Source organism: Acidovorax sp., assembly GCF_021287135.1.
In the GTDB taxonomy this organism is placed as follows: domain Bacteria; phylum Pseudomonadota; class Gammaproteobacteria; order Burkholderiales; family Burkholderiaceae_C; genus Acidovorax.
The window spans coordinates 1-52,870 of record NZ_JAJTBB010000041.1; the positions used below are offsets into that span (position 1 = coordinate 1).

The 52,870-nt window shown below is 68.9% G+C and carries 46 protein-coding genes and 3 pseudogenes; 23 read left to right on the forward strand and 26 right to left on the reverse strand.

The window, feature by feature from the left end; translation table 11 throughout:
- The 3 genes from LWW96_RS10230 to LWW96_RS10240 form a co-directional block, all read left to right on the forward strand.
- Positions 1-181, forward strand: a 181-nt coding sequence (locus LWW96_RS10230; protein WP_291486607.1) for an EAL domain-containing protein, incomplete at its 5' end; no start/stop codon positions are given.
- Positions 182-333: 152 nt separating this feature from the next.
- Positions 334-5,244, forward strand: a complete 4,911-nt coding sequence (locus tag LWW96_RS10235) for a PAS domain S-box protein (protein ID WP_291486609.1) — start codon at positions 334-336, stop codon at positions 5,242-5,244.
- A gap of 28 nt (positions 5,245-5,272) precedes the next feature.
- A complete protein-coding gene (locus LWW96_RS10240; RefSeq protein ID WP_291486611.1) occupies positions 5,273-6,403 on the forward strand; it encodes a two-component system response regulator in 1,131 nt (376 codons plus the stop codon).
- A 274-nt stretch (positions 6,404-6,677) separates the two neighbouring features.
- Here the strand turns inward: LWW96_RS10240 and LWW96_RS10245 are convergent, their stop codons facing one another.
- Positions 6,678-7,634: an inositol monophosphatase family protein gene (locus tag LWW96_RS10245; RefSeq protein WP_291486612.1), complete on the reverse strand. Its 957-nt coding sequence runs from the start codon at positions 7,632-7,634 to the stop codon at positions 6,678-6,680.
- Between the two features lie 150 nt (positions 7,635-7,784).
- Here LWW96_RS10245 and LWW96_RS10250 point away from each other — a divergent pair, with 150 nt between their 5' ends.
- On the forward strand, positions 7,785-8,588 hold the full coding sequence (locus LWW96_RS10250; RefSeq protein WP_291486614.1) for an RNA methyltransferase: 804 nt from the start codon (positions 7,785-7,787) through the stop codon (positions 8,586-8,588).
- A gap of 35 nt (positions 8,589-8,623) precedes the next feature.
- Complete coding sequence (gene cysE / locus LWW96_RS10255) at positions 8,624-9,409, forward strand: serine O-acetyltransferase (RefSeq protein WP_291486616.1); 786 nt, start codon at positions 8,624-8,626, stop codon at positions 9,407-9,409.
- A gap of 87 nt (positions 9,410-9,496) precedes the next feature.
- Here cysE and mog read toward each other — a convergent pair whose 3' ends face one another.
- Both mog and yjgA read right to left on the reverse strand, forming a co-directional pair.
- Entirely contained in the window at positions 9,497-10,102 is a 606-nt protein-coding gene (mog, locus tag LWW96_RS10260) for a molybdopterin adenylyltransferase (protein WP_291486618.1), read from the reverse strand.
- A complete protein-coding gene (gene yjgA, locus LWW96_RS10265) occupies positions 10,095-10,766 on the reverse strand; it encodes a ribosome biogenesis factor YjgA (protein WP_291486620.1) in 672 nt (223 codons plus the stop codon). The genes mog and yjgA overlap by 8 nt, the downstream gene beginning before the upstream one ends.
- A 333-nt stretch (positions 10,767-11,099) precedes the next feature.
- Between yjgA and pmbA the strand changes: the two genes are divergently transcribed.
- Complete coding sequence (gene pmbA, locus LWW96_RS10270; protein ID WP_291486622.1) at positions 11,100-12,533, forward strand: metalloprotease PmbA; 1,434 nt, start codon at positions 11,100-11,102, stop codon at positions 12,531-12,533.
- Between the two features lie 72 nt (positions 12,534-12,605).
- Here the strand turns inward: pmbA and LWW96_RS10275 are convergent, their stop codons facing one another.
- Both LWW96_RS10275 and LWW96_RS10280 read right to left on the reverse strand, forming a co-directional pair.
- Positions 12,606-13,367 (reverse strand): NAD(P)-binding oxidoreductase, encoded by a 762-nt coding sequence (locus LWW96_RS10275; RefSeq protein WP_291486624.1) that lies wholly within the window; start codon positions 13,365-13,367, stop codon positions 12,606-12,608.
- Positions 13,368-13,647: 280 nt separating this feature from the next.
- Complete coding sequence (locus tag LWW96_RS10280) at positions 13,648-14,535, reverse strand: LysR family transcriptional regulator (protein WP_291486626.1); 888 nt, start codon at positions 14,533-14,535, stop codon at positions 13,648-13,650.
- Between the two features lie 71 nt (positions 14,536-14,606).
- Here LWW96_RS10280 and LWW96_RS10285 point away from each other — a divergent pair, with 71 nt between their 5' ends.
- Positions 14,607-14,816 carry a hypothetical protein gene (locus tag LWW96_RS10285; protein WP_291486628.1) on the forward strand — a complete coding sequence of 70 codons (210 nt, stop codon included), beginning with the start codon at positions 14,607-14,609 and terminating at the stop codon, positions 14,814-14,816.
- Positions 14,817-14,849: 33 nt separating this feature from the next.
- Here LWW96_RS10285 and LWW96_RS10290 read toward each other — a convergent pair whose 3' ends face one another.
- Entirely contained in the window at positions 14,850-15,872 is a 1,023-nt protein-coding gene (locus LWW96_RS10290; protein WP_291486630.1) for a patatin-like phospholipase family protein, read from the reverse strand.
- 195 nt (positions 15,873-16,067) lie between these two features.
- On the opposite strand from LWW96_RS10290, the gene LWW96_RS10295 reads away from it, so the two are divergent.
- The 3 genes from LWW96_RS10295 to LWW96_RS10305 are packed head-to-tail and all read left to right on the forward strand — an operon-like array spanning position 16,068 to position 17,438.
- Positions 16,068-16,577, forward strand: a complete 510-nt coding sequence (locus LWW96_RS10295; protein WP_291486632.1) for a helix-turn-helix transcriptional regulator — start codon at positions 16,068-16,070, stop codon at positions 16,575-16,577.
- Positions 16,578-16,593: 16 nt separating this feature from the next.
- Complete coding sequence (locus LWW96_RS10300) at positions 16,594-17,037, forward strand: VOC family protein (protein ID WP_291486634.1); 444 nt, start codon at positions 16,594-16,596, stop codon at positions 17,035-17,037.
- The gene (locus LWW96_RS10305; RefSeq protein WP_291486636.1) at positions 17,034-17,438 is read left to right on the forward strand and encodes a DUF1801 domain-containing protein; all 405 of its coding nucleotides are present in this window, start codon (positions 17,034-17,036) and stop codon (positions 17,436-17,438) included. The genes LWW96_RS10300 and LWW96_RS10305 overlap by 4 nt, the downstream gene beginning before the upstream one ends.
- A 26-nt stretch (positions 17,439-17,464) precedes the next feature.
- On the opposite strand, the gene LWW96_RS10310 is transcribed toward LWW96_RS10305, so the two are convergent.
- Positions 17,465-18,565 carry a tartrate dehydrogenase gene (locus LWW96_RS10310; protein ID WP_291486638.1) on the reverse strand — a complete coding sequence of 367 codons (1,101 nt, stop codon included), beginning with the start codon at positions 18,563-18,565 and terminating at the stop codon, positions 17,465-17,467.
- 95 nt (positions 18,566-18,660) lie between these two features.
- Between LWW96_RS10310 and LWW96_RS10315 the strand changes: the two genes are divergently transcribed.
- On the forward strand, positions 18,661-19,575 hold the full coding sequence (locus LWW96_RS10315) for a LysR family transcriptional regulator (RefSeq protein ID WP_291486640.1): 915 nt from the start codon (positions 18,661-18,663) through the stop codon (positions 19,573-19,575).
- 106 nt (positions 19,576-19,681) lie between these two features.
- On the opposite strand, the gene LWW96_RS10320 is transcribed toward LWW96_RS10315, so the two are convergent.
- On the reverse strand, positions 19,682-20,671 hold the full coding sequence (locus LWW96_RS10320) for a LysR substrate-binding domain-containing protein (protein WP_291486642.1): 990 nt from the start codon (positions 20,669-20,671) through the stop codon (positions 19,682-19,684).
- A 109-nt stretch (positions 20,672-20,780) separates the two neighbouring features.
- On the opposite strand from LWW96_RS10320, the gene LWW96_RS10325 reads away from it, so the two are divergent.
- On the forward strand, positions 20,781-21,803 hold the full coding sequence (locus LWW96_RS10325; RefSeq protein ID WP_291486644.1) for an NAD(P)-dependent alcohol dehydrogenase: 1,023 nt from the start codon (positions 20,781-20,783) through the stop codon (positions 21,801-21,803).
- Between the two features lie 132 nt (positions 21,804-21,935).
- Here the strand turns inward: LWW96_RS10325 and LWW96_RS10330 are convergent, their stop codons facing one another.
- Positions 21,936-22,382, reverse strand: a complete 447-nt coding sequence (locus LWW96_RS10330; RefSeq protein WP_291486646.1) for a GatB/YqeY domain-containing protein — start codon at positions 22,380-22,382, stop codon at positions 21,936-21,938.
- Between the two features lie 194 nt (positions 22,383-22,576).
- On the reverse strand, positions 22,577-22,789 hold the full coding sequence (gene rpsU / locus LWW96_RS10335) for a 30S ribosomal protein S21 (protein ID WP_007833691.1): 213 nt from the start codon (positions 22,787-22,789) through the stop codon (positions 22,577-22,579).
- 358 nt (positions 22,790-23,147) lie between these two features.
- On the opposite strand from rpsU, the gene LWW96_RS10340 reads away from it, so the two are divergent.
- Positions 23,148-26,423 carry an EAL domain-containing protein gene (locus LWW96_RS10340; protein WP_291486648.1) on the forward strand — a complete coding sequence of 1,092 codons (3,276 nt, stop codon included), beginning with the start codon at positions 23,148-23,150 and terminating at the stop codon, positions 26,421-26,423.
- Positions 26,424-26,523: 100 nt separating this feature from the next.
- On the opposite strand, the gene LWW96_RS10345 is transcribed toward LWW96_RS10340, so the two are convergent.
- A complete protein-coding gene (locus LWW96_RS10345; protein ID WP_291486649.1) occupies positions 26,524-27,771 on the reverse strand; it encodes an NAD(P)/FAD-dependent oxidoreductase in 1,248 nt (415 codons plus the stop codon).
- Positions 27,772-27,852: 81 nt separating this feature from the next.
- Here LWW96_RS10345 and LWW96_RS10350 point away from each other — a divergent pair, with 81 nt between their 5' ends.
- The gene (locus LWW96_RS10350; RefSeq protein WP_291486651.1) at positions 27,853-28,350 is read left to right on the forward strand and encodes a DUF4124 domain-containing protein; all 498 of its coding nucleotides are present in this window, start codon (positions 27,853-27,855) and stop codon (positions 28,348-28,350) included.
- 51 nt (positions 28,351-28,401) lie between these two features.
- Here LWW96_RS10350 and LWW96_RS10355 read toward each other — a convergent pair whose 3' ends face one another.
- Positions 28,402-29,535: a sterol desaturase family protein gene (locus LWW96_RS10355; RefSeq protein ID WP_291486653.1), complete on the reverse strand. Its 1,134-nt coding sequence runs from the start codon at positions 29,533-29,535 to the stop codon at positions 28,402-28,404.
- A 103-nt stretch (positions 29,536-29,638) separates the two neighbouring features.
- Between LWW96_RS10355 and LWW96_RS10360 the strand changes: the two genes are divergently transcribed.
- Entirely contained in the window at positions 29,639-30,124 is a 486-nt protein-coding gene (locus LWW96_RS10360; protein WP_291486655.1) for an acyl-CoA thioesterase, read from the forward strand.
- A 12-nt stretch (positions 30,125-30,136) separates the two neighbouring features.
- Here LWW96_RS10360 and LWW96_RS10365 read toward each other — a convergent pair whose 3' ends face one another.
- From LWW96_RS10365 to LWW96_RS10390, 6 genes and pseudogenes are all read right to left on the reverse strand, one after another.
- Positions 30,137-30,883 carry a type IV pili methyl-accepting chemotaxis transducer N-terminal domain-containing protein gene (locus tag LWW96_RS10365; RefSeq protein WP_291486657.1) on the reverse strand — a complete coding sequence of 249 codons (747 nt, stop codon included), beginning with the start codon at positions 30,881-30,883 and terminating at the stop codon, positions 30,137-30,139.
- Between the two features lie 152 nt (positions 30,884-31,035).
- A complete protein-coding gene (cobA, locus tag LWW96_RS10370; protein WP_291486659.1) occupies positions 31,036-31,899 on the reverse strand; it encodes a uroporphyrinogen-III C-methyltransferase in 864 nt (287 codons plus the stop codon).
- Positions 31,896-32,819, reverse strand: a complete 924-nt coding sequence (ybiB, locus tag LWW96_RS10375) for a DNA-binding protein YbiB (RefSeq protein WP_291486661.1) — start codon at positions 32,817-32,819, stop codon at positions 31,896-31,898. The genes cobA and ybiB overlap by 4 nt, the downstream gene beginning before the upstream one ends.
- 168 nt (positions 32,820-32,987) lie before the next feature.
- Complete coding sequence (locus LWW96_RS10380) at positions 32,988-35,828, reverse strand: nitrate reductase (protein WP_291486663.1); 2,841 nt, start codon at positions 35,826-35,828, stop codon at positions 32,988-32,990.
- Between the two features lie 58 nt (positions 35,829-35,886).
- Complete coding sequence (locus LWW96_RS10385; RefSeq protein ID WP_291486664.1) at positions 35,887-36,768, reverse strand: type IV pili methyl-accepting chemotaxis transducer N-terminal domain-containing protein; 882 nt, start codon at positions 36,766-36,768, stop codon at positions 35,887-35,889.
- A 64-nt stretch (positions 36,769-36,832) separates the two neighbouring features.
- Positions 36,833-38,050: pseudogene (locus LWW96_RS10390) on the reverse strand (FAD-dependent oxidoreductase); the annotation flags it as partial.
- A gap of 461 nt (positions 38,051-38,511) precedes the next feature.
- Here LWW96_RS10390 and LWW96_RS10395 point away from each other — a divergent pair.
- Positions 38,512-40,164: pseudogene (locus tag LWW96_RS10395) on the forward strand (methyl-accepting chemotaxis protein).
- A 105-nt stretch (positions 40,165-40,269) separates the two neighbouring features.
- Here the strand turns inward: LWW96_RS10395 and LWW96_RS10400 are convergent.
- Positions 40,270-41,298 carry a LacI family DNA-binding transcriptional regulator gene (locus tag LWW96_RS10400; protein WP_291486665.1) on the reverse strand — a complete coding sequence of 343 codons (1,029 nt, stop codon included), beginning with the start codon at positions 41,296-41,298 and terminating at the stop codon, positions 40,270-40,272.
- A 206-nt stretch (positions 41,299-41,504) separates the two neighbouring features.
- On the opposite strand from LWW96_RS10400, the gene LWW96_RS10405 reads away from it, so the two are divergent.
- From LWW96_RS10405 to LWW96_RS10420, 4 genes are read left to right on the forward strand one after another with little or no spacing between them, the layout of a single operon-like run.
- Complete coding sequence (locus LWW96_RS10405) at positions 41,505-41,993, forward strand: gluconokinase (RefSeq protein WP_291486689.1); 489 nt, start codon at positions 41,505-41,507, stop codon at positions 41,991-41,993.
- Positions 41,990-42,517, forward strand: a complete 528-nt coding sequence (locus tag LWW96_RS10410) for a TRAP transporter small permease subunit (RefSeq protein WP_291486666.1) — start codon at positions 41,990-41,992, stop codon at positions 42,515-42,517. Before LWW96_RS10405 ends, LWW96_RS10410 begins: the two co-directional genes overlap by 4 nt.
- A gap of 5 nt (positions 42,518-42,522) precedes the next feature.
- Positions 42,523-43,815: a TRAP transporter large permease subunit gene (locus LWW96_RS10415; RefSeq protein ID WP_291486667.1), complete on the forward strand. Its 1,293-nt coding sequence runs from the start codon at positions 42,523-42,525 to the stop codon at positions 43,813-43,815.
- A gap of 45 nt (positions 43,816-43,860) precedes the next feature.
- Positions 43,861-44,880, forward strand: a complete 1,020-nt coding sequence (locus tag LWW96_RS10420) for a TRAP transporter substrate-binding protein (protein WP_291486669.1) — start codon at positions 43,861-43,863, stop codon at positions 44,878-44,880.
- Between the two features lie 110 nt (positions 44,881-44,990).
- Here the strand turns inward: LWW96_RS10420 and LWW96_RS10425 are convergent, their stop codons facing one another.
- The 3 genes from LWW96_RS10425 to LWW96_RS10435 all read right to left on the reverse strand — a co-directional run bounded on the left by LWW96_RS10425 (position 44,991) and on the right by LWW96_RS10435 (position 45,925).
- Positions 44,991-45,284, reverse strand: coding sequence for a DUF4148 domain-containing protein (locus LWW96_RS10425; protein ID WP_291486671.1), 294 nt, complete (start codon positions 45,282-45,284; stop codon positions 44,991-44,993).
- Positions 45,285-45,376: 92 nt separating this feature from the next.
- Positions 45,377-45,667, reverse strand: a complete 291-nt coding sequence (locus tag LWW96_RS10430; RefSeq protein ID WP_291486673.1) for a DUF4148 domain-containing protein — start codon at positions 45,665-45,667, stop codon at positions 45,377-45,379.
- 54 nt (positions 45,668-45,721) lie between these two features.
- Positions 45,722-45,925: a hypothetical protein gene (locus LWW96_RS10435; RefSeq protein ID WP_291486675.1), complete on the reverse strand. Its 204-nt coding sequence runs from the start codon at positions 45,923-45,925 to the stop codon at positions 45,722-45,724.
- Positions 45,926-46,166: 241 nt separating this feature from the next.
- Between LWW96_RS10435 and LWW96_RS10440 the strand changes: the two genes are divergently transcribed.
- A complete protein-coding gene (locus LWW96_RS10440; protein ID WP_291486677.1) occupies positions 46,167-46,604 on the forward strand; it encodes a CBS domain-containing protein in 438 nt (145 codons plus the stop codon).
- Positions 46,605-46,698: 94 nt separating this feature from the next.
- Here the strand turns inward: LWW96_RS10440 and LWW96_RS10445 are convergent, their stop codons facing one another.
- The 4 genes from LWW96_RS10445 to LWW96_RS10460 form a co-directional block, all read right to left on the reverse strand.
- Complete coding sequence (locus tag LWW96_RS10445) at positions 46,699-47,511, reverse strand: ABC transporter ATP-binding protein (protein ID WP_291486679.1); 813 nt, start codon at positions 47,509-47,511, stop codon at positions 46,699-46,701.
- 108 nt (positions 47,512-47,619) lie between these two features.
- On the reverse strand, positions 47,620-48,579 hold the full coding sequence (ntrB, locus tag LWW96_RS10450; RefSeq protein ID WP_291486681.1) for a nitrate ABC transporter permease: 960 nt from the start codon (positions 48,577-48,579) through the stop codon (positions 47,620-47,622).
- A gap of 75 nt (positions 48,580-48,654) precedes the next feature.
- The gene (locus tag LWW96_RS10455; protein WP_291486683.1) at positions 48,655-49,899 is read right to left on the reverse strand and encodes a CmpA/NrtA family ABC transporter substrate-binding protein; all 1,245 of its coding nucleotides are present in this window, start codon (positions 49,897-49,899) and stop codon (positions 48,655-48,657) included.
- 447 nt (positions 49,900-50,346) lie between these two features.
- Positions 50,347-50,973 carry an ANTAR domain-containing protein gene (locus LWW96_RS10460; RefSeq protein WP_291486685.1) on the reverse strand — a complete coding sequence of 209 codons (627 nt, stop codon included), beginning with the start codon at positions 50,971-50,973 and terminating at the stop codon, positions 50,347-50,349.
- Positions 50,974-51,176: 203 nt separating this feature from the next.
- Here LWW96_RS10460 and LWW96_RS10465 point away from each other — a divergent pair, with 203 nt between their 5' ends.
- The gene (locus LWW96_RS10465) at positions 51,177-52,343 is read left to right on the forward strand and encodes a branched-chain amino acid ABC transporter substrate-binding protein (RefSeq protein ID WP_291486687.1); all 1,167 of its coding nucleotides are present in this window, start codon (positions 51,177-51,179) and stop codon (positions 52,341-52,343) included.
- Positions 52,344-52,382: 39 nt separating this feature from the next.
- Positions 52,383-52,870 (forward strand): annotated as a pseudogene (locus tag LWW96_RS10470) (tRNA (adenosine(37)-N6)-threonylcarbamoyltransferase complex transferase subunit TsaD); the annotation flags it as partial.

Sequence of the window (52,870 nt, forward strand, 5' to 3'; positions counted from 1 at the left end):
CGTGCGCACGATCCTGGCGCTGGCCAAGAGCCTGGACCTGCAGGTGGTGGCCGAGGGGGTGGAGACCACCGGGCAGCTGAGCTTCTTGCGGCTGCACGGCTGCGAGGGGTTCCAGGGCTATCTGTTTGGCCGGCCCGGGCCAGCGGGGGACATTGATGCCTTGCTGCACCCGGCACGCTAGGACGTCTTTGTCCGCACCAACGCGCCGCGTGCCTCCGCAGGCCTGGGCCGCCCGCGGCGCTGGGCGCCTCGCAGCCTTCTGCGGGCCGCTGCGCCTGCGTTGTGCCTGGTGGGTGTGCAGGCGCCAAAAGCTGTGTTTTCAAGAGGTGGCGCATGGCGCGCGGGGATGACGGCGCCGCGCTGGACGGCGCCCTGGCGGCACACCGCGGCCCCGGCCTGCGGGGCTGGGTGGCGGTGGTGGCGCTCGCGCTGCTGGGGGCATGTCTGGCGGTGCTGGGCGTGGTGCACTGGAAAAGCACCGAGCGCGCAAACCAGCGCGCCGAGCTGCTGCAGGAGACGGTCGAGACCCTGCAAACCCGCATCGCCGGCGCCGGCATGCTGGGGGCCGTGTCACTGCTCGGGTTGAGCGAGCCGCTGCTCAAGGCCCTGGCCCTGGGGCAACTCCCGCCGGACGACCCGGAGGCGTTGGCGCGGCTGGCGGTGGCGCGCGGCCGCTTCCTGGTCAATGGCGTGTATGTCATGTCCCGCGACGGGACGGTGGTGGCGCACGAGACGGCGGGCACCCGCTCGACCGGGCTCAACCTGGCGTTCCGGCCGTATTTCCAGCAGGCAATTCAAGGCGTGAACAGCGTGTACGCCGCGATAGGGCGCAACACCCAGGAGCGGGGGCTGTACTACGCCGCGCCGCTGTACGAAAGCGATACGCCTTCCAGCGCCATTGTGGGCGTGGTGATGTTCAAGGTGGGGTTCGAGCTGTTCGACGAGGTGCTCAAGCGCACCGGGATGCCCACCGTGCTGCTGTCGCCGCAAGGGGTGGTGTTTGCCTCCACCCGGCCCGAATGGCTGCTTTCGGTGGCTCCGCCGCTGACCCAGGCGCGCATCGACGCGATCCGGGAGTCGCGCCAGTTTGGCCGGCATTTCGACAACGGCGTTGCCTCGGCGCTGCCCTTTGCCCCGGGGGCAGGGGAGGTGCTGCTCAATGGCGTGCCGTATGCCGTGGACCGGCACCGCGTGGACTGGGGCGATCCGGGCGGGGCCTGGCAGCTGGTGCTGCTGGACGATGTCAGCGCGCTGGTGCCTCTGCCCGTGCGGCTGCAGGCTGGCGGGGCTGCGTTCGTGCTGCTGTGCCTGCTGGGCTGGCTGTTGCTGGAGCTGCTGCGCAGCCGTGCCCGCATGCGCGCCGCGGTGGAGCGCTTCAGGGTGCTGGGCACGGCGCTGGGCAACAGCCCGGTGTCGGTGGTCATCACCGATGGCGACGGGCGCATCGACTGGGTCAACCCGCAGTACGAGCGCAACACCGGCTACACCCTGGCGGAAGTCCGCGGCAAGAAGCCCGCGGTGGTGGCCAGCGGCCAGACCCCTGCGGCGACCTACCAGGAGATGTGGTCCGCCTTGCTGTCGGGGCGCTCGTGGCAAGGCCAGTTCGTCAACCGGCGCAAGGACGGCGCGCTGTACCACGACGAGGCCACGTTGTCCCCGGTGCTGGACGAGCGGGGCCGGCGCATCGCCATCGTGGGGCTGCACGAAGACGTGACCGCGCGCATCCAGGCCCAGCAGGAACTGCAGCGGCGTGAGCGGCTGCTGAACCAGCTGCTGGAGCAGCAGACGGCGATCTTCGACAATGCGCCCCCCATCGCCCTGGTCGGCGACGGGAAGTTCCGGCAATTCAATCCGGCCTTTGTGGAGCTGATGGGGAGCGCGGCCTCGGAGCTGCTGGGCCTGGGCGTTGGCGTGCTGCTGGGCGGGGCCGAGCGCGCAAAGGCCTTCCATGCCGAGGTGACCCCCCTGCTGGAGCGTGGGGAACGGGTGCGGCAGATCACGACCTTGTTCCGCCTGGACGGCCACCGTTTCGAGGCGCGCATGGCGGGACGCCGCGTGCAGCTGGAAGGCTTCCAGAATGCCTCCCTGTGGGTCATCGAGGACGTCAGCGAGCAGCGCCGCGCAGAACTGGCCGTCCAGCAGGCCAAGGACCGGCTGGAGCTGGCGCAGGAGGCGGGCAAGATCGGCGTGTTCGACATCGACCCCGTCTCCGGCCAGGTGCTGTGGAGCGAGAAGCTGCTGGCAATGATGGGGCTGCCGCCCGGCACGCAGGCGCGCTCCCAGGAGGACTGGAAGGAGCGGCTGCACCCGCAGGACCGCGACCGGGCGGTGGCGGCGTTTGCCAGCGCCCTGGCGGGAGGCGAAGCCCATGTGCGCGATTCCTGGCGCATCGTGCGGCCGGATGGCGAGGTGCGCTGGTTCCTCTCGGCGGCTCGCATCTTCCGCGACGGGACCGGACAGCCCGTGCGCGTGGTGGGCGTCAATGTGGACATCCAGGACCAGAAGCTGCTGGAGGCCCGGGTGGCCGAGCAGCTGGACTTCCAGCAGGCGCTGATCGACGCCATCCCGGTGCCTCTGTTCTACAAGGGGGCCGACGGCCGCTACATCGGGTTCAACCGCGCCTACGAGCAGGCCTTCGGGGTGCAGCGGGAGGTCCTGATCGGCAAGACGGTGCTGGACCTGCCGTTCCTGGGCGAGGACGAGCGCGCCCGGTTTGCCGTCGACGCGCAGGAAGCGCTGCGCGGGCTGCAGTCCGTGCACAAGGAGGTGGACCTGCCCTACGCGGACGGCCAGGTCCACCACACGCTGTTCTGGCTGCACGGCTTCTCGCGCGCCGACGGCTCGCCCGGCGGGGCCATCGGCACGTTTGTGGACATCACGGACCGGCAGCGCGCCGAGCAGGAGCTGCGCCTGGCCAAGGAGTTGGCCGAGGAGTCCACGGCGCTCAAGTCCAATTTCCTGGCCAACATGAGCCACGAGATCCGCACACCGATGAACGCCATCATCGGGATGTCGCACCTGGCGCTGAAATCGGGGCTGTCGCCGCGCCAGCACGAGTACGTGAGCAAGATCCAGCAGGCGGGCCAGCACCTGCTGGGGGTGATCAACGATATTCTGGATTTTTCCAAGATCGAGGCGGGCAAGCTCAGCCTGGAGAAACAGCCCTTCGTGCTGGACCGCATGCTGGAGACCGTCTCCGACGTGGTGGGCTACAAGGCCGGCGCCAAGGGCCTGGAGCTGGTGTGCGACGTGGCGGCGGATGTGCCGCCCAACCTGGTGGGCGACTCGCTGCGCCTGGGGCAGATTCTCATCAACTTCGCCAACAACGCGGTCAAGTTCACCGAGGCTGGCGAGATCAGCATCGCCGTGCGCACGGTGGAAACCGCCGGGGACCGGGTGACGCTGCGGTTCGAGGTCCGCGATACCGGCATCGGCATCACCCCCGAGCAGATGGGGCGGCTGTTCCAGAGCTTCCAGCAGGCGGACACGTCCACCACGCGCCGCTACGGCGGCACGGGGCTGGGCCTGGCCATCTGCAAAAGCCTGGCCGAGCTGATGGGTGGCTCGGTGGGCGTGCACAGCGTGGTGGGGCAGGGCTCCACCTTCTGGGTGAGCGTGCCGCTGGAGCGCGGCGTTCCGGCCCGGGCCTTCCTGCCGCCGGCCAACCTGCGGGGCAGCCGCGTGCTGGTGGTGGACGACAACCTCACCGCGGCCACCGTGCTGGCAGACATGCTGCACGCGATGGGATTCGAGGTGGAGCAGGCCCATTCCGGCCTGGACGCGCTGGACTGCCTGCGCGAGGCCATGGCGCAGCACCGGCCGTTCGGCCTCCTGCTGCTCGACTGGCACATGCCGGGCATGGACGGCATCGAACTGGCGGGCCACATCCGCGGCCTGGGCCTGGCCCAGGTGCCCAAGATGCTCATGGTCACCGCCTACGGCCGCGAGGACGTGATGCGCGCCGCGCGCCTGCAGGGCATCGACACGGTGCTGATCAAGCCGGTGAACGCGTCGCTGCTGTTCGACACGCTGATGCAGCCGCTGGCGCACTCCACCGACGTGCGCGACCGCATGGACACGCCACCCCCGACGCCGGAGGCCCTGCCGCTGGCCCTCCGTGGCGCGTCGGTATTGCTGGTGGAGGACAACGAGCTCAACCAGATGGTGGCCGTGGAACTGCTGCGCGATGCGGGCTTTGCCGTGGACGTCGCGGAGAACGGCCAGGTGGCGCTGGACCGCATTGCACAGAAAACGTACGACGTGGTGCTGATGGACATGCAGATGCCGGTGATGGACGGCGAGACCGCCACCCGCGCGCTGCGCCGCGACCCCCGCCATGCCGAGTTGCCCATCATCGCCATGACCGCCAACGCCATGGAGGCGGACCGCCAGCGGTGCTTCGACGCGGGCATGAACGACCACGTGGCCAAGCCGATCGAGCCCGCGGCGCTGTGGGCGGCGCTTGCCCGGTGGATACGCCCGCGGCCCGGTCTGGCCGCGCCGCCCGACGGCGGAGAGCCGGCGGCGGCAGCCCCGCCAGCCGGCGACTCGGCGGGCGCAGCGGGGCCGGCATTTGCCGGCATCGCGGGGCTGGACGCAGCCCTGGGCCTGCAGCGGGCGCTGGGCAAGCCGGACCTGTACGCCCAGCTGCTGCGCCGGTTTCTGCAAGGGCAAGCCGGTGCGGTGCCCGCGCTGGAGCAGGCGCTGGCCGGTGGCGATCTGGCCGGGGCTGAGCGCCTGGCGCACACGCTGCGTTCGGTGGCAGCCAACATCGGTGCGCAAGAGGTTTCCGTGCGGGCCGGCACGCTGGAGCAGGCGTTGCGGGCGCAGCAGGGCGGTGGCCCCCGCGGCACCGGGCCGGAAGACGGCGCTGCGGCGGCTTTGCACGCCCGCCTGCTGGGGGAGCTGGGCAACGCCCTGGACCCGCTGCTCCACGCGCTGCGGGCGTGGCAGCAGGCGGCGGACCCGCCGGGCAGCGCCGTCACCGAGCCGCCCCGTCCCGATGCCGCAGGAGAACCGGCCCCGGACGGCGCGGCGGCCTTGCAGCACCTGCGGGGCCTGCTGGAGCAGGACGACCCTGCAGCCGCGGAGTTTTTCCAACACAATGCGCAGGTATTGAAGCCTGTGCTGGGCCCGGCCTTCCACGCGGTCGAGACGCACACCTTGAACTTTGACTTCGAGCAGGCGCTGGAGGCACTCGCCGGCATGCAGACCACCGAACCCTCTGCCACCGGCGCGCCCTGAGCGGCCCCACACGCAGGAACGCACTTCCATGGACAACGCGCCCTTCGCCCCCCCACCGGCCGCCCTGGTCGAGAAGCCGATTGCCACCGTGCTGGTGGTGGACGACACGCCGGACAACCTGACGCTGATGGGCAGCCTGCTGCGCGAGCATTTCCACGTGAAGGTGGCCAACCATGGGGAAAAAGCGCTCAAGATCGCCCAGTCCGAGCTGCAGCCGGACCTGATCCTGCTGGACATCATGATGCCGGGCATGGACGGCTACGAGGTGTGCCGCCAGCTCAAGGCGCTGCCCGCCACGCGCGACATTCCCGTGATCTTCCTGACCGCCCGCAGCGATCTGGACGATGAGCGCATGGGCCTGGGCCTGGGCGCCGTGGACTACATCACCAAACCCATCAGCCCGCCGATCCTGCTGGCGCGGGTCAACACCCATCTGGCGCTCAAGGCCACGGCCGATTTCCTGCGCGACAAGAGCGCCTACCTGGAGCGGGAGGTGGCCTTGCGCACCCTGGAGGTGCAGGCCATCCAGGACGTGACCATCATGGCCATGACCTCGCTGGCCGAGACGCGCGACAACGAGACCGGCAACCACATTCGCCGCACGCAGCTGTACGTCAAGACCCTGGCCGAGCGGCTGCGCCACCACCCGCGGTTCGAGCATGTGCTGAACGACCGCATGATCGAGCTGCTCTACAAGTCGGCCCCGCTGCACGACATCGGCAAGATCGGCATCCCCGACAGCATCCTGCTCAAGCCCGGCAAGCTCACGGTGGAAGAGTTCGAGATCATGAAGACCCACACCACGCTGGGCCGCAACGCCATCGACGAGGCCGAGCGGCGCCTGGGCATGCGCGTGGCCTTCCTGAGCGTCTCCAAGGAGATCGCCTACAGCCACCAGGAGAAGTGGGACGGCTCGGGCTACCCCGAGGGGCTCAAGGGCGATGCGATTCCCGTGTCGGCCCGCCTGATGGCCGTGGCGGACGTGTACGACGCGCTGATCAGCCGGCGGGTGTACAAGCCCGCGTTCTCGCACGACCAGGCCTGCAGCACCATCGTGCGCGGCAAGGGTACGCATTTCGACCCGGACATGGTGGATGCGTTTGTGGACATCGCGGAAGACTTCCGCAGCATTGCGCAGAAGTACCCTGATCCGGGATAGAGGACAACCCCCTGAGTCGCTTCGCGCCTCGGCACCACCGCCAGAGGCGGTGGCTCTTCGGGCTCGTCCAAGCCTGCGCGGGCAGGCTCGGAGCCGCGGCCCTCAGCCCCTTCTCTCGAATTGCTGCGCAATTCGGGAAGGGGGACGCAGCCAGCGCGGCGGGGCGGCCCTTGCGCGGCTGCCCTGGCGTGCGTCGCGCCCACTGCGCGGTCCCGCTAGGAAACGCGCCTAGGGGGCACCGTGCGCAGGTTCCATGGCTGGGGGTGGGATGGCTTTAGAACGGAGCGTCTTCGCCCTTGCCTGCGTCCGCTTGGGATGCCGCCGATTCGGCTGCATCCGCAGCGCCTTCTGCCTCTGGCGTGTGGGTGGCTTCGGGCGCATCGGCCGCAGCCGCCTGGCGCACGGCCGCCTTGTCGCCAGCGCTCGCAAACTTGCTGTACTTGCCCAGGATGGGCACCAGCTGGCCGTAGATGCGCGGGTTGCCGGCCAGGCATTCGCGCTGCTCCAGGAAGTCGGCCTCGCCCGTGAAGTTGCCCACCAGGCCGCCGGCCTCGGTCACCAGCAGCGAGCCGGCCGCCACGTCCCAGATCGACAGGCCCGATTCAAAGAACCCGTCGGTGAAGCCTGCGGCCACGTAGGCCAGGTCCAGCGCGGCGGCGCCGGGGCGGCGCAGGCCGGCGGTGCGCTGCATCACCTCGCCCATCATGTTCATGTAGCTCTTGAAGTTGTCGCCCGGGCGGAAGGGGAAACCGGTGGAGATCAGGCAGTCCTTGAGCTGGGTGCGCTTGGAGACACGGATGCGGCGCTCGTTCAGGAAGGCGCCGCGGCCCTTGGTGGCGGTGAAGAGGTCGTTGCGCGTGGGGTCGTACACCACGGCCTGTTCGACCTTGCCCTTGACGGTGAGCGCAATGCTCACGCAGTACACGGGAAAGCCGTGGATGAAGTTGGTCGTGCCGTCCAGCGGGTCGATCACCCACACAAAGTCAGAGTCCTTGGCGCCGTATTCGCGGCCGGTTTCTTCGGCCAGGATGCCGTGGCCGGGGTAGGCCGTGAGCAGCGTCTCGATGATGGTTTTCTCGGACGCGTGGTCGATCTCGGTCACGAAGTCGTTGATCTGCTTTTGCGAGATCCGCACCGATTCCACGTCCAGGGCCGCGCGGTTGATGATGGCGCCGGCGGCGCGTGCGGCCTTGATGGCCACGTTGAGCATGGGGTGCAGATTGGACGACATAAATTGTGGTGTTGGGCAGCGCGGCCGGCGAGGGCGCAGGCGCTGCGTGGCAGGATGAGCGGTCAGGTCGGGCCCGTCCCGGCGATGCGGGCGGCGACAATGGAGGGCGGGATTTTACCCGCAGAGCCTTTTTTCGCCTAACGCCCGCCCATGAAGACCCGTTTCATCCTGATCAACACCAGCCACGCCGGCAATGTGGGGGCTGCTGCCCGCGCCATGAAGACCATGGGTTTTGACGACCTGGTGCTGGTGGCCCCGCGCTGGGCCAACGTGCTGCGGCGCGAGGAAACCATCCAGCGCGCCAGCGGCGCCCTGGACGTGCTGCACAACGCGCGCATCGTGGCCACGCTGGACGAGGCGCTGGACGGCATGAGCCACCTGTGCGCCACGGCCATGACGCCGCGCGACTTCGGCCCGCCCACGGTGGCGCCCCGGGCGCACTTTGAATCGCTATTGAAAAATGAGCTGCCGGCGCTTGCTGGACAAGCGCTAGAGGCCAAAAACGCTTCAAATTCAGAGGCGGAGGCATCCGGCCCTGCAACGCAGGCGGGCGTGGCCTTCCTCTTCGGCTCCGAACGCTTTGGCATGGCCAACGAAGACGTCTACCGCTGCCATGTGGCGCTGTCGATCCCCACGAATCCGGGCTTTGGCTCGCTGAACCTGGGCGCGGCCATCCAGGTGATTGCCTATGAGTGGCGCCAGGCGCTGGGCGGCTTTGCCGTGCAGGACGCCACGCCGCCGCGTGCGCTGGCCGATGCCGCCCAGGTGGCGGGCATGCTGGGCCATTGGGAGCAGGCGCTGGCCGCCATCGGTTTTCTGGACCCCGCCGCCCCCAAAAAGCTCATGCCGCGCCTGAACCAGCTTTTCAACCGCGCGCAGCTGAGCCCGGAGGAAATCCACATCCTGCGTGGTGTCGCCAAAGCCATGATCGAGACGGCGCAGGCCAGCCGCTAGACTGTCAAGCCAATTTACAAATAACCATAACAACCATGTTTGCCCGCCTGCGCTCCGATATCCAGTGCATCCTCGACCGCGATCCTGCTGCGCGCAGCACGTGGGAAGTGATCACCTGTTATCCGGGCCTGCACGCGATCTGGCTGCACCGCCCCGCGCACTGGTGCTGGCACCACGGCCTGAAATGGCTGGGCCGATTCATCTCGCACTTTGCGCGCTGGCTCACCGGCATCGAGATCCACCCGGGCGCCAAGATCGGCCAGCGCGTGTTCTTCGACCACGCCATGGGCGTGGTGGTGGGCGAGACGGCCGAGATCGGCGACGGCTGCACCATCTACCAGGGCGTGACGCTGGGCGGCACCTCGCTGTACAAGGGCGCCAAGCGCCACCCCACGCTGGGCAAGGACGTGGTGGTCAGTGCGGGCGCCAAGGTGCTGGGCGGCTTCGAAGTGGGCGACGGCGCCAAGATCGGCAGCAACGCCGTGGTCATCAAGCCCGTGCCCGCCGGCGCCACGGCGGTGGGCATTCCGGCGCGCATCATTCCGTCCAAGGAAGGCCAGAGCGCCGACGTGACCACCGAGCCCCAGCAGCCGCGCAAGTTCACGGCCTACGGCATCACGCAGGAGGACGACCCACTCTCGCAGGCCATGCGCGGGCTGATCGACAACGCCTCGTCGCAAGAGCACCAGATCGCGCTGCTGTGGCAAGCGATCGAAAAGCTCTCCAGCGCCAACCAGCAGGCCAAGGACTGCGTGCCCTGCGACGCGGCGCTCAAGGAGCAGTTTGAGGCGGGCAAGCTCAACGAGCTGGTGGGCAAGTAGCGGTTCTTGTTCGATTGCTATCAAAAAATAGCTGCCAGCGCTTGGTACGCAAGCGTTGGCAGCTATTTTTGTGTTGAATGCGGCTGGTCAGGTGGCGCGCGGCGCGCGGATGGCGCTCTTGGGCCGGAACGCCTTGCACACCGCGTCCCGCGTTTCCAGGTAGGGCCCGCCGATCAGGTCGATGCAGTACGGCACGGCCGCAAAGATGCCCGGCACGATCTGTTGGCCCTCGGCATCCTTCAAGCCTTCCAGCGTCTCGGCAATCGCCTTGGGCTGGCCGGGCAGGTTGATGATCAGGCTCTGCCCGCGGATCACCGCCACCTGGCGCGAGAGGATGGCGGTGGGCACGAATTTCAGGCTGATCTGGCGCATCTGCTCGCCAAAGCCCGGCATCTCCTTGTGGGCCACGGCCAGCGTGGCCTCGGGCGTCACGTCGCGCAGCGCGGGGCCGGTGCCGCCGGTGGTCAGCACCAGGTGGCAGCCGGCGGTGTCCACCAGCTCGACCAGGGTGGCGCTGATGCCCGCCTGCTCGTCGGGGATCAGGCGCGGCTCGAACGTGATGGGGTTGTGCAGTGCGCGGGTGAGCCAGTCCTGCAGCGCGGGCAGGCCCTTGTCTTCATAGACGCCGCTGCTGGCACGGTCGCTGATGGAGACGATGCCGATTTTTACGGGGTCGTGCAGGGCTTCACTCATCGCCGCGGTCCTCGTCGCTGTCGGTGGCATCGTCCGCGCCCGTGCCGCCCAGGTGCTCGCGCACCAGCTGGAACAGCTCGCGGTACGCACGGCCCTTGCGGGGCGCCAGGCCTTGCGAGACCTGGACATTGGCCTCTTTGCCCGCGGGCTGGGCATCCTTGCGCGCCTGGCGGATCAGCGCGCGCAGCTGCTGCGTGTCGGTGCTGGGGTGCTCGGCCATCCATGCGGCCAGCGCCTCGTCGTCGGCAATCAGGCGGTCACGCCAGTGCTCGGCCAGGTGCAGCTGCATCTTTTCGGCGGCCGAGCCCTTGTGCTGCTCTTCCAGCGCCTGGCGGGCGGCTTCCACCAGTTCGGGCTCCAGCTTGCGCATGAGCTTGCCCACGTACTGCATCTGGCGGCGCTTGCCCTCGAAGTTGGTGATGCGCTTGGCTTCGTTGATGGCCTCGACCAGCTTGTCGGGCAGGCCCACCGCGTCGAACAGGTCAGTGCGCAACGTCAGCAGCTCCTTGCCCAGCGCCTGCAGTTCATCGCTCTCGCGCTTGAGGTCGGTGCGGCTGGCGTCGGACGTGCCTTTGAGTTCGGCCTTGAGCTGCAGGTCCAGCTCGCTGCCTTCGGCAACAAACTGGCCCCGCACGAAGTAGCCTTTTTTGGGTTTGCGTGACATGGGGTGGGGGCAAAAAATAAGTGGCGCTAAGAGCCTGTTTACGATCTCGCAGGGGTCGCGTTGGAGCGCAATCGGGATGAGTGGATGCTTCGGGTGCGCCGCATGGGCTCCTGCCCATGCAAGCAGCCGGGGCGTCCAATCGCCCGATTTCGCTCCAACCCTTCGGGCAGCAGTCTTTGCGGGCGGTCTGCGGCGTTGCGGCGCTTGCCAATAGCCGAGCTATTGGCTGCACACCGCGCCTCGCATTCCATCCCGCAAAGACCACTGCGCGACCCCTGGGAGATCGTGAACAGGCTCTCGACGCGCCACAGCGGCAAGTATCATAGCTTTGCTATGAACCAACCTTCCACCCGCGCCGCGCGCACGCCGCACGCAACCCAGGCCCAGGCCACATCCCAGACCCCTGACAGCGGCTTCAGCTACAGCCGCGCGTTTTTTGAAGACCTGGTGGACCGCGCCCTTGCGCATGCCAAGAAGCTGGGAGCCACCGATGCGGGGGCCGAGGCGTCGGAGGGCTGCGGCCTGTCGGTCAGCGTGCGCAAGGGCGAGCTGGAGAACGTGGAGCGCAACCGCGACAAATCCCTGGGCGTGACCGTCTACATCGGCCACCGCCGCGGCAACGCCAGCACGTCCGATTTTTCGGACAAGGCGATCGAGCAGACGGTGCAGGCGGCCTACGACATCGCCCGCTTCACGGCCGAAGACCCGGTGGCCGGCTTGCCGGACGCCGAGGACATTGCACCCGCCGACACGCACCGCGACCTGGATCTGTTCCACCCCTGGGCCATCACCAGCGCGCAGGCCGCCGAGATGGCCAAGGCCTGCGAGGCGGCGGCTTTCAAGACGCACCGCCGCATCACCAACAGCGAAGGCGCGGGCGTGTCCGCCCAGCAGAGCCATTTCTTCAGCGCCCACACGCGGGGCTTTCGCGGCGGCTATGCCAGCTCGCGCCACAGCTTCTCGGTGGCGCCGATTGCCTCGCTGCCCGGCAAGAACGCCGAGATGCAGCGCGATGCCTGGTTCAGCTCCATGCGCAACGCCGACGAGCTGGCCTCGCCCGAGGCCGTGGGCCGCTATGCCGCCGAGCGCGCGCTCAGCCGCCTGGGCAGCCGCAAGATCCCGACCACGCAATGCCCAGTGCTGTTTGAGTCCACCCTGGCCGCCGGCCTGCTGGGCGGCTTCGTGCAGGCCGTCAGCGGCGGCTCGCTGTACCGCAAGAGCAGCTTTTTGCTCGACTCGCTGGGCAAGATGGTCTTCCCCAAGCACATCGACATCCTGGAAGACCCGTTCATCCTGCGCGGCAAGGGCAGCTCGCCGTTTGACGAAGAAGGCGTGCGCGTCGCGCCGCGCAAGGTCGTCAAGGGCGGGCGGGTGGAAGGGTACTTCCTGTCCAGCTACTCGGCCCGCAAGCTGGGCATGAAGACCACGGGCAATGCCGGCGGCTCGCACAACCTGGTGATGACCTCGCGCCTCACGCAGGCCAGCGACAACCTGGACGCCATGCTGCAAAAGCTGGGCACGGGCCTGTTGGTGGTGGAGCTGATGGGCCAGGGCGTGAACTACGTGACGGGCGACTATTCGCGCGGCGCCAGCGGCTTCTGGGTCCAGAACGGCCGCATCGCCTACCCCGTGCACGAGATCACCATCGCGGGCAACCTCAAGGACATGTTCAAAGGCATTGAGGCCGTGGGCGCGGACGCCTACAACTACGGCGCCAAGACGGTGGGCTCCATCCTCGTCAACCGCATGAAGGTGGCGGGCAGCTGATTTTCCGGCGGCTGGATCGGCCGCCTCCCCACCGAGGCCCTTGCCCTGGCAAGGGCCTTTTTCTTGGTCGTTTCAGGTGGAGCCGCCGGGCTGTGCGGCCCAGGTGTCCTTTTTCCCGCGCATCCCCACGGGCAGCGCGAGCCCGACGCGGTGGCGCGACAGGGCGTCCCGGGGTTCCAGGTGGGCCAGCATCACGGCGGCCGCATCTGCATAGGGAACAATCATTTGCGGCACTTTCGATGCGAACAGCAAGAGGAGCAGCGGCCCCGGCAGCTTGCCGGCCAGCGCCGGCACGGGGACCGGGAGCTGGTCCGTTGCAACGCGCAGGCTGGCGGCGCCCAGCGCGGGCTGGTCCACCATGGGCCCAGGGCACAGCAGGCGCCAATCGAGGGGCGAGGCACTCAGGCGCTCGAAGTTCTTGCGGTGCGGCCAGTAGGTGGCGCGCACCTTGGGCAGTTCCACGCCGCGGCGCCCCGTCTGCCCGATGTCGAGGGCAGCGGCGCCGCCCAGAAACCAGCAAACGGGCCGTTCGGCGGGAGCGAGGGACTCCACGCTGGAAACGATGCGGTCCATGAGGTCCACGAAGGCCTGCCCTTCGGTCACGTGCCCAGCGCAGTTGATCAGGGCGTCATGCCCCCGGATGAGGTCTGCCAGGGCGGCGATGGCCACGCGGCCCAGGTCCACCGCATGCACCGTGATGTGCGACCGGAGGGTTGCGGGCAGCTTGGCCGGGTTGCGCACCAGCACGGCCACTTGGTGGCCTGCGGCAACGGCCTGCTGGAGCACCTGGCGGCCGAGGGAGCCGGTGGCCCCAAGAATGAGAAGACGCTTCATGGTGAGAGGGCTCAAGGACATAGGGCGTAGAAGGTTGCTTGCCGAGGGTCCGGTGCACGCAGTCATCGGCTCGACGGGCGATGATTCCACGCCCTGGGCCCAATGCCGCAGGGCGCCGGCGGGGCGGCTTGCAAGGCAGTGACTTTGTTCACGGCATCTGTCCCTGCGTGCGAGTGGTGGCACGGCGTCCGGCACGGCCCGCGGCTGTGCCGGTGGGGTGGACGGAAAGCCAGGCACTACCCGGCGGTGCGTTCTTGCGTGCCCGCCGGCTCTGGCGCCGTCACTGCGCAAAATCCGCCAGCACCTGCAGCACGGCCTCGGTGGGGGGCGAGGGAGGCGGCTGGTGGCGGTGCGCCACGGCCATGGGGCGCAGGAGTTCTGGCTGCAGCGGGCGGATCTGCACATCGGCCGCGCCCTGCAGTTCGGCCACTTCCTCCAGCGGCAGCAGGGCGGCGCACTGGGCGGCCACGGCCAGGCTCTTGAGCGCGCCCGGGTAGCTCAGCGCCAGGAACGGGCGGGGGGTGTGGCCAGCCTGGCCGAACCAGTGGGCGATCAGCCCGTGCATCTGGGTGGCGGGCGCAAACGATGCCCAGCGGCGCGGGGCCAGCCATTCGGGAGTCACGTGGTCGGGCGGGTCCCAGCTGGCGGGCAGCACGGCCACCATGGGGTCGATGCGCCAGGGCGTTTGCCGCAGCTCGGCCACGGGCGGCTGCGGGCTGGCCACGATCGCCACGTCCAGCGTCCCCGCCTTGAGGCGCTGCATGGACTCGGCGGAGCCCACGGCCTCCAGGCGGATTTCCACGCCCGGGCTGCGCTGGGCCAGCGCCTCCAGCATGCGCGGCAGCAGCTGCGTGCTGACCCCCGCCGACACGCCCACCCGCACGACGCCCTCACGCCCCGACGCGCGGCGTTGCACCCGCTCCACCAGATCGTCGGCCGCCAGCAGCAGCTGCCGGCCCTGCTGCACCAGCACCTCGCCTGCGGGTGTCAGCTCGGCCTGGCGGCGGCCGCGCACCACCAGCTCGGCGTCCAGACGGCTTTCCAGCTCCTTGATGTGCAGGCTGACCGTGGGTGGGGCGAGGTGCAGCGCCTGCGCGGCCGCGGCAAAGGTACCCAGGTCGGCGATGGCGATCAGGGTCTGCAGCTGGTCGAGGTTGAGGTTACGCATCAGTTTTTCTGAATTGATGGTTCATTCAATTCAACTTTACGGATGATACGCCAGCGGCGAGCATGCCGCCCATGACCATTCCTGCCCCGCCTGCTCCGACCTCCAGCGACCCCGCCCACGCGCCGGCATGGCCGACCGGCAGCATTGCCGCGCCCGGGCGCTCCGTGCTTCAGCGGGCGCGACAGGCCCTGCGGCGTGTGCTGCACGCTGCGGCCGATGCGCTGAAGCGGGCCGAGCGGCGCATCACCGAAGGTTTCCGCGTTCCGCCGCACGGGGGGTGAGACGCCGCGCCCAGCGCGTGGACGCAGCGGCGTTCAGCGGCTGTTGTCGCAGGAGCCGTCCAGCCCGGCCATGCCGGCCAGCTTCTGCAGCCGCGAGCGGTTGTCCAGGCAGGCCTGGCGCTGCGCGTCGGCGGCCTTTTGCTGGGCCAGGCGCGTGGCGCGCTCGCGCTCCGCCTGTAGCTGGGCCACGCGTTCTCGGATCTGGGGCATGACGGCCAGGGCGGCCTTTTCGCCTTCCAGGATCGCGTTGGCGCGCTGGGTGAAGTCGGCGGCACCGATCTCCAGCACCTGCGGGCGGACGATCACGTCGGCGCGGGCCAGTTCGGCCTCGCCCAGCTTCTGGCCCATGATCGCGATGGACTGGTTCAGCGTGCCCAGCAGGTCGCCCGGCGTCTTGCCGCGCGCCTTGTTGGAGATGTCCACCGCCACCACCACGTCGGCGCCCAGCTGCCGGGCGGCGTCCACCGGCACGGGGCTCACGATGCCCCCGTCCACGAAGTGGTACTTGCCGATGGTGACGGGCTGGAACACGCCCGGCACGCTGCTGGAGGCGCGCACCGCCTGGCCGGTGTTGCCGCGGGCAAACACGGTGCGCTGCCCGTCCTCCAGCCGCGTGGCCACCGCCACGAAGGGCTTGGCCATCTGCTCCAGCGGCTTGCGGCGCACCTGCTCATTCACGTAGTCCTCCAGCTTCTGGCCCAGCACCAGGCCGCCGGAGGACAGCTGCAGGTCGCGGATGCGGGTTTCGTCCAGCGCCACTGCCTTTTCCTGCAGTTCAAACGCGTTCATGCCGCTCGCATACAGGGCTCCGACCACGCTGCCCGCGCTGGTGCCGGCCACCACGGCGGGGGTGAAGCCGTTGGCCTCCAGCATCTTGATGACGCCGATGTGGGCAAATCCCTTGGCGGCCCCGCCGCCCAGGGCGATGCCGATCTTGACGGGCGGCTGGGTGGGTGCGTCGGCTGTGGAAGGGGTGGAGGCGGGCGTGCTGCCGCACGCGGCGAGGGCGAGCGGACCCAGGAGGGCCAGCAGCCGCAGCAGGGAGGGGGAGGACATGCGCAACGGGAAAGACGGCGGGAGCGCAGCCGCAGCAACGGGGCGGCGCGCAAGGGCATCAGTGTATCGGGCGGCCGGAAAGCGCGCGCGGGCCCGGCACAACGGCCGTGCGCGCAGCCGGTTCTGGTCCCGCGCGCGGCGGCTACGCGCTATGCTGCCGCTCCTTGCGCCATGCCTGCTGCTTCGCCATCCCCCATGCCCCACCGGCCCGGCTCCGCCAGCGGGCCGCAGCAGACGCCCGCCCTGTTGCGCCGCCTGCTGCGGGCGCGGGACCGCATGGATGCGGCCTCGCACGAGCCCTGGCCGGTGCAGCGCCTGGCCCAGGTCAGCGGGGTGTCGGCGGCGCATTTTGCGCGCTCGTTCCGGCAGGCCTTCGGCATTCCGCCGCACCGCTATCTGCTGACGCGGCGCATCGAGCAGGCCTGCACCCTGCTGCGAGAGACCGACCTGCCCGTGACCGACATCGCCTTTGCCACCGGCTGGGAAAGCCTGGGCACGTTTGGTCGCACCTTCCGCGACGTCACCGGACACAGCCCCAGCGCCCTGCGCCAGCAGGCACGGGCCGGGCAGGAGGATCGTGGCGCACTGGCCGGGGTGCCCGCGTGCTTTCTCAAGGCGGCACAGCGGCCCGATCTGGCCACCGCAGTTTCGGAGAAGCGCCGGCGGGCGGCGCCAGGTACAAACCGGCCATCGACGACCCCGTAACCCAAGGAGATTGCGAATGGACCAAGGTTTGACCTCACCGCCGCCCTGCGGCGTGGGCGTGGCGGGCGTGTACGTGCCCGACCAGGACGAAGCGCTGGCGTTCTATGTGGACAAGCTCGGTTTTCGCGTGCACACCGATGTGCGCAACGGCACCTACCGCTGGCTGACGGTGCAGCATCCCGAGCAGCCCGGCTTCCAGCTGGGACTGTTCTGTCCGGGGCCGCCCATCCACGACGAGGCCACGGCGCAGGCCCTGCAGGCGCTGGTGGCCAAGGGGGCCATGCCGCCGCTGGTGCTGCAGGTGCGCGACTGCCGCGCGGCGCACGCGCACATGCAGGCCCGAGGCGTGGAGTTCACGCAGGAGCCCGTGGAGCGCTACGGACAGGTGGACGCGGGCTTTCGGGACCCCGCAGGCAATGGCTGGAAGATGATCCAGCGCGCGCAGGGAGACCGCGCATGAGCCGCGCCAGCACCCCGGGTGCGGCGCTGGATGCGGGCACGGCGGCAGCGCACATCGACGCCAAGATCCAGGCGCTGGACGACTGGCGCGGCCCGGTGCTGGCCCGCCTGCGCGAACTCATCCTGCGCGCCGATCCCGGCGTGGTGGAAGAGTGGAAGTGGGGCACAGCCGCCTGGTCGGCCCAGGGGCTCATCTGCACGGGCGAGACCTACAAGCAGGTCGTGAAGCTGACGTTTGCCCACGGCGCGGAACTGCCCGACCCGGCCGGCCTGTTCAATTCCAGCCTGGAGGGGCGGGTGCGCCGCGCCATCGATTTCCGCCAGGGCGAGGGCGTGGACGCGGCCGCTTTCACGGCGCTGGTCCGCGCGGCCGTGGCGCGCAACCGCGGCCAGACGCTGTAGCGCCCCGTCTGCGCTGCCGTGGACTTCTAGACGCGGGCGATGTGGGCCGCAATGGCCTCGCCCACCTGGGTGGTGCTGGCGGTGCCGCCCAGGTCCGGTGTGCGCGGGCCCGCCTTGATGACCTCTTCGATGGCCCGGACGATGGCGTCGTGCGCCGCCCGGCCTGCGCCCGTGCCCTGGGTGAGGAAGTCCAGCATCAGCGCCCCCGACCAGATCATGGCAATCGGGTTGGCGATGTTCTGGCCGTAGATGTCCGGCGCCGAGCCGTGCACGGGCTCGAACAGGCTGGGGAAGTGGCGCTCCGGGTTCAGGTTGGCCGAGGGCGCGAGGCCAATGGTGCCCGTGGTGGCGGGGCCCAGGTCGGAGAGGATGTCGCCAAACAGGTTGGTGGCGGCCACCACGTCAAAGCGCCCCGGCTGCAGCACGAAGCGGGCGGTGAGGATGTCGATGTGCTGCTTGTCCAGCGTGACGCCGGGGTAGTTCTTGGCCACGTCGTCGGCGCGCTGGTCCCACCAGGGCATGCTGATGGCAATGCCGTTGCTCTTGGTGGCCAGCGTCACGTGCTTCTTGGGCCGGCTTTGGGCCAGGTCGAACGCGAACTTCAGCAGCCGTTCGGCCCCCTTGCGGGAGTAGACGGATTCCTGGATGACGATCTCGCGGTCGGTGCCCTCGTACATGATGCCGCCCAGCGACGTGTACTCGCCCTCGGTGTTCTCGCGCACCACGTAGTAGTCGATGTCGCCCGGCTTGCGCCCGGCCAGCGGGCAGGGTACGCCGTCGAACAGGCGCACGGGGCGCAGGTTGATGTACTGGTCGAACTCGCGGCGGAACTTCAGCAGCGAGCCCCACAGCGAGACGTGGTCCGGCACGGCGGCCGGCCAGCCCACGGCGCCGAAGAAGATCGCGTCCATGCCCGAGAGTTGCGCCTTCCAGTCGTCGGGCATCATTTTTCCGTGCTGCGCGTAGTAGTCGCAGCTGGCCCACTCGAAGGCGTGCAACTGCAGGTCCAGCCCGAACCGGGCGGCGGCGGCCTGCACGGCGCGCAGGCCCTCGGGCATGACTTCCTTGCCGATGCCGTCACCCGGCAGGACGGCGATCTGGTAGGGGCGGTTGCTGGAGTGGGCCATGGGCTGAATCAATGAGAGTTGGACGATGGCCGGTATTTTTCAGTGCGACAGGTAAAAATACAATCCGCCATCCGTGGCGTCACTCTTCACACTTCGTGCATAAAAATCCCGCTCCCGACGACCTGCGGGTGTTCACCCTGGTGGTGCGCAGGTCCAGCTTTGGCGGCGCGGCGGCCGAGCTGGGCACCTCGCCAGCCTATGTGAGCAAGCGCATACGCCTGCTGGAGCAGGATCTGGGCGTGAAGCTGCTGCACCGCACCACGCGCCGTGTGGCGGTGACGGAGGAGGGCGAGCGCGTGTTCCACTGGGCGCAGCGCATCCTGGACGACATGGAGCAGCTGCTGCAGGAAGTGGCCGTCACCCGCCGCGAGCCGCGGGGCCTGCTGCGGGTGAGCAGCAGCTTCGGCTTTGGCCGGCAGGTGGTGGCACCCGCCCTGTCGCGCCTGGTGGAGCGGCATCCCGGCCTGCAGGTGCGGCTGGAGGTGTTCGACCGGCTGGTGGACGTGGCGGGCGAGGGGTTCGACCTGGACGTGCGCGTGGGCGACGAGATCGCGCCACACCTCATCGCCCGGCGCCTGGCCGGCAACCACCGCGTGCTGTGCGCCGCGCCCGCCTATCTGGCGCGCCAGGGCACCCCCCGCGTGCCGGCCGACCTGCCCAGCCACGACTGCCTGGTGATCAAGGAGCGCGACCACCCGTTCGGCGTGTGGCGCCTGCGCAGCGGCGCGGCGGAAGCCGTGGCCAAGGTCCGCGGCCCGCTGTCGTCCAACCATGGCGAGATGGCCGTGCAGTGGGCGGTGGACGGGCGGGGCATCGTGCTGCGCTCGTGGTGGGATGTGAGCGCGCACCTGCAGGCCGGGCGGCTGGTGCGGGTGTTGCCCGAGTGGCAGCAGGAGGCCAATGTCTGGGCCGTGTACCCCACGCGCCTGGAGCGCTCGGCCAAGGTGCGGGTGTGCGTGGAGTTTCTGCAGGAAGTGTTCCGGCAGGAAGGCCTGGGCTTGGGCTCATAGCGGCCCAGCGGCGGGGCGGGTGCGCCGCCGCTAGGGATGTCCTTGCATGCAACGCAGCGAGCCGCCCGAGACCGCGCTATCCGACCGCAGGGAGTTATGCAGGGAGTTATGCAGGCCGCCCCCGCAGAATCTGCGCAGGCTCCCCCGTGGCGCTGCCTGGCCGGCCCTGGGCCGGGCCTGGCAACAGCGCTGGCAGCCGGGCGGCCAGGGTGTCGATTGCCACGCGCGTGCGGCGCGGCAAGGCGCGCGCGCGGGGCCACACGGCGTGCAGGGCGTAGCCGAACGGCTGAGCTTCCTCAAACACCTGCACCAGTGCGCCCGCAGCGACCGGGCCGGCCGCCAGCCACTGCGGGATGCGCACCATGCCCAGCCCGGCCACGGCGCTGGCGGCCACCACCTCCAGGCTGTCGCAGCGCACGCGCGTGGGCACCGGGAACTCACGCGGCTCGCCGGTGGCGCCGTCGCGGTACAGCCACGCGGGTGGCCGCTGCCCGTCGCGGCCGTAGCCGGCGAAGCGGTGCCCGGGCGCCGTCTCCACCAGGGCCTGCCAGCCGCTTGGCCGGCCATGCCGCGCCAGGTAGGCCGGCGCCGCGTACACGCCCATCCACTGGTGGCCCAGCAGGCGTGCGGCCAGCGTGCTGCTGTCATCCAGCGGCCCGCTGCGAAGGACCAGGTCCATCCGCTCTTCCACCAGATCCACGCGGCGGTCGTTGAACTGCAGGTCCAGCCGCAGACCCTCGTGTTCGTGGGCCAGTTCCATCAGCAGCGGCGCCACGCAGACCCGGCCGAACAGCGCCGGCATGCTCATGCGCAGCGTGCCTGCCGGGGCGTGGCGGCCAGCCTCCACGGCAGCATCGGCGGCATCCAGCTCGTCCAGCGCACGGCGGCAGCGCTCGTAGTAGGCCTGGCCGTCATCCGTCAGGCTCTGGCTGCGCGTCGTGCGCTGAAACAGCCGCACCGCCAACCGCTGCTCCAGCCGCGCGATGCTCTTGCCCACCGCCGACCGGGTGCGCCCCAGGCGCGCAGCCGCCTGGGCAAAACTCCCCGCCTCCACGGTCGCGACAAAGGCCTCGATACCTTGCAATCGTTCGCTCATTGGCGAATTTTGGTTGCCATTCAAAGGAAAAACAAGAACCACCAGAGAGTGCAGTGCGCCAATAGCATGGACCGTGTTCTGTTTTGAGCTTGTTCCCAGGAGTTTCCCCATGACGCATAGCCCCCTCCCGTCCACCCTGCAGCGCTGGCAGCTGCCCCGCTTCGGCCTGGCCCACCTGGAGCTGGTGCAGGCCCCGATGCCGCTGCCAGCGCCGCACCAGATCCTGGTGCGCACCGAGGCGGTGGCCCTGAACTACCGTGATCTGCTCATGGCGCGCGACGGCATGGGCATGGCCCTGGCCTTTCCGTTCACACCCGCGTCCGACCTGGCCGGCACCGTGCTGGCCGTGGGCGAGGGCGTGACCCGCTGGCAGCCCGGCGACCGGGTGCTGAGCACCTTCTGGGGCGGCTGGCGGGATGGCGAGCGGCCTGCCGACGCCGTGGCGCTGGGCGCGCCCGGCCCGGGCGTGCTGGCGTCGCACGTGTTGCTGGACGCCGACTGGGCCGTGGCAGCGCCTCGCACGCTGGACGCGGCCGCCGCCAGCACCCTGCCCATCGCCGGGCTCACGGCCTGGTTTGCGCTGGTGGAAACGGGCGGGCTGCGCGCCGGGCAGACCGTGCTCATCCACGGCACGGGCGGGGTGGCGTTGTTTGGCGTGCAGCTGGCGCACCTGCACGGGGCGGTGCCCATCGTCGTCTCGGGCGACGCCGCCAAGCGCGCGCAGGTGCTGGCGCTCGGTGCCGCCCACGCCCTGGCGCGCGATGCCGACTGGCCGGCCCAGGTGCGGGCGCTGACGGACGGGCGGGGCGCTGACCAGGTGCTCGAAACCGTGGGCGGGGCCAACCTGGGCCGCTCGTTGCAGGCGCTGCACGCCGGTGGGCGCGTCTCGGTCATCGGCACGCTGGCGGGCGACACGGTCAGCGGCTCGGTCTACGACGTCCTGATGGGCCGCGCCACGGTGCAGGGCATCAGCGTGGGGCACCGCCGCGCGCTGGAAGACCTGGTGCGCGCCGTGGACGCCACCGGCCTGAAGCCGGTGATCGCGGGCGAATACCCGGCCAGCGAGGTGCCCGCCGCGTTTGCGCACCTGGAGCGCGGCGCCTTCGGCAAGGTGGTGGTGCGCTTTTCCTGAGCGGTGTGCGCCGCAGGGAAGCGCCGTTTCAAGAAAAAATAGCTGCCAGCGCTTATGCAGCAAGCGCGAGCAGCTATCAAATTAGTAGCTTCAGGCAAAGCGGCCGCGGCCGCCTGCCTGGAAGCGGGTTGCTCAGCCGGCCAGCGCGGCCTTCACCGCGGCCGACACCTGGCCCATGTCGGCCTTGCCGGCCAGGCGGGTCTTGACCACGCCCATCACCTTGCCCATGTCGCCGGGGCCGGCGGCACCCACTTCGGCCACGATGGCCTTCACGGCGGCGGTCACTTCCTCGGCGGACATGCGCTCGGGCAGGTAGGCCTGCAGCACGGCCATCTCGGCCTTTTCCTTGTCGGCCAAGTCCTGGCGGCCCGCGCCTTCAAATGCTGTGATCGAGTCCTTGCGCTGCTTGATGAGCTTGTCCACGATGGCCACGACAGCGGCGTCATCCAGCGTGATGCGCTCGTCCACTTCCTTTTGCTTCATCGCCGCCTGCAGCAGGCGGATGGTGCCCAGGCGCTCGCTGTCTTTGGCGCGCATGGCGGTCTTCATGTCTTCGGTGATCTGGTCCTTGAGGCTCATGGTGGCTTCCTTCTTTTGAGTTTCAAACAGGGACAAGGGTTTGCACAAAGCCCCTCTGGTCAGGCGTCGGCGCGCTACGGCAAGGCGTTGCAACGACGCCAGAGGGGCTTTGTGCAGACCCGAAAAAACAAAAACCCGCGCTTGGCGTCCCTAGCGCGGGTTTTTTTGGCGTTGCGGAAAACGCCCAGCTGCGATCAGTACAGCTTCTTGGGCAGTTGCATGCTGCGAACGCGCTTGTAGTGGCGCTTCACGGCGGCTGCCTTCTTGCGCTTGCGCTCGGCGGTGGGCTTTTCGTAGAACTCGCGGGCGCGCAGGTCAGTCAGCAGGCCGAGCTTTTCAATGGTGCGCTTGAAGCGGCGCAGGGCAACGTCAAAGGGTTCGTTTTCTTTTACGCGGATCGTAGTCATTAGCTAATGGTTTCCAAAGTGTGCCCGCAGAGGGCCTTCAGGAAGATCGGGCCTGAAGGCCGTGCGTGGCGGGTGCCCCCGTCTCAGTCGAGAGACTGTAACTAGTATTGGCCGACGGGGTAGTGCCAGCAAAGCGCAACATTATAGCGTCCTGAGCAGGCTTGTGTGCAAGGGGGCGCGCCGCCGCCCCGCAGCCGGGCCCGTGCGCAGCGCCCGCCAACCTCTGCGCCCCCGGGTGAGATGCCCCAGTTTGGTGCCTGTGGCGTGGAAATTGCTACGTCCTGTAACCGCCCGGCCGCACGGCCGGCACCCCACCACCGCAGGCAGCAGCAGAGCCAGCAAGGCAGGCACACACACCATGGCATTCATGCACCGCGTATCGGGCTGGCTCGGCCGGCTCAGTGTGGGCCGCAAGCTCATGCTCATCTACCTGCTGGACCTGACGGCCGTGATCTACGTCTCGGGCATCCTGATCCACGAGAAGTACCTGGCCATCGATTTCGCCCGCAAGGAGATCGTGGGCACCACCTACGCCGCCGTGGTGCGCGACGGCTTCATGGAGCAGTTTCTGCCCCAGGCCGCGCCGCCGGCGGCCGGCGAGGGGCCGCAGGTGCTGCAGCGGCTGCAGCAGGTGCGCGAGCGGCACGACGGGCTGTTGCGCACGGCCGAGCTCGCGCAGCGGTTTGAAGAGGCCTTGCAGCGCCTGATCGCGGCCGAAGCCCCGGCCGCCCCGGCCACGGCGGTGCTGGCGCCCGGCGAGGCGGCGCGCCTGCGCACGGCGCTGCTGCGCGAGGGGCGCGAACTGCTCACCACCGTGGGCAACCAGTCCAACCTGATCCTGGACCCGGACCTGGACAGCTACTACGTGATGTCGCTGGTGGTGCTGCGCTACCCCGAGCTGCTGCAGGCCGTGCACGACACCGTGAGCTTTCTGAGCGCGCCCCCCACGGCGCGCGGGCCGCAGTGGTCGTACGAGCTGCTCACGCTGGCCGGGCGGCTGGAAGCGGTGGCGCTGGGCATCGAGTCGGACTACAACCAGGCCTTCATTGCCGGCACGCCCGAGATGCGTGCCGCGCTGGCCCCGCAGCGCGAGGCGCTCAAGGCCGCGCTGCACGACTTTCAGGCGCAGCTGCAGAGCGTCGCCGGCGGCGAGTCGCGCCTGACGCAGGAGGCCCTGCTGGCCCAGCAGGCCGCCGTGCTGGGCGCACTGCGCGGCGCGTGGACGGCGGGCATCGCCGACCTGGAGCGCCTCTTGAACCAGCGCGTGGACAGCCTGTTTGCCCGCATGTGGCTGCACCTGGGCACCGCGCTGGTGCTGCTGGGCTGCATCCTTTCGCTCGTCACGCTGGTGGCGCGGCAGATCGCCAAGCCGCTGCAGCACCTGGCGCGCGTGGCCGACGAGGTGCGCAAGAGTGGCGACCACAGCCTGCGCGCGCAGTGGGCCAGCCGCGACGAGATCGGCCGGCTGGTCACCGCCTTCAACGACATGCTGGCCCAGCTGGACCGCGAGCGGCTGCTGCAGCAGGAGCTGGCGGCCAGCGCCCGCGCCGCCGAGGCCCAGCGCGAGCTGGTGGAGGCCTTCCCCATCCCCATGGTCGTCACCTCGGTGCCCGAGCACGAGGTGCTGCATTCCAACGCGCCCGCCGCCCACTGGTTGGGCGGGCGCAAGAGCGACCCCTGGGCCGTGGGGCTGGAGCCGGGCGTGCGGGCGCGCTTCTTCCAGCGCCTGGCCGACCAGGGCTCGGTGGATGAGTTCGAGGTGCGCTGGAAGGCCAGCCCCGAGCCCTCGTGGGCCGTGCTGTCGGCGCGGCGGCTGCAGTTCCAGGGGCGCGATTCGGTGCTCACGGCCTTCACGCCCATCAACGTGCTCAAGGTGATGGAGCAGCGCCTGGAGCTGTGGGCCAAGGTGTTCGAGGCCTCGTCCGAGGGCATCATCATCATGAACGCCGAGCAGCAGATCCTGAGCGTGAACCGCGCCTTCTGCCGCAGCACGCACTACGACTTCTACGAAGTGATCGGCGAGAACCTGGGCTTCCTGCTGCAGGAATCGGCGGGCGAGCCGCTGCCCCTGCAGATCCAGCGCACCATGCAGGAGAAGGAGTCCTGGCAGGGCGAGGTGCGCTTTCGGCGCCGCTCGGGCGAGACCTACCCGGCCTGGCTCATGGTGTCGGCCGTGCGCGAGGGCAAGGGCGGCGCCGTCACCAACCACATCGGCATCGCCATCGACATCACCGACCGCAAGCGCAGCGAGGAGCGCATCCAGTTCCTGGCGCACCACGACGTGCTCACCGAGCTGCCCAACCGGTCGCTGTGCGTGCAGCGCCTGCAGGCCGCGCTGGCGCAGGCGCCCATCACCGGCGAAAAGGTGGCCGTGCTCTTCATCGACCTGGACCGCTTCAAGGCCATCAACGACACGCTGGGCCACCACATCGGCGACGGGCTGCTGCGCTCGGTGGCCGCGCGCCTCACGCAGGCCGTGCGCAGCCGCGACACCGTGAGCCGCCTGGGCGGGGACGAATTCGTGGTGGTGATGCGCGACGTGGCCGGCCGCGAGGACGTGCAGCAGCTGGTGGAGCGCCGGCTGATCCCGCTCATCCGCCAGAGCCACCCGGTGGAAGGGCACGAGCTGAACGTGTCGTGCAGCGTGGGCATTGCCGTGTACCCCGAGGACGGCGGCGAGATCGATGAATTGATGCGCCGCGCCGACGCCGCCATGTACGAGGCCAAGACCACCGGCCGCGACATGGCGCGCTTTTACTCCGCCGAGACCGACCAGCGCGCCCTGGCCCGCCAGTCGCTGGAGCAGCAACTGCGCCGCGCGCTGGAGCGCGAGGAGTTCCGCCTGCACTACCAGCCGCGCCTGTCGGCCCGCAGCGGCCGCCTGCTGGGCGTGGAGGCGCTGCTGCGCTGGACCAACCCGGTGCTGGGGAGCATCCCGCCCAGCGAGTTCATCCCCATTGCCGAAGAAAGCGGCCTGATCCGCGCCATCGGCAGCTGGGTGCTGCGCCAGGCGTGCGAGCAGTGGGTGCAATGGCAGTCGCCCGCCCACCGCGCGGCGCTGGGCGACGTGGCCGTGTCCGTCAACCTCTCGGCCGCGCAGATGGCCGACCCGCAGCTCGTGCCCGACATCGAGGCGCTGCTGGCGCGCACCGGCATGCCCGCCCACCGGCTGGAGCTGGAGATCACCGAATCGCAGCTCATGGACAACGCCCATGCGGCCGAGCAGCAGCTGGCCGCGCTCAAGTCGCTGGGCGTGCAGCTGTCCATCGACGACTTCGGCACCGGCTACTCCAGCCTGGCCTACCTCAAGCGCTTCGACATCGACCGGCTGAAGGTGGACAAGTCCTTCGTGCGGGACATGCTGGTCAACCCCGCCGACATGGCCATCACCCGCGCCATCATCGCGCTGGGCCGCACCCTGGGCCTGGGCATCGTCGCCGAAGGCGTGGAAGACCTGGCCACGGCCCAGGTGCTGGATGCGCTGGACTGCGAGGAGCTGCAGGGCTACCACTTCAGCCGCCCGCTGCCGCCCGACGCCCTGCTGGCCTGGGCACAGCAGCACCGGGCGCTGCAGGGGGTGTCGCTGCGAGGGCTGGAGGCAGCGGGCACGCAGCCCGCGCCATTGCTGGGGTGAACCAGCCAAAGCCGCTCATGCTGAGCTGGCCGAGGCGCCGGGCAAGGCTTCGGCGGGCTCAGCCCGAACGGTCAGTCCCAGTTCCAGTTCCAGTTCCAGTTCAAGCCGGAGGACCCGCCAGCGCCTGCGCACACGCATGCGCGCTGGCCCAGGCCCACTGGAAGTTGTAGCCGCCCAGCCAGCCCGTCACGTCCACCACCTCGCCGATGAAATACAGCCCCGGCTGGGCCTTGCACTCCATCGTCTGCTGCGACAGCGCCCGGGTGTCCACGCCGCCCAACGTCACCTCCGCCTTCTTGTAGCCCTCGGTGCCGGTGGGCGTCAGCTCCCAGCGCGCCAACTGCTCGGCCAGGCGCGCCAGGGCCTTGTCCGATGCCTCGTTGATGGGGCGCTGCCAGTCCGCCTCGCGGCGGGCCCAGGCATCGGCCAGGCGGCTCGGCACCAGCGTGGCCAGTTCGTTGGCAACCAGCTTGCGCGAGCGGACCTTGCCCTGCGCCAGCGCGGCCGGCAGGTCTACGTTGGGGGCGAGGTTGATGGCCAGCGGCGTGCCCTCCTGCCAGTAGCTCGAAATCTGCAGCACCGCCGGGCCCGACAGGCCGCGGTGGGTGAAGAGCAAATCCTCGTCAAACGCCGTGCGGGTTTTCTTGGCGCCGGTGCTGATCTGCACGGGCAGCGCCAGCCCGGCCAGCTGCGCATACGGCGCCCAGCCCGCACCGTCAAACGTCAGCGGCACCAGGCCCGGGCGGCGCTCGACCAGCGGGATGTTGAACTGCTGCGCCAGCCGGTAGCCAAAATCCGTCGCGCCGATCTTGGGGATGGACAAGCCGCCCGTGGCCACCACCAGCGAGCGTGCCTGCACCGGACCGCGGTCAGTATCAATTTGATAGCTGCCAGCGCTTGGTGGATCTGCGCTAGAGGCCAAAAAGGCAATATTCTTGACGCTGCACGGCTGCCAGCGGGTGACGCCCCCGGCCTCGCACTCGGCCAGCAACATGGCGATGATGTCCTCGGCCGAGCGGTCAGCAAACAGCTGGCCCTTGTGCTTCTCGTGGAACGGAATGCCGTGCTTTTGCACCAGCGCAATGAAGTCCGCCGGCGTGTAGCGCGACAGCGCCGAGCGGCAGAACTGCGGGTTCTGCCCGACAAAGTGCTTGTGCGGCGCGGCCGGATCCAGGTCGCGGTTGGTGAAGTTGCAGCGCCCGCCGCCCGAGATGCGGATCTTCTCGGCCACCTTGTCGGCATGGTCGATGAGCAAGACCTTCAGGCCCCGCTGGCCCGCCTGGCCCGCGCAAAACAGGCCGGCCGCACCGGCGCCGAGGATGATGGCGTCAAAGAAAGGGGTGGTCATGGGAGCGGCGGATTGTAGGCCCCGGGCTTGCCAGGGCGGGGTAGCATGTGCGCTGCTGCTCCACCCGCCAAGGACCTTCGCATGAACTCCGCCGTGATCCGCTGTGCCGCTTGCGCCCTGCTGCTGGGCGCGCTGGCCCCGGCCTGGGCCATCAACAAATGCACCGATGCCGACGGCAAGATCGCGTTCCAGGACGCGCCCTGCCCGGGCGAGGGCGAAACGATCGATGTGCGCCCGGCGATGCAGGGCGCCACGCCGGTGGCTCCGCCGGCCGCGGCAGCCCCGGCTGCCCGGGAAGGGGCCTTCGGCCCGACCTGGCAGCGCAAGTACTACCTGCAAAACCAGGGCGTTCCCGAGGCGCGTGCCGCGGTGGAGCGCCAGCAGCGCGAGTGCGCTGCGCAGCCCGCCGAAGCCGTGGCCCATGCCGGCCCCCTGCGGCGCAGCACCCTGGCCTCCGGCACCCAGTTCGCGCAGGAGCGCGCCGCCGCCGCCGGCCAGGAGAAGGCCGCTTGCGAGGCGCGCACCGAGGAGCTGCGCGAGCGCCTGAAGGCGCTGGAGGCGGAACTGGGGTCGCTCTGAGCTTGCTGAGATCTCGCGGCCGCGCCGCGCACCGGCGTGCCGCCGGGGCGCTCAGCCCTTCCAGGTGAACGGAAACTTGAACTGGTTCACAAAGCCGTTGGGCACGTAGTCGCCCAGCACGCCGTAGTGTTCGGGCCAGAGCTTGGTGCTCTTCACGGCCGTGCCGAAGAGATAGTCCAGGAAGGCGAAATGCGCCGCGTAGTTCTTGTCCAGCGCCTCCTGGTCCTGGCTGTGGTGCCAGTGGTGGAAGTTGGGCGTGACCAGCACGTAGCGCAGCGGCCCCAGGCGCACGCTCACGTTGGCGTGGTTGAACACGGCCTGGAAGCCCACGACCACGATGTACGCGTCGATCACTTCCTTGGAAAAGCCCAGCACGTAGATGGGCGCCAGCACCAGCGTGCGGGTGATGAGCAGCTCCAGGATGTGCTGGCGCGAGCCGGCCATCCAGTCCATGCTCTTGACGCTGTGGTGCACCGCGTGCAGGCGCCACAGCACGGGCACCTCGTGGTAGGCGCGGTGCGTCCAGTACTGCACCAGGTCGGCCACCAGGATGATGAGGAACAGCGCCACCCAGAAGTTCAGGCCCTGCACCCAGCCGCGGATGCCGTCGTTGGCCGCCCAGCCGAAGAACTTGTGCACCACCAGGTTGGTGGCCAGCAGCACGAAGCCCACCACCATGTGGTTCACGATGAAGTGGTGGAAGTCGGTCTGCCACTCGGCGCGGAACACGGGCTGGTCCTTGCGCAGCGCAAACAGCTTCTCGATGAAGATGAAGATCAGCGAGCTGCCCAGCAGGTCCAGGATGAACCAGTCCAGGCCGATGTACGGCGTGTTGTCCGGAAAGTTCGGGTCCACCTCCACCTTGTGCCCGCCCAAGAGCGCCGTGAGCGCCACCATGGCAAAGGCAAACGTGGCCAGCCAGCGCGCGCGGTTGAAGAGGATGTTGACCAGCGAGATGCCGCCCGCAATGGCCATGGCCGCCAGCATGATGGTGCGGATCACGGACACGTCGTAGCTCTTGCGCAGCTGCGGCGTGGTGAGGTATTCAGGAAAGTGGAAGGCCAGCACGCCCAGGAAGCACAGGATGGCCAGGGTGAGCGCGATGACGCCCGACACCATGCCGCGCCCTGTGCGCAGCGCGCCGTGGCCTTCGGTGAGTTCGTTGAGCTTGTCGATGTCGAGCATGGGTCCTCCTGCGGGTTGCGCGGCCTGGATGCGGCGGCGAGGCGCGAGTGTAGCGAGAACCCCAGGGCCGGCGCGGGCCGGCAGGCAATCCTAGAATCGGCGCATGAACATTCCCTCGCACCAGCTGAGCATGACCGTGCTCATGTCGCCGGACATGGCCAACTTTTCGGGCAACGTCCATGGCGGCGCCATCCTGAAGCTGCTGGACCAGGTGGCGTATTCGTGCGCCAGCCGCTACTCGGGCTGCTATGTGGTCACGCTGAGCGTGGACCAGGTCATGTTCCTGCAGCCCATCCATGTGGGCGAGCTGGTGACCTTTCTGGCCAGCGTGAACTACACGGGCTCCTCGTCGATGGAGATCGGCATCAAGGTGGTGGCCGAGGACATCCGCTCGCAGGTGGTGCGGCACGTGAACAGCTGCTTCTTCACCATGGTGGCGGTGGACGAGTCGCGCAAGCCCGTGAAGGTCCCGCCCCTGTCGCCCGCCACCCCCGACGAGAAGCGCCGCTGGGAGGCCGCGCAGTTGCGCAAGGCCCTGCGCAAGGAGCTGGCCGAGCGCTTTGCGCAGGTGCGCGAAGTCACCGGCTGAGACCCTACGGCCTCAGGCAGCGCTGCGGTTGCGCCCCGCCAGCGAGACGGCCTGGAGCGACAGCCCGTCGATCTCGTGGGTGATGCCCGACAGCACGTTGGCCACCACCGCGAATTCGCGCCCGTGCTCGCCGGCACGCGCGGCCATGACCTGCGCGTTGAAGCTCACCACCTTGGCCTCGCGCGCCACGGTCTGGATGGACGCGACGATGCCGGCCAGTTCCTTCATCAGCGTCTCGGACTGGGCGCGGCCCACCTGGTCGAATGCGGTGGTGGCGGCGTTCAGCGCCTCCAGCGCGCCGTCGGTCGCTTCCACCAGCCGGGCCACGGCGTCGTCCACGCGCGGGCTCTGGCGCTCGGCGTGTTCCAGGGCGGTTTCTGCCCGCTGGGCAAACGCGTCAATGGTGGCCGCCACGCCCGCAGGACCGTGGTAAGCGTTGCGGATGCATTCCGCACTGGCCGCGTCCAGCTGGCGCGGCGTGTCCACCAGCCGGGCCTGGCTGTCCTTGAACAGCGCCAGGGAACTGCGCGCAGCCTTCAGGTGCAGGTCGCTGCCGCGTGCGGCCAGCACGGTCTGCAGCACCATGCGCTGCGACAGCATGCGCTGGCGTGCGGCCAGGTTCACCAGCGACATGCCATGGCCGGCACCTGCGTCCCGCGCCGCGCGGGGCGCGCCGGGCACGGCCGGCAGCGATGCTGCAGGGCGCTGGGCGGGGGCAGGGGGCGTGCTGGAGCGGGGGGCAAGGGAAAAGGCTGACATGGTGCGTCCTTGTGCGGGTGGCCTGCGGGTCCCTGCCTTCAAGCAATACCCGGGCCAATCGCGGACCGAGTGGACGGGTCTGTCCGCGAAGCCGCACGGCGCGTGGCGGCCGGGCGAGGTGCCGGGCAAAGTGCCGGGCAAGCGAGGGCCGCTCAGCCTGCGCGCCGGGCCGGAGCCGCCGCGTCCGCGCGCGTGCCGGCACCAGCGCTGGTGGTCGCAGCCAGGATGCCCTGCACCACATCGCCCACCACGATCACGGACGGGCTGGCCAGGCCTTCCCGCGTGATGGTCGCGTGCAGCGTGCCCAGCGTGGCCACCGCGTGCCGCTGGTGCGGCAGGGTGGCGTGCTGGATGATGGCCACGGGCGTGTTGGCGGGCAGGCCGGTCAGCAGCTCCTGCTCGATCGTGGAGGCGCCGCTCACGCCCATGTAGATCACCAGCGTGAGCCGGGCGTCGCGCGCCGTGGCGGCCAGCTGGCGCCAGTCGGTGCCTGCATCGCCGGGCTTGGCGTGGCCGGTGACGAAGACCACGCCGTGCGCGTGCTCGCGGTGGGTCAGCGGCGCGCCCAGCGCCGTCAGCCCCGCCAGGCCGGCGGTGATGCCGTTGACCACGTCCACCTGCACGCCGGCGGCGCGCAGGTGTTCCACCTCTTCGCCGCCGCGGCCGAAGATGAAGGGGTCGCCGCCCTTGAGGCGCACCACGGTCTCGCCTTCGTTCACGGCGGTGAGCATCAGCTTTTCGATGAAGGCCTGCGGCGTGCTCTTGCAGCCGCCGCGCTTGCCCACGTACACGATGCGGGCCGCGGGCGATGCGTGCGCCACGATGGCGTCGCTCACCAGGTCATCCACCAGCAGCACGGTGGCGGCCTGGATGGCCTTGAGGGCCTTGAGGGTCAGCAGCTCCGGGTCGCCGGGGCCCGCGCCCACCAGCGTGCAGCGGCCGCGTACCGTCGGTGCGGTGGCGGCGGGCGTTATCGCGGCGGGCGGCTGGCTGTCGGGTGGGGTGCGGCGGCTCATGGGGAGGTCTCCAAAATGTTCTGATCAGCGATCCGCAAGATATGTTCCACCTGCCGTGCAATGGCGGCGGGCACGGGCAGCTCGCCCGCCAGCACGCGGCGGGTGTAGGCGGCCGTGGCGGCGATGTCGATCTCGGCGGGCAGGCCGGGAACCTCGCTGGCCGTGCCGGGCTGCTGCGCCTCCAGCACCGCGTGCACGCCGCGCACAAAGCCGTCGTAGCGCGGCGTGCGGCGCGGGTCGGTGGCCACCTCGCCCTCCAGCCCGCGCGAGAGCAGGGCGTTCATGCCCAGCGTGCGGAAGGTGCTCTGCAGCATCTCGAAATACTCGGGGTGCGTGTAGGCCGTCACCACGACCGAAGGCCCCGCGCACGGGTTCATCAGCTTGACCACGCTGTGCCCGGGGTTGCGCAGTCCCACCACCTCGCGCACGGCCAGCAGGCGCGCCAGGCCCGGGTGCAGGTGCCGCGTGTGGATGTGGCGCACCGCGCCGTTTGCTATCTTTTCAGGAGCTTCCAGCGCAGGTACATCGAGCGCTAGCAGCACATCGGACGCCAAGACCCGCCGCGCCTCGGTGCGCATGCCGTGCAGCAGAACGGGCAGGCCTTCGCGCGCCAGCAGCAGGGCCAGCAGGGGCGTGAGCACCGGCAGCTTGCGCGCGCCGTTGTAGCTGGGCAGCACGATGAGCGGGCGGTCGGTGGCGGGCAGCAGGGCCAGGCGCTGGTGCGTGGCGTCCAGAAAGCCGCACATCTCCTCGGCCGTCTCGCCCTTGATGCGCATGGCCAGGCAGAAGGCGCCGATCTCCAGATCGGACACGGTGCCGTCCAGCACCTGGCCGAACAGGTCGGCGGCCTGCTCGCGCGTGAGGGGCTTGGCGCCGCGTGCGCCGCGGCCAATCTCTTTGATGTACTGGCTAATGCCCATGGTCTTTTTTGGCGGGACTTGTGAAACAGGGCTCCAGCGTCGTTATTTCGGCTTGCCGTACAGGCGTACTGTCTGCGCCGAAAGCGCCTAGCTGGCGCCCTGTTGCACAAGTCCTGGTGGGGTTTGTGGGTCCGAGGGGTATTTTCCCGCAAGCAAGCGAACTTTTGGTTATATGGTGGCCTGCGCGAGTGGTGGGGACGCCTGCGGCCCGGTGGCCCGCACCATGCGCTTGAGCTCCGGCACGCACGATCCGCAGTTGGTGCCGCAGCGCAGTTGGCCCTGCAGCTGCGCCAGCCGGTCCTCGTCCGTGCCGCGGCAGTGCGCCAGTTGGGCGGTGATGGCGGCGTCTGTCACGTTGAAGCAGGTGCACACCGGCTTGCCGCGCGACTGCACCGCCACGGGCGCCTGGGCGGCCGGCACCAGCAGCAGGCGTCCGTAGGCTTGGGCGGGCAGCTCTTCCTGCAGCAGGGTCTTGAGCCAGCCTTCGGCGCGGGTGTCGCCGGCCAGCACGATGCCTTCGAGCGTGGTGGCACCGTCGGCCCCGCGCACCAGGCGTGCGGCACGGCGCTGGCCGCGCTGCTGGTCGGTGTAGCGCAAGGTATCGGCACCGTGCAGGCCCAGCAGCGCTTCGATGCGCTCCACGGTGGCGCCGGGCGGCGCAGCGTGGGCGGCGGCGCGCAGCAGCACGCCGGTGCGCTCGCGGCCGGGCTCGTGCAGCGGGGTGTGGTTGCTGAAGGGCACGCAGCTGGCGAAGGGAAACTGCCCCATCAGGGCCGACAGCGCCTCGCGGGTGGCCTGGGCGCTGTCGGCCGGCAGCCAGGCCATGGCCAGCAGCGTCCAGGGCAGCCCGGCCTTGGCGATCTTCACGGCCGCGTGCTTCAGTTCGGGCTGCTTGGACGTGGGGCAAAAGGCGGACGTGGTGAGCGCGTTCACGCCCGCCAGCCGCTCGCCGGTGGCCGCGCAGCCGCTCAGGAACTCGCTGCCCCAATGCATGGCCATGAAGGCCTGCGACAGGCCCACGGTGGCATCGGCCTGCGCGGGCACCACGATGGTGCCGCGCTTGCTGGTCACGCAGACCAGGTCGCCGCTTTCCAGTCCCTGCCGCTGCATGTCCTGCGGGTGCAGTTGCACGCTGGGCTCGGCCACGTGGCCGAACAGGCGGCCGAGCTGGCCGGTGCGCGTCATGCCGTGCCATTGGTCGCGCAGACGGCCGGTGGTCAGGCTGAAGGGGTAGTGCGAATCGCGCGGTTCCGCCGTGGGCTGCCATGCGTGCGCTGCAAAGCGGGCGCGGCCGTCGGCGGTGGGAAAGATGCCGTCCGCGTACAAGCGTGCCTTGCCCGCCGCCGCGTTTTCTGCCAGCGGCCACTGCTGCGGCCCGCGGGATTCCAGCATCTCCCACGACAGCCCGGTGATGTCCAGGTCCCGCCCGCGGGTGCTTTCGCGGTGCTCGTTCCACACGGCCTCGGCGCCGGCCTCGGCGTGCTGGGTGGTGTAGGGGAAGAGCGTGGGCGCACCCGGGCGCAGCAGAGCCTCCAGCCGGTGTGCCAGCTGCACCGCAATCGCCCAGTCGTGCCGCGCCAGGCCCGGTGCGGGCACGGCGGCGCGCACGCGCGAAATGCGGCGTTCGCTGTTGGTCACGGTGCCGGTTTTTTCGCCCCAGGTGGTGGCGGGCAGCAGCAGGTCGGCGTAGGCGCAGGTGGCGGCCGTGGCAAAGGCCTCCTGCACCACCACGAACTCCGCGCGCTGCAAGGCGCGGCGCACGGTGGCCTGGTCGGGCATGCTTTGCGCGGGGTTGGTGCAGGCAATCCACAGGGCCTTGATTTCGCCATCGGCCGCGGCCTGGAACATCTCCACCGCCGTCTTGCCGGGCTTGGCGGGCACATCGTCCACGCCCCACAGCGCGGCCACTTCGGCGCGGTGCGCGGGGTTGGCCAGGTCGCGGTGCGCGCTGAGCAGGTTGGCCAGGCCGCCCACCTCGCGCCCGCCCATGGCGTTGGGCTGGCCGGTCAGGCTGAAGGGGCCGGCGCCGGGCTTGCCGATCTGGCCCGTGGCCAGGTGCAGGTTGATGAGCGAGGCGTTCTTGGCGGTGCCGCTGCTGCTCTGGTTCAGCCCCTGGCAGTAGAGGCTGAGCGTGGCCGGGGATTGCGCAAACCACCGCGCGGCCGTGGTCAGGTCGGCCACCGGGATGCCGCACACCTCGGCCACGCGCTCGGGCGTGCAGTCGCGCACCAGGGCCTTCAGCGCGTCAAAGCCCGTGGTGTGTGCGGCGATGTAGGCCGCGTCGTGCCAGCCCTCCCGCAGCATCAGGTGCAACATGCCGTTGAACAGCATCACGTCGCTGCCCGGCTGCAGGGGCAGGAACAGGTCGGCCGTGCCGGCGGTGTCGGTGCGGCGCGGGTCGGCCACGATGACCTTCATACCCGGGTGGGCGGCGCGCGCGTCCTCGATGCGGCGGAACAGGATGGGGTGCGCCCAGGCCGCGTTGCTGCCCACGATGAACAGGCACTGCGCGTGCTGCACGTCGTCGTAGCAGGCGGGCGGCGCGTCCGCGCCCAGCGTCTGCTTGTAGCCGGCCACGGCGCTGCTCATGCACAGGCGCGAGTTGGTGTCGATGTTGTTGGTGCCGATCAGGCCCTTGGCCAGCTTGTTGAAGACGTAGTAGTCCTCGGTGAGCAGCTGACCGCTGACGTAGAAGCCCACGGCGTCGGGGCCATGCTCGCGCACCGTGCGGGCCAGGCGGTGCGAGGCCAGGTCGAGCGCGGCGTCCCACGGCAGGGGCTGGGCCGGCGCGTTGCGCTGGGCGCGGTGCAGGGGTTGCAGCAGGCGGGTCTGCTGCGCCAGCGCCTGGCTGGCGGTGAGGTGCAGGGTGGAGCCCTTGGTGCACAGGCGGCCGAAGTTGGCGGGGTGGGTGGGGTCGCCGCGCACGCCGGTGATCTCTGTGCCGGTGCTTTCGATGATCACGCCGCAGCCTACGCCGCAGTAGGGGCAGGTGGATTTTGTTTCTTGCATGGCGGGGTGATGGTTGGGTTGTTTTGGGCTGCAGCGCTTATGGGGTAAGCGCAAGCAGCTATTGTTTTGAGAGTGATGGATTGGCTCTCTGCCCGGTCAGGCGGGGCATGTGCACGGGTGGAGCGGGGCCATTTCCCGCCGCCAGCGCTGCGTACAGGCCGGTCACGCGGTCCATGCTGGACAGCAGGTTTTCGCTGGCCACGAACACCTCGGCCACCTGGCGGTTGGTGCTGCCGCCGCCTTGCATGCGCTGCAGTGCGGCGTCGAAGAAAACCCACTGGCCGTCGGCCAGCGCCAGTTCCTGCCGGATGCGCTGCGTGGCCTGCGGTGCGTTGCGCAGCAGCTCGGTGGCGCTGACGAATTCGCTGCGGGCCTTGGCGATTTCGGCCGTGGCGGTGGCCGGGTCCACCGGCAGCCTGGCGGCCAGGTAGAACTTGGCCATGCGCTGGCTGAGCATGCGCTGGCGGCCTGCCACGTTCACCAGGTGGCCCACGGGCTTGCCCGAGGCGGCTTCGTACTGTGTGGTGCCCTGGTGGGCCAGGGCCAGCACCTTGGCGTCGGCCTGCAGCAGGGCTGCCGCGCGGTCGGCGGTGAGGCTGGCGGTCTGCAGCGTGGCCTTGTGCTCGGCCCACGCGGCCTCCAGCTTCAGGTAGGTGTCGCGGATGCCGGGCGTGGGCGCATAGGCTTTGAGTTCCGCCAGCTGGCGCTCGAACAGCGCCATGGACTGCTCCAGCACCTGGCGGGCCGTGGGCGTGTCGGCCTGGTGGGCCAGGGCCAGCCAGGCCTTGCCCATGCGCTGGCTCAGCATGCGCTGGCGGCCGGCCTTGTTGATGGCGTCGTTGAGGTCCGTGACCTGTGCGCGGGCCACGCGCCAGGGTGTGGCGGCGCTCAGGGCGGCGGCGGTGGAGACGAGGCGGAAGACGGCGGTACGGCGTTGCATGGGGCGCTCCAGGGAAGGTGGTTCAGGCGGGCTGGGCCGCGGAAGGCTGGCGCGCGGCCCCGGCCGCCTCGCCAAACATCAGCGTGTCGCGGATGTCGCTCACGCTGCGGCCGTCGCGCAGCAGCTCCAGGTACCAGCCGCCGTCCACCGTGTCGCCGTACAGGCAGGCGCCCACCAGCTTGTCGTCCTGGATGACCAGCTTCTTGTACACGCCGCCCAAGGGGTCGCTCATCACGATCTCTTCGGTGTGCTCCCCGCCGCGAAAGTCGCCGGCGCTGAACAGGTCGATGCCTGTGACCTTGAGCTTGGTGGAGGTGAGCGAGCCTTGGTAGCGGCCGCAGCCGATCTCGGCCAGGTGGTTGGCTGCCACCTTGCCCTGCTCAAACAGCGGGGCCACCAGGCCATAGGCAACGCCCCGGTGCGCAGCGCATTCGCCCACGGCGTAGATGCGCGGGTCGGTGGTGGTCTGCAGCGTGTCGCTCACTACGATGCCGCGGTGCACGTGCAGGCGCATTTTCTCGGCCAGGGCGGTGTTGGGGCGGATCCCCACGGCCATCACCACCAGGTCGGCGGGCAGCTGGGTGCCGTCCTTGAACTGCACGGCGGCCACGCGCCCCGTGGGGCCGGGCAGCAGCGCCTGCGTCTGCGCCTTCATCAGGAACCGCAGGCCGCGCTCGGCCAGCGATTGCTGCAGCAGCTTGCCGGCCACATCGTCCAGCTGGCGTTCCATCAGCCAGTCGCCCACATGCACCACCGTGACCTGCATGCCGCGCTTCATCAGGCCGTTGGCGGCCTCCAGTCCGAGCAGGCCGCCGCCGATGACCACTGCGTGCCGGTAGGTGGCGGCGGCGTCGATCATCGCCTGCGTGTCGGCAATGTCGCGGTAGGCCAGCACGCCCGGCAAGGTGTTGCCGGGCAGGGGCAGGATGAAGGGGTTAGAGCCGGTGGCCAGAATCAGGCGGTCGTATTCGGCGGTGACCACCGTGCCGTCCGCTCGCGTGGCGCGGACCACGCGCCGCACGCGGTCCACGTCCGTCACCGTGCAGCCGGCGTGCAGGGTGATGCGGTGGTCGGCATACCACTGCCAGTCGTTGAGGACGATCTCCTGCAGCGTCTGCTCGCCGGCCAGCACCGGCGACAGCAGGATGCGGTTGTAGTGGGGGTGCGGCTCCGCGCCGAACACCGTGATGTCATACCGGTCGGGCGCGATCTTGAGCAGCTCTTCCAGCGTGCGCACACCGGCCATGCCGTTTCCCACCATCACCAGCCTGGGCTTGTTCATCGTCGTGGCTCCCGTTCGCCGCACGCCCTGCGGCGCGCGCAACAAAAAAAAGGCGTCCACACCGTGCGGCGCCAGCGTTGTGCCGGGCGCGCATGTGCGGACGCCTTCGTCCCTGCCACCCGGGGTGCGCCGTTGCACCGTTGGGGGCGTGGCCCTGCCGGGCCGTTGACATCGGTTAGCAATGCGCATGCCAAGGCGGGCGCCCTGTTTTGGGGAGCCGTGGAGCGGTTGCGCACGTTCACCGTGCAAGCGCGGCGGACCTGGTACTAGAATGAAGTAACAAATTGTTTTATTCCCTGCTGGCGGGTGGCGTCCGCCCGGGGCCGGCGCCCCCGGCGGGCGAGGTGGCCTCAACGGCGGCCGTGGGGTTCCCGCACTGGCGGGCAGGCGCCGGGCTGCGGCCGGCGTGTTACTGGCGAGCGTCCGTCCGGGCGTCCGGCCGCAACCTGGAGGAGTGTTCCATGCGCGTCAATCTGCCCGTGACCTCGCAAGAGTACGCATTTCCCAAAGGTGCAACGTTGGTGTCCACCACGGACCTCAAGGGACGCATCCTGTACTGCAACCCCAGCTTCATCGAGGTGAGCGGCTACCGCAGGGACGAACTGCTGGGCTAGCCCCACAACATGATCCGCCACCCCGACATGCCCGAGGAAGCGTTCCGCGACCTGTGGGACACGATCGAGCGCGGCATCCCGTGGTCGGCGCCGGTCAAGAACCGCCGCAAGGACGGCAGCTTCTACTGGGTGATGGCCAACGTCACGCCCCTGATGCAGGGGGACCAGCCCACGGGCTACATGTCGGTGCGCACCGAGGCCACGCGCGAGCAGATCGAGGCCGCCGAGCGGCTGTACCGCCAGATGCGGGCCGAGAAGGAAGCAGGCCGGCTGGTGCACGCCCTGCACGAAGCGCAGCCGGTGAACAACCACCCGTTGCACCGCGCAGGCCGCGCCCTGCGCCCGGGTCCGCTGGGCAGGATCGTGCTGTGCACCCTGCTGCCGGTGGCGGCGTCGTGGGGCGCCGCTGCGCTGGCAGCGGCCGCGCCGGGCTGGATGGCCGGGGCGGCGTGGCTGGGCGTGGTGCTGCTGGCCCTGGCCATGGCGGTCTACCTGCACCGGTCGACCGTGGCGCCGATGGAGGAAATGCTGCGCTGGGCCAACCGCATGGCCGCGGGCGACCTCACGCAGAAGATCACGGCCACCCGCAAGGGGGTGGTGGGCCAGCTGCAGAAGGCGCTGGCCCAGCTCAACGTGAACCTGCTGTCCATCGTGCGCGATGCGCGCCACGAGAGCGAGCACATGCAGGATTCCACCCGCGAGATCGCGCAGGGCAACCAGGACCTGTCCATGCGCACGGAAGCCCAGGCCAGCAACCTGGAGCAGACCGCCGCGGCCATGGACGAGATCACCGGCACCGTCAAGCAGACCGCTGAATCCGCGCGCCAGGCCACGCAGCTGGCCACGCAAGCCAGCGAAGTGGCCGAGCGCAGCAACCAGGCCGTGGACGGCGTGGCCAGCACCATGCAGCAGATCCAGGCCGCTTCGGGCCGCATCAGCGAGATCACGCAGCTCATCGACAGCATCGCGTTCCAGACCAACCTGCTTGCGCTCAACGCTGCGGTCGAGGCGGCGCGTGCGGGCGAGCAGGGGCGAGGATTTGCGGTGGTGGCCTCGGAGGTGCGCAACCTGTCCCACCGCACCCTGTCCGCCGCCAAGGAAATCCGCCAGCTCATCGACGATTCGGCCGCCAAGGTGAGCGAGGGCCATCTGAAGACCGAGGCGGCACAAAAGACGATGGCGCAGTCGCTGGACCTGGTGCGGCGCGTGCACACGCTGATCGGCGAGATCCACCACGCCAGCGACGAGCAGCTATCGGGCATCTCGCAGGTCAACAGCGCGGTGATCCAGCTGGATTCCATCACCCAGCAGAACGCTGCGCTGGTGGAGGAAAACGCGGCGTCCGCGATGCAGCTCAGCGGGCAGGCCCAGACCATGGCCGAGACGGTGCAGGTGTTCCGCATCGATGCCTCAGCGCCCGCCCAGCTGCGGGACGCCGTGGCACTGCGCCGCGAAATGAAGGATGCCCCCGCGCAAGGTGCCGCTGCAGCGGTGGCATAGCGCCGGTGCGCGTTTGCTATAAAAATGGTAGCTTCTTGCGCAGGTGCATAAAGGGCTGAAGCCCGAAAACACTAAAAAACCACGGCAGGGCCGCGGCCGGTATCTTCAGGTGCTGCCGCGCACAGTCAGCTCAAACCCCAGGTCCACGGAGTTGTGCTCCGGCACGTCGCCACGCATCAGCCCCAGCAGCATGCGCGCGCTCGCCTCGCCGATGGCTGAGCGGGGCGTGCGCACGGTGGTCAGCGGCGGCAGCATCTGGTCGCTGCCGGCCAGGTCGTTGAAGCCCGCAATCGCCACCTGGCCCGGCACCGCCAGGCCCAGGCGCTGCGCGGCCAGCAGGCCACCCTGGGCCAGGTCGTCGTTGCAGAAGAACACGGCATCCACGCCGGGGCGGGTGCGCAGCACTTCCTCCAGCAGCTCGGCACCCAGCCGGATGGACGAGGGCTCGGGGCTCAGCAGCTCCAGCCGCGGGTCGTACAGGCCGGCCTCGCGCAGGCAGCGGCGGTAGCCCTCGGCGCGCTGCATGGTGCGCGGGTCCAGCTGGGCCGCCACGAACGCCACCTTGCGCCGGCCCCGCGCCAGCAGGTGCGCGGTCATGCTGTGGCCGGCGTCCTGCTGCGAAAAGCCCACGCAGTACACGCCGGCGGCCGAGGTCATCTCCATCAGGTGTACGCAGGGAACGCCGCTGGCGGCAATCATCTGCCGCGCGGCCTCGGTGCGGTCAAAGCCCGTCACCAGCAGCCCCGCGGGCCGGTGGGCCAGGTAGGTGCGCAGCAGCTGCTCTTCCTCTTGCGGGTCGTAGTGCGTCACGCCGATCAGGGCCTGGTAGCCCTGGGGGAACAGCACGCGGTGCACGGCGTCCAGCACGTCCACGAACAGCGCATTGGACAGCAGCGGCACCAGCACGGGCACCTGCACGCTGCGCTGCGACGCCAACGCGCGCGCCGCCGGGTCCGGCACGTAGCCCAGCTGCTGGGCGGCGTCCTTCACCCGCTGCACCAGTTCCGGGGCCACGGCGCGCTCGCCGCGCAGGGCGCGGGACGCAGTGATGGGGCTCACGCCCGCCGCCTTGGCCACATCGCTCAACGTGATACGGCCGCTGCCGCGGCGGGGTTTGGTCTCAGGTTTGCTCAAGGGTTAACCCTTATGGGAATGCCGGGGGTTGGGGATAGGATAGCGCTGTCCAAACAAAAGCGCACCGCAGTGCTCCTGATTTTGGACGAATTTGCCCCCGCTTGTCGCGGATTTTCGTCGCACCCCTTGGTGGGAGCTTTTTTGCAGTTTGTTTGGACAGCGCTACCAACATGGGTGCATCCCCGCCAGCAGTTTTTATCGTGGTCATGGGCGTAGCCGGCTGCGGCAAGTCCAGCCTGGGCGCAGCCCTGGCTGACGCCGAGGGACTGGCCCTCATTGAAGGCGACGACCACCACAGCCCCGCCAGCCGCGAGAAGATGCGCCAGGGCATTGCCCTGACGGATGCAGACCGGGACGGGTGGCTGGCGGCCCTGGGGCAATTGCTGCAGGCGCGGCCGCAAGGCGCGGTGCTGACCTGTTCCGCCCTCAAGCGCGCCTACCGCGACCGGCTGCGCAGTGCCTGCCCGGGCCTGCGGTTTGTCTTTCTGGAGATCGACCGGGCCAGTGCCGGCCAGCGGGTGGCGGCGCGGGCCGGCACGCATTTTTTCTCCAGTTCCCTGGTGGACAGCCAATTTGCCACGCTGGAGCCGCCCGTGGGCGAGCCCGGCGTGCTGCGGCTGGACGCCTTGGCGCCGTTGTCCACCTTGCAGCAGCAGGCCTCCGCCTGGCTGGCCGCTTCCCAGGAGTCCGCATGAACACCCCGCCCGCAGCACCCAAGGACAGCGCAATCCCAAAAGTCAGCCGTGCCGCGCAGGCCGCCCAGGTGGCCATGGCAGCCTGCCTGGGCGTGATGGCGGTGGCGGTCTTCACCAATGTGGTGCTGCGCTACGGTTTTGGCAGCGGCGTGGCGGCGAGCGAGGAACTCTCGCGCCTGCTGTTCGTGTGGATGGTTTTCATTGGCGCGGCCGCGGCCTACCCGGCAGGCGAGCACATGGCGTTCACCAGCCTGGCGGGCCTGCTGGCCAGGCGCCCCATGGCTTTTGCCGTGCTGACGGCCGTCATCCGGCTGCTGGTGATTGCCGCCTGCGCCATGCTGGCCTGGGGCGCCTGGCAGCAGGTGGTGGTGGGCATGGGCAGCCGTTCGGTGGTCATGGCTTATCCGGCGGCGCTGCTGCCGCTGCCGGCGCTGCTGTGCGCGGTGGCCATCGGGGTGATGGCGGCCATCGAACTGATTCAACGCAAGCCGCTGGACCTGGGCCACGGCGCGGAGGTGGAGTGATGGCGATGGGACCCGAAGCACAGGCTTTTCTTGTTTTTTCGCTGGGCATGCTGGTGCTGATGGGCACCGGCATGAACATGGGCCTGGCCCTGGTGCTGACGGGCGCTGGCATGGCCTGGGTGCTCGACTTCTGGGACGCGCAGCTGCTGGCCCAGAACCTGGTGGCGGGGGTGGACAGCTTTCCGCTGCTGGCCGTGCCGTTCTTCATCCTGGCGGGGGAGCTGATGAATTCGGGCGGCATCAGCCGCCGCATCATCGACATGGCGCAGGCCTGGGTGGGGCACATCCGCGGCGGGCTGGGCTATGTGGCCATCGGCGCGGCCGTGCTCATGGCCAGCATGAGCGGCTCGGCCCTGGCCGACACGGCGGCGCTGGCCACCATCCTGTTGCCCATGATGCGCCAGCAGGGGTATCCCATGAACACCTCGGCGGGCCTGCTGGCTTCGGGCGGGATCATCGCGCCCATCATTCCGCCGTCCATGCCCTTCGTGATCTACGGCGTGACGACCAACACCTCCATCTCGGCACTGTTTGTGTCGGGCATCGTGCCGGGGCTGATGATGGGGGCGGGTCTGATCTTTGCCTGGCGCTGGGTGCTGCGCGGCATGGACCTGCCCCAGGGCGAGCCCCTGCCCGTCAAGGACCGCCTGCGCGCCACGGCGCGCGCCTTCTGGGCCATGCTGATGCCGCTCATCATCATCGGCGGCATGAAGACCGGCGTGTTCACGCCCACCGAAGCCGCCGTGGTGGCCGCGTTCTACGCGCTGATGGTGGCGCTGTTCGTGCACCGGGAGATGAAGCTGGCGGACGTGTACGGCGTGCTGGTGCGCGCCGCCAAGACCACGGCCATCGTGATGTTCCTCTGCGCGGGCGCCCAGGTGGCGAGCTACATGATCACGCTGGCCGACCTGCCCAGCGTGCTCACCGGCTGGCTGGGCCCGCTGGTGCAAAGCCCGCGCCTGTTGATGGCGGTGATGATGGTGGTGCTGGTGCTCATTGGCACGGCGCTGGACCTCACGCCCACCATCCTGATCTTCGCGCCCGTCATGCTGCCCATCGCCGTGAAGGCGGGCATCGATCCCGTGTACTTCGGCCTGATGTTCGTGCTCAACGGCGCCATCGGCCTCATTACGCCGCCCGTGGGCACGGTGCTCAACGTGGTGGCCGGGGTGGGGCGCATCTCGATGCACAGCGTCATCAAGGGCGTGAACCCGTTCCTCATCACCTACGTGCTGATCCTGGCGCTGCTGGTCGTTTTTCCCCAGATCGTGACCGCGCCGGTCGTGTGGCTGCGCTAGCCATCTGCTCGTTTCTCTTTCCTTTTCTTGCCAATGGAGACAACCATGAAGATTTTCCGTCGTACCCTGCTGGCCGCTCTGTCAGTCGCTGCCGTCGCCTGCTCGTTCCAGGCCTCCGCGCAAGACTTCAAGCCCCGCATCATCCGCTTCGGCTACGGCCTGAACGAAGACTCCAACCAGGGCCGGGCCACCAAGCTGTTTGCGCAAGAGGTGGAGAAAGCCTCGGGCGGCAAGATGAAGATCCGCGCCATCGGCGCGGCAGCGCTGGGCTCGGACGTGCAAATGCAGCAGGCCCTGATCGGCGGCGCGCAGGAGATGATGGTGGGCTCCACCGCCACGCTGGTCGGCATCACCAAGGAAATGGCCATCTGGGACACGCCGTTCCTGTTCAACAACGCCAAGGAGGCGGACGCCGTGCTGGACGGCCCCGTGGGCCAGAAGGTGATGGACAAGCTGCAGGAAAAGGGCCTGGTGGGCCTGGTGTACTGGGAGAACGGTTTCCGCAACCTCACCAACAACAAGCGCGCGATCACCAAGCTGGAAGACATGGACGGCGTGAAGCTGCGCGTGATGCAGAACACCGTGTTCCTAGACAGCTTCAAGACCCTGGGCGCCAACGCCGTGCCGCTGCCGTTCTCGGAGCTGTTCACGGCGCTGGAGACCAAGACGGTGGACGGCCAGGAGAACCCGTACAACACCATTCTGTCGAGCAAGTTCTATGAGGTGCAGAAGTACCTCACGGTGACGAACCACGTCTACAGCCCGTGGATCGTGCTGGTGAGCAAGAAGTATTGGGATGGCCTTTCCAAGGCCGAGCAGAAGGTGCTGCTGGACGCCGCCAAGAAGAGCCGCGACTTCGAGCGCCAGGACACGCGCGCCGAAGCCGACAAGGCGCTGGCCGACCTCAAGGCCAAGGGCATGCACGTGAACGAGTTGCCCGCCGCCGAGGCCAACCGCATGCGCGAGAAACTCAGCGCCGTGAACGCCAGCATCGCCGCCAACGTGGGCGAAGGGCTGTGGAAGGACGTGCAGGGCGCCGTGGCCCAGGCCCGCGCCGGCAAATAAGGCTGTGCCGCGAAGCCGGGGCTCGGAGAATTCCCCCGCGTAAAAAAGCCGAGGCTCCTTGCGGAGCCTCGGCTTTTGTGCATTCAAGAGGCGCGGACCCCGCGCGGGGCTTACAGCGAACCGGTTTCGCCGAAGGGGATCTTGCCGGTGCGCACGGCTTCGGCAGCCTGGGCTTGCACGGCAGCGCGGTCGGCGGTGCTCTTGTAGGTCACCACGCGGGAGCCTGCGGGCTCTTGGCTGCGGGTGGCGGCCACCGTGGCGGCTTCGGAAGCCACTTCAGCGCGGGTGCGGTTGGTCTGGTATTGCGTCGCGAATTGCGAAGCGTCGGCTTCGTCAGCGTGGGCACCCAGGGAGGCAAAAGCGGCCAGGGCGGCGACGGACAGGATGCGGGCGGTGTTGTTCATGGTGAAACTCCAGTAAATCAATCTACGAATCAATAGGGGCGGGAAATCAGTGGGTGCGTGGGCGGGCAGGGTTGCGGGGCCCTGCCTGCGCATCAGCTACCTTCGGCCGTTGCAGTGCGGCCGACGCGCATGGCGTGTGCAGCGGCTTCGGCACGGACGGCAGCACGGTCCACCGTCGAGGTGTAGGTCACGATGCGCGAGCCAGCAGGTTCCTGGCTGCGCGTCTGCGCGGCAGCGGCAGCTTCGGCTGCGACTTCGGCGCGGGTGCGGCTGGTCTGGTACTGGGTGGCGTACTGCGAAGCGTCGGCTTCGTCGGCCATGGCGCCAAACGAGGCAAAGGCTGCAACGGCGGCAAGGGCCAGGTAGCGAGCGTTCTTGGTCATGATGAAAGTCCTTGGGTCAAAAAAGCGTCTCAAAAAAGCCGGTGCGAAACTCTGTCAATCCATGCTTTGCGCCGGGTTCGGTGAGTCGCCTTTGCGGGTTCGGCTCATCGATGGGATGAACTGTACGCCGCAGGGGACCAAAGAAAAACCGGCTGGTCGCAAACTAACTGTTCCGGTTTTGGAAACAATGCGCCCCCAATTTCCTGGCAGGTGCATCCCGGAAGCCGCTGCAGCGGGCTGCAAAGCGTTGTTGAACATGGGGGCTATCGTGCCCGGCCGCGGGCGCGGCGTCGTCTCGCCACGGTTTCGCTTCTTTTCAGTTTGTTTCGCTTGCCGGCCGATGCAACAGAAGCGAAACACCTGGCGCAGCGTTTCGCCCACAAAAGGGCCCGCCTGGGGCTTGCGCGGGTTGCGCCGCCGGGGCTTATGGGCTGAAATGTTTCCAGCATGCCGCACCCTGGCGCGCTGCGTCCATCCAGGCTCTCAGAGGGAGGTTCCCATGACCGTCGTCTCGAAAATTCTCCAGTCCAAGCCCGATGCCACCGTGTACTCCGTCGCCCCTGGGGCCTCGGTGTTCGATGCGCTCCAGCTGATGGCGGCCAAGGGCATTGGCGCCTTGCTCGTCACCGAAGGCGAATCCATCGTGGGGATCTTCACGGAGCGCGACTATGCCCGCAAGATTGCGCTCATGGGGCGGACCTCGTCACTCACGCAGGTGCGGGACGTGATGACCACGGCCGTCCTGTTCGTGCGCCCCGACCAGACCAGCGAACAGTGCATGCAGATCATGAGCAACAACCGGCTGCGCCACCTGCCCGTGGTCGAGGGCGGCAAGCTCGTGGGCATGATCTCCATCGGCGACCTGGTCAAGGACATCATCTCCGAGCAGAAATTCATCATCGAGCAGCTGGAGCAGTACATCTCCGGCAGCCGTTAAGGGCAGTCCCCGGAAGGGCGCTACGCTACTTCGTTCTCTCGGGGCGTGCGCGGGGGGAGGGGCACTTCCCCCCCGAGTGCGCCCGCCCGGTTGCTCAAGCCGCCTTTTCCACGTGCCCCTGGCGCGTGTACAGGAAGTCGATCACCGCCTTGCGGCAGTGCACGTAGCGCGGGTCTTCGGCCAGTTCCACGCGCTTGCGCGGACGGGGCAGGTCCACGGCCAGCACTTCGCCGATGGTGGCAGCCGGGCCGTTGGTCATCATCACGATCTTGTCGGACAGCAGCACTGCCTCGTCCACGTCGTGCGTCACCATGACCACGGTGCTCTGCGTGCGGGCCACGATGTCCAGCAGCTCGTCCTGCAGCTTGGCGCGGGTGAGGGCATCGAGCGCGCCGAAGGGCTCGTCCATCAGCAGCACCTGGGGTTCCATGGAGAGCGCCCGGGCAATGCCCACGCGCTGCTTCATGCCGCCGGAGATTTCGCCGGGGCGTTTCTGCCCGGCGTGGGTCAGGCCCACCAGGGCCAGCGCGGCGTCGGTGCGGGCCTTGAGCTGGGCTTTGGTTTCCTTGCCGCCAAACACGCGTTCCACCGCCAGGTAGATGTTGTCAAAGCAGGTCAGCCAGGGCAGCAGCGAGTGGTTCTGAAACACGACGGCGCGCTCGGGGCCGGGGCCCTTGATCTCCTTGTTGGCGCACAGCAGCGAGCCGTTGGTGGGCGTGGTCAGGCCCGCGATCAGGTTCAGCAGCGTGGACTTGCCGCAGCCCGAGTGGCCGATCAGCGCCACGAACTCGCCCTTGGCGATGGTGAGGTGGATGCCCTTCAGCGCCGGGAACAGGCCCTTGGCGGTCTTGAAGGTCTGCTCGACGCCGTGGATCTCGATGAACTTGGTGGTGTGAGAGGTGTGCATGGGGAACTCCTGGTTTTTCGCGAGGACCACCGTGGAACCGGCTTTGCCGGGCCACCGGTGGTGCCCCCTTGAGGGGGTGACGCGCCGCAGGCGCGGCTCAGGGGTGGGTCAAGTCTTGACCTCTTCGAATGTGAATGCGGTTGCCAGCTTGATGAGCGCCATCTCCAGCAGCAGCCCGACGATGCCGATCACGAAGATCGCGATGATGATGTTCTTGACGTTGAGGTTGTTCCACTCGTCCCATACCCAAAAGCCGATGCCCACGCCGCCGGTCAGCATCTCGGCCGCCACGATCACCAGCCAGGCGGTGCCCACGGCCAAGCGCACGCCGGTGAGCATGTAGGGCAGCACGGCGGGGAAGAGGATTTTGGTGGCGATCTTCCATTCGCTCAGGTTCAGCACGCGGGCCACGTTCATGTAGTCCTGCGGCACGCGCTGCACGCCCACGGCGGTGTTGATGATCATGGGCCAGATGGAGCAGATGAAGATGGTCCAGATGGCGGCCGGGTTGGCGCCCTTGAACACCAAGAGGCCAATGGGCAGCCAGGCGAGGGGCGACACCGGCCGCAGCAGGCTGATGAGCGGGTTGAACATGCGCGAGAGAAACGCAAAGCGCCCGATGACAAAGCCCGCCGGAATGCCCACCAGCGCCGCCATGCCGAAGCCGACGGCCACGCGCTCCAGCGACATCAGCACGTTCCAGCCCACGCCCTGGTCGTTGGGGCCGTTGCGGTAGAAGGGGTTGCTGAACACGTCGAGCGCCTGCTTCCACGTCTCCAGCGGGCTGGGGATGCTGCCGCCCGTGGTGCCGGACACCACGGCCCACAGGCCGATGAGCAGGCCCAGGCCGCACAGCGGCGGCAGCACCGCCATCCAGAAGCTGCGCGACAGGGCCGCCCAGTCGCGCGGCGTGCGCGCCGGGCGGGCGACGGGCGTTGTCGTAGGGACAGGTTTTGAGGTATTTTGGGCTCTGGAGCCCGTGGATAAAGCGCTGGCAGCTACATTATTCATAGCGTTCTGCGCCGTGGGGGCGGCATCCAACGGGGCGTGAAAGACGGCACTGACCATGGTGTTTTCTCCGGAGTGCAGGGCTTGCGGGAAGGGCGGGTAAGGGCGGGGAAGATTGGGGTTACGGTGCGGCCGTCAGGCCTTGATCTTGAAGCCGTCGGCGTACTTGGCGGGGTCCTTGCCGTCCCACACCACGCCGTCCATGAGCTTGCTGCTGCGCATCGGGTCCTTGGGCACATTGATCTTCATGGCGCCGGCCACCGACTTGTACAGGTCGACCTGGTTGATCTGCTTGGCCACGCCCAGGTAGTCGGGGTGGTCCTTCAGCAGGCCCCAGCGCTTGTGCTGCGTGAGGAACCACATGCCGTCGGACAGGTACGGGAAGTTCACCGCGCCATCGTTGAAGAACTTCATGTGGTTGGGGTCGTCCCAGGTCTTGCCCAGGCCGTTCTGGTAGCGGCCCAGAATGCGCTGGTTGATGGCGTCCACGCTGGTGTTCACGTAGGCCTTGCCGGCCACGGTCTCGGCCATCTTCATCTTGTTGGACAGGCTGGCATCGATCCACTGGCTGGCTTCCAGCACCGCCATCATCACGGCGCGCGTGGTGTTGGGGTACTTCTTGACGAAGTCGGCCGTGGTGCCCAGCACCTTTTCGGGGTGGTCTTTCCAGAGGTCCTGCGTGGTGTTGGCGGTGATGCCGATGCCGTCCATGATGGCGCGGTGGTTCCAGGGCTCGCCCACGCAGAAGCCGTCCATGTTGCCCACGCGCATGTTGGCCACCATTTGCGGCGGCGGCACGGTGATGAGCTTGGCGCCCGACAGCGGGTTGATGCCCGCTGCGGCCAGCCAGTAGTGCATCCACATGGCGTGGGTGCCGGTGGGGAAGGTGCCGGCAAAGGTGTATTCGCGCTTTTCCTTGGCCATCAGCTTGGCGAGCGACGGGCCGTCCACCGCGCCCTTGTCGGCCAGCGCCTTCGACAGCGTGATGGCCTGGCCGTTGTGGTTCAGGCCCATGAGCACGGCCATGTCCTTCTTGGGGCCTGCCGTGCCCAGGTGCACGCCATACACCAGGCCGTAGAGCACATGGGCAAAGTCCAGCTCGCCGTTGACCAGCTTGTCGCGCACGCCGGCCCAGGAGGCTTCCTTGGTGGGGATGATGGTGACGCCGTACTTCTTGTCGAAGCCCAGCACCGAGGCCATCACCACGCTGGCGCAGTCGGTCAGGGGGATGAAGCCGATCTTGACTTCCTTCTTCTCCGGAGCGTCCGAACCCTGGGCGTGCACCAGCGCGCGCAGGGCGGGGCTGACGCCCACAGCGCCCACGGTGGCGGCCTGCAGCACGGTGCGGCGGTGGAGGCGGGTCTTGAGCAGATCGGTCATGGGGCGTTTCCTCGTTGCGGCAAAAAACAAAAAAGGCGTCCCCTCCAGGCCGCTTGCTTGCACAAGCCGGCACAGGAGGGGGACGCCTTTGTCCGGGGGGCAGGCCCTTGCGGGGACTGCGGTGGCACGAGCCCGTCGTTGGGCCGGTGCCGTAGGGTGGGACCGTCGTTGGTCCCGCACCGGGTCATGCAAGCGACGTGCCAGCAAAGCGCAGCACCACGGCGGGGCTGTGATTGCTATGTTTTTGATAGCTGCTTGCGCGCATGGGTGGGCGCCTGAGGGCGTTTTTAGTGCTGAGAAGCGATCGGGCCGCGGGAGCAGCCGGGTGCGCAGGCGGCCACAAGGCGCCGTCCAGACACCGCCCATGCACTGTGTTTGTGCGTTGCACCACGGTGCATCGCGCCCGGGCAGGGTGGGGTTGGGGTGGGGCCGGGTGCAGGGCGGCCGTCAGCCCAGCAGGTCCATCACGTCCAGCATGCGCTGGGCCACCTCCACCAGCTTGAGGCCCTTGTCCATGGCTGTCTTGCGCAGCTTCTCGTAGGCCGCCTGTTCGCTCAGGCCCTGGCGCTCCATCAGCAGGCCCTTGGCCCGGTCGATGGTCTTGCGGTCCTTGAGTTCGTTCCTGGCGTCGGCCAGTTCGGCGCGCAGGGCTTGCTCGTGCTGGAAGCGCGCCACCGCCACGTGCAGGATGGGGCGGATGCGCTGCGGCGCCAGCCCCGCCACGATGTAGGCCGACACGCCCGCCGCCACGGCATCCTGGACGTGCGAGGTGTCCTCGTCGTTGGTGAACATCACGATCGGGCGGCGGGCGTCCCGCGTTGCCATCACCACATGCTCCAGCGCATCGCGCGCCTCGCTTTCGGCGTCCACGATGATGAGGTCAGGCTGCAGCTGCGCAATGCGCTCGCTCAGGAAGACGTCGGCCGGGAGGGTGGCCACCAGATTGAAGTTGTTTTCCAGCAGCCCGATGCGCAGCGCCCGCGACCTTTCTGCCTGCTGCAGGGCGTGCTCATCGTCGGCATCGGCAACGGCCAGATCCGGGGCAACCACGACGATACGCAGGGACTCGTTCATGCCCGGAGGGCAAGCAATATTTACGCCACAAAGTGGTGCATTTGCGCCACGCCCCGGGGCGGCGCGGCGCCGGTTGGGCGCCGTTGCGGGGCCTGAATGTTGCTAATAGTGTCTGAAACGGCAGGGCATACCCGGTACCGTCACCCTGGCGACTCGCATATACATCTGGTCACATTCACATCCACAGAGAGAAGGAAATTGGCATGAACACACAGGTGCGTCGGAGGACTGTCTCGACCGCATTGGCGTGCGCCGCCCTGGCAGCCGCCGCAGCCGTGGGCTTGTCGGGCTGCAGCAAGGTGCCGGACACCGTGAAGATCGGTGTGGCCCAACCGCTGAGCGGGCCGCTGGGCGCGCTGGGGCACGACTTGCTCAATGGCGTGAACCTGGCGGTGGCCGAGCTGAACAAGGGCGGCTACACGGTGGACGGCAAGCGCGTGACGCTGGAGGTGGTGTCGGTGGACGACAAGGCCGACGCGGCCACCGGCAAGACCGTGGCGCAGCAGCTGGTGGACGCTGGCGTGGTGGCGGTCATCGGGCACCTGAATTCCGGCGTGAGCATCGAGGCCGCGCCCATCTATGCCGCCAAGGACATTCCGCAGCTGGCCATCTCCACCAACCCCAAGTTCACCCAGCTGGGCCTGCCCACCACCTTCCGCATGGTGGCCAACGACACGCTGCAGGCCCGCGCCATGGGCTCGTTCGCCGCCACGCAGCTGGGTGCCTCCCGCTACGCCGCCCTGGACGACGGCACGCCCTACGGCAAGGGGCTTGCCGACGGTGCCGCCGCGCAGCTGCGGGCCGACAAGAAGGAGGTGGTGGTGCGCAAGTCGTTCGACGACAAGACCACGGCCTTTGATGCCCTGGCGACGGAGCTCAAGGCGGCCCAGGTGGAGGTCATCGTGTCCACGCTCAACGACTTCCAGGCGCTGGCCCTGCTGGAGGCACTGCGCAAGGTGGGCCATACCAAGGTCAGCATGCTCGGCGGAGACACCATCAAGACCACCGACATGACCAAGGGCGCCGGCATCATCGAGGGCATGTACGCCACGTCCCCCGTGCTGGAGGCCAAGGAGTTCACCGCCGGCAAGGCCTTCCTGGAAAAGTACATCGAGGCCTACAAGAAGCCGCCGGCCTATGGCGGGCATTACAGCTACGACAGCATGTACGTGCTGTCCGCGGCGATCCAGAAGGCCAAGTCCGCCGACCCCAAGGAGATCGGCAAGGTGCTGCACAGCATCAATGGCTACGCGCCGGTGACGGGCACCATGACCTGGGACGACAAGGGCGAGCAGCGCTATGGCGCGGTGGGCGTGTACGAACTGCGCAGCGGCAACTGGGAGCTGCGCATGCGCTCCGACCGCTGGTAGGCCGGACGCGGCCGTGCCCCGGGTTTTACACTCGGGGCCATGAGCTTGCTGATTCTGGGGATCGAGTCGTCCTGCGACGAAACGGGTGTGGCCCTGGTGCGTGCCACCGGGAGCGCCGTGCCGACACTGCTGGCGCACGCCCTGCACAGCCAGATCGAGATGCACCAGGCCTATGGTGGCGTGGTGCCAGAGCTGGCCAGCCGCGACCACATTCGCCGTGTGCTGCCGCTGGCCAAAGAGGTGCTGGCCGAGTCCGGCCAGACGCTGGCCGATGTGGACGTGGTGGCCTACACGCGCGGCCCGGGTCTGGCGGGGGCGCTGTTGGTGGGCGCGGGCGTGGCCTGCGCGCTGGGTGCCGCGCTCAACAAGCCGGTGCTGGGTGTGCACCATCTGGAGGGGCATTTGCTGTCGCCCTTTCTCAGCGCCGATCCGCCAGAGTTTCCCTTTGTGGCCCTGCTCGTTTCGGGCGGCCATACCCAGTTGATGCGTGTGGACGGCGTAGGCCGCTACGAGATCCTGGGCGAGAC

Excerpts from the sequence above, each read along its gene's own strand:
- LWW96_RS10235 (WP_291486609.1), top strand. The coding sequence starts at position 334 with ATGGCGCGCGGGGATGACGGCGCCGCGCTGGACGGCGCCCTGGCGGCA.
- LWW96_RS10240 (WP_291486611.1), top strand. The coding sequence starts at position 5,273 with ATGGACAACGCGCCCTTCGCCCCCCCACCGGCCGCCCTGGTCGAGAAG.
- LWW96_RS10245 (WP_291486612.1), bottom strand. The coding sequence starts at position 7,634 with ATGTCGTCCAATCTGCACCCCATGCTCAACGTGGCCATCAAGGCCGCA.
- LWW96_RS10250 (WP_291486614.1), top strand. The coding sequence starts at position 7,785 with ATGAAGACCCGTTTCATCCTGATCAACACCAGCCACGCCGGCAATGTG.
- cysE (WP_291486616.1), top strand. The coding sequence starts at position 8,624 with ATGTTTGCCCGCCTGCGCTCCGATATCCAGTGCATCCTCGACCGCGAT.
- mog (WP_291486618.1), bottom strand. The coding sequence starts at position 10,102 with ATGAGTGAAGCCCTGCACGACCCCGTAAAAATCGGCATCGTCTCCATC.
- yjgA (WP_291486620.1), bottom strand. The coding sequence starts at position 10,766 with ATGTCACGCAAACCCAAAAAAGGCTACTTCGTGCGGGGCCAGTTTGTT.
- pmbA (WP_291486622.1), top strand. The coding sequence starts at position 11,100 with ATGAACCAACCTTCCACCCGCGCCGCGCGCACGCCGCACGCAACCCAG.
- LWW96_RS10275 (WP_291486624.1), bottom strand. The coding sequence starts at position 13,367 with ATGAAGCGTCTTCTCATTCTTGGGGCCACCGGCTCCCTCGGCCGCCAG.
- LWW96_RS10280 (WP_291486626.1), bottom strand. The coding sequence starts at position 14,535 with ATGCGTAACCTCAACCTCGACCAGCTGCAGACCCTGATCGCCATCGCC.
- LWW96_RS10285 (WP_291486628.1), top strand. The coding sequence starts at position 14,607 with ATGACCATTCCTGCCCCGCCTGCTCCGACCTCCAGCGACCCCGCCCAC.
- LWW96_RS10290 (WP_291486630.1), bottom strand. The coding sequence starts at position 15,872 with ATGTCCTCCCCCTCCCTGCTGCGGCTGCTGGCCCTCCTGGGTCCGCTC.
- LWW96_RS10295 (WP_291486632.1), top strand. The coding sequence starts at position 16,068 with ATGCCCCACCGGCCCGGCTCCGCCAGCGGGCCGCAGCAGACGCCCGCC.
- LWW96_RS10300 (WP_291486634.1), top strand. The coding sequence starts at position 16,594 with ATGGACCAAGGTTTGACCTCACCGCCGCCCTGCGGCGTGGGCGTGGCG.
- LWW96_RS10305 (WP_291486636.1), top strand. The coding sequence starts at position 17,034 with ATGAGCCGCGCCAGCACCCCGGGTGCGGCGCTGGATGCGGGCACGGCG.
- LWW96_RS10310 (WP_291486638.1), bottom strand. The coding sequence starts at position 18,565 with ATGGCCCACTCCAGCAACCGCCCCTACCAGATCGCCGTCCTGCCGGGT.
- LWW96_RS10320 (WP_291486642.1), bottom strand. The coding sequence starts at position 20,671 with ATGAGCGAACGATTGCAAGGTATCGAGGCCTTTGTCGCGACCGTGGAG.
- LWW96_RS10325 (WP_291486644.1), top strand. The coding sequence starts at position 20,781 with ATGACGCATAGCCCCCTCCCGTCCACCCTGCAGCGCTGGCAGCTGCCC.
- LWW96_RS10330 (WP_291486646.1), bottom strand. The coding sequence starts at position 22,382 with ATGAGCCTCAAGGACCAGATCACCGAAGACATGAAGACCGCCATGCGC.
- rpsU (WP_007833691.1), bottom strand. The coding sequence starts at position 22,789 with ATGACTACGATCCGCGTAAAAGAAAACGAACCCTTTGACGTTGCCCTG.
- LWW96_RS10340 (WP_291486648.1), top strand. The coding sequence starts at position 23,148 with ATGGCATTCATGCACCGCGTATCGGGCTGGCTCGGCCGGCTCAGTGTG.
- LWW96_RS10345 (WP_291486649.1), bottom strand. The coding sequence starts at position 27,771 with ATGACCACCCCTTTCTTTGACGCCATCATCCTCGGCGCCGGTGCGGCC.
- LWW96_RS10350 (WP_291486651.1), top strand. The coding sequence starts at position 27,853 with ATGAACTCCGCCGTGATCCGCTGTGCCGCTTGCGCCCTGCTGCTGGGC.
- LWW96_RS10355 (WP_291486653.1), bottom strand. The coding sequence starts at position 29,535 with ATGCTCGACATCGACAAGCTCAACGAACTCACCGAAGGCCACGGCGCG.
- LWW96_RS10360 (WP_291486655.1), top strand. The coding sequence starts at position 29,639 with ATGAACATTCCCTCGCACCAGCTGAGCATGACCGTGCTCATGTCGCCG.
- LWW96_RS10365 (WP_291486657.1), bottom strand. The coding sequence starts at position 30,883 with ATGTCAGCCTTTTCCCTTGCCCCCCGCTCCAGCACGCCCCCTGCCCCC.
- cobA (WP_291486659.1), bottom strand. The coding sequence starts at position 31,899 with ATGAGCCGCCGCACCCCACCCGACAGCCAGCCGCCCGCCGCGATAACG.
- ybiB (WP_291486661.1), bottom strand. The coding sequence starts at position 32,819 with ATGGGCATTAGCCAGTACATCAAAGAGATTGGCCGCGGCGCACGCGGC.
- LWW96_RS10380 (WP_291486663.1), bottom strand. The coding sequence starts at position 35,828 with ATGCAAGAAACAAAATCCACCTGCCCCTACTGCGGCGTAGGCTGCGGC.
- LWW96_RS10385 (WP_291486664.1), bottom strand. The coding sequence starts at position 36,768 with ATGCAACGCCGTACCGCCGTCTTCCGCCTCGTCTCCACCGCCGCCGCC.
- LWW96_RS10405 (WP_291486689.1), top strand. The coding sequence starts at position 41,505 with ATGGGCGTAGCCGGCTGCGGCAAGTCCAGCCTGGGCGCAGCCCTGGCT.
- LWW96_RS10410 (WP_291486666.1), top strand. The coding sequence starts at position 41,990 with ATGAACACCCCGCCCGCAGCACCCAAGGACAGCGCAATCCCAAAAGTC.
- LWW96_RS10415 (WP_291486667.1), top strand. The coding sequence starts at position 42,523 with ATGGGACCCGAAGCACAGGCTTTTCTTGTTTTTTCGCTGGGCATGCTG.
- LWW96_RS10420 (WP_291486669.1), top strand. The coding sequence starts at position 43,861 with ATGAAGATTTTCCGTCGTACCCTGCTGGCCGCTCTGTCAGTCGCTGCC.
- LWW96_RS10425 (WP_291486671.1), bottom strand. The coding sequence starts at position 45,284 with ATGAACAACACCGCCCGCATCCTGTCCGTCGCCGCCCTGGCCGCTTTT.
- LWW96_RS10430 (WP_291486673.1), bottom strand. The coding sequence starts at position 45,667 with ATGACCAAGAACGCTCGCTACCTGGCCCTTGCCGCCGTTGCAGCCTTT.
- LWW96_RS10435 (WP_291486675.1), bottom strand. The coding sequence starts at position 45,925 with ATGTTCAACAACGCTTTGCAGCCCGCTGCAGCGGCTTCCGGGATGCAC.
- LWW96_RS10440 (WP_291486677.1), top strand. The coding sequence starts at position 46,167 with ATGACCGTCGTCTCGAAAATTCTCCAGTCCAAGCCCGATGCCACCGTG.
- LWW96_RS10445 (WP_291486679.1), bottom strand. The coding sequence starts at position 47,511 with ATGCACACCTCTCACACCACCAAGTTCATCGAGATCCACGGCGTCGAG.
- ntrB (WP_291486681.1), bottom strand. The coding sequence starts at position 48,579 with ATGGTCAGTGCCGTCTTTCACGCCCCGTTGGATGCCGCCCCCACGGCG.
- LWW96_RS10455 (WP_291486683.1), bottom strand. The coding sequence starts at position 49,899 with ATGACCGATCTGCTCAAGACCCGCCTCCACCGCCGCACCGTGCTGCAG.
- LWW96_RS10460 (WP_291486685.1), bottom strand. The coding sequence starts at position 50,973 with ATGAACGAGTCCCTGCGTATCGTCGTGGTTGCCCCGGATCTGGCCGTT.
- LWW96_RS10465 (WP_291486687.1), top strand. The coding sequence starts at position 51,177 with ATGAACACACAGGTGCGTCGGAGGACTGTCTCGACCGCATTGGCGTGC.